Raw genomic sequence first — 55,041 nt, 5'->3', positions numbered from 1 at the left:
GCGGTCTGGACTGAGGAGGACCTGCCCTGGCTGGTCGCTGCCGGACAGCGCGAGGACGGCTCGGGAGACGACTTCTACGCCGCACTCGAGGCCGACGCGAAGGGTACCGGGTGGCCCTCACCTTCAACTTGCTCGCCGAGCCCGGGACTTCGGCGCCCGCCTCCGGACCGCTCACCGAGCTGGCGCGCTGCCTGGACCAGCACTTCGGCACGCCCGCCAAGCCGCGCTACGCGATGCGGGACCTCGACCCGCCGAACCGGCTGGTGTATCTGCTCGACCACGAGTACACGCAGCGGGGCCTGAGCTGGGAACGGCTCAAGGGCGCCGACGCCGAACGCGCCGCGCTGCTGCGCGCCGCCGCCGGACGGGCCGGCCGAGATCCGCCGCCCCCGACTGGAGGATCTGGGCCTGCCGCTGCAACACCTCCTGCAGGCGGCCGACCAGGAACAGCTGGCTGAGATCCTGGCCGTGTTGCGCGCCCAGGCGGACACGGTGCTGGAATGCCTGATGCCGATGCTGCGCCGCTCGGCACAGGTGCTACCGACGAATACCCAGCGCGCGGCGGATCTCGACACGGTCGCACGCGACTGCACGGACTGGCTGCGCGCGATCGTCGCACGACAACTGCGTGCCGCGGACGACTCGTCGATCGCCTGGGCCGGTTGCGGCACGTACACACCAGGATCGACTCGGCCGGTCTCCTGGTGCTCCACCAGACCAGACGGCATGGACGCCCGTACACCCTCGTACTGACCAAAACCGAGCAGCTGTTCACCCAGACCGCCCGCCGCAAGGCCGAAGCCGACCTGACCTGGCTGACCTCGAACTGGTACACCCTCCCCGCCGGGCCGCGTTGAGCCCGTGGGACCTTGTCGGCGCATGCGATGAACCGTCAGCCATGATCTTGAGCCGGGACAGGCACTGTGGGTGCCCGGCACGCGACGGAAAACGTGGGTCGCGACGCAGCGTACCGCCAGACACCAGCAGCGTCGTACAACGCTGGGTGCCCACTCAGCCGAGACCGGCCCTGTCCAGGCGGGCCAGGAAGCTGGTCTTGCGGCGGTGTTCGGCACGCAGGCCGTGCAGGTAGTCGGTGAATTCCGGCTCGGTACCGAGCGCACGGTGGACGTCGCGCAGGGTCTTCAGGTGGCGGACGGCGTACTGGTAGCGGTACTTGTTGCCACTCTCACCGAGATACAGGTCGATCAGCCTCCGGTAGGGGACGACGGTGTCGGCCGGATGGACGGGCCGCCGCTCGGCGAGGAGGTCCTGCAGGACGTACGTCGACAGGGCGTCGAGATGCGCTGTCGCGGTCTGCCATGCCTCTTCGGCCAGGCCCTCCGCGCGCAGACACGCGATCAGTTCGGTGACGTGGGCGGGGTTCTCGGCCAGCCGGGCGCGCAGCAGGTCCAGGGCCCAGGTGACCGTCTGCGGGCTGCCGACCTCCCGGGCCGTCGCGGCCACCGCGGCGAACGCGGAGGCGAGCGGGGTGCGGGCGAAGACGTCCCGGCGCACCGACACGGCTTCCTCTCCCTTCCCGCCGGCGATGAGGAGTGCGACGAGCTCGTCCATGAGCTGGGGCTTGAACGGGCTGGCGGGGTGGGCCTCCAGCCCGCGGCGTGCCCAGTCGGTGGCCTCCGCCTCCCGGCCTGCGGCCCGGAGCACGCGGACGATCTTGACGTACTGATCGGGTCCGGTCAGTGACCGGGCGAGCACCTCGACGTAGTGGTCGGTGTCGCCGGAGATCTCCGCGAGCTGTTCCCGCAGATACCGCACGCCGAAGGCGGTGCCCCATTCGTCTGCCTGCTCGGGTTCGCCGGCGCGCTGCTCGACCAGGTCGCTCAGCTGCCGCGGGCCCTGCTCGCCCAGGGCGGGAGCGAAGTCGGCCAGGGGGATGTCGGGCCAGCCGGGGCCGTCGAACACCGTGGTGGCGATCCAGTTCGCCAAGGCGCGGGGATCCTTGGGCGGGGCCGCCGCCAGCGCCTGGGCGTAACGGGCCGTCAGTGCGCGCAGGGCGTCACCGCAGCTACCGGAGGAGTCGTCCAGGTACATCAGGGCCCGGGTGACCCGGTCCACTGCCGTGCGCAGCCGACGGGCCGCCTCCGCCGCATTCCCGGTCTCCAGCAGGCGTCCGGCCGCTTCGTCGACGGCCCACGCGGTGGCCACGTACTCGCGGTGCCCAGCGTGCGGACCGCGTCGCCGGTCCCGCCGCAACCCGTCGACCAGCTGCTGAAGGGAGGTCTCCTCGCTCATGAGGCCATCTCAGCACGCCGCGGGGGGGTGGGTAGGGTTGCGGGCCGTGAGCGAGTACCAGTACTACGAGTTCCTGGCCGTCGCCCGACCTCTGGATCCTGCGCAGTTGCAGCAGGTCCGGTCCCTGTCCACCCGGGCCACCATCTCCCCGACCCGCTTCGTCAACGAGTACCACTGGGGCGACTTCCGCGGGGACACCACCAAACTGGTCGAGCAGCTCTACGACGCCCACTTGTACTACGCGAACTGGGGCAGCCGCCGCCTCGTCTTCCGTCTGCCTGCCAACGTGCTCCTGGTGAAGACGGCCGCCACCTACGCCATGGAGGAGGCCCTCACCGTGTGGACCCGCTCCGGCCACACTCTGCTCGACTTCTCCCTGGACAGTGAGGACGGCGGGGAATGGGACTTCGAGACCTCTCTCGAGCTGTCCTCCCTGATCGGCCTGCGTGCCGAACTCGCCGCCGGTGACCTGCGCCCCCTCTACCTCGCCTGGCTGGCCGCCCTCACCGTCTGGGAACTGGCCGAGGACGACGAGGAGGAGTATGCCCGCGAGATGGAACCGCCGGTCCCCGCAGGCCTGTTCGAACTCACCGGCCCGCAGCGCGCCCTGGCCGACTTCCTGAAAGTGGACCCCGACCTGCTGACCGCCGCAGCCCAGACGAGCGAGCCCAGCCCCGCACCAGGCACGGACCGGCGACAACTCGCGGCGTTCATCGCATCTCTGCCCACGAAGGAGAAGGACGACCTGCTCCTGCAAGCCGCCCTGGGCAGCATCCCTCAACCGGGACCAGAGCTACTGGCCCGCTACCGCTCCACTACCACCCCCGCCACCACCGCACCGCCCACATCACGCCGCAGCGCCGCCGAACTCCTCGACGCGGCCTACCACCGCCGCACCGAACGCACCCGGCGCGAGTAGGGAGACCCACCGCAAGACCGTAGAGGAACGCGCCCGCGCCGCAGTCCAGGCCCACCAGCGGCACCTGGGCGGCCGACCGGACACGGCTCGGCCCCTCACCCGCGGGCCGGGCAGGATGGGGTCATGCGTCATACCACGGCCGTCCGCCGTCTCCGTACGATCACCGACGCCTGCGACCGTGCCCGGCGACTACCCGGCGGCGGCGCTCTTCTCGCCACGCATGCCTTCGGTCCCATCCTGGACGGGACGGGAGACATCCCGGTGGTGCACATCGCCCTCGTTGTCGACCTGCCCACCGAGGAACTGCCCTGGGGCGTCGAGCCTCCCGAGTGCACCGCGCTGGCGAACTTCCTCGACCTTGGCAAGGCGCCGGTCGTGCGGCGCTGGCGGCCCGCGGCCTGGCCGGTGTGGAACCACGCGATTCGTCGTCCGTTGCGCATCTGGTCCCCTGCCGGACCCGATACCCGTGCGCTGGACGCGCTTGCCGCGGGCCAGGCCGACCCGCTGCGGCCGGCCGCCCCTCAGCCGACGGAGGAGGCCGAGCAGCGGCGCGTCGAAACCGCCACCTCCCTCCTCCACTTGCGCCGGGTACGCGACCGCTACTGGGACGACCACTGGCGGCGCGCCCACCGAGGCTCCGGCCGGTTTCCGGAGGACTCGCTCTGGGAGGCGGTCGACGGCTACCTCGAACTGCTCAACACGGCAGCCGAGGAGTCCCCCCACAGGTAGCGGGGGGTACGGCGCCGCTCGGACGCCGACAACTGCGCCGCCGAAAGGGGTCGCTGCTGCTCAACGGTGGCGGTGGGTGTCATGTGACGGGGAGGTGATGTCGCCCGCCCACGAGACGCCATGATCCGCCAGCTGATACGCCAAAGGCTGACGCCGTCACCGTGGAGCCAATGCACGTGCCCCCACTGGAGATGAGCATCATGGCTCCTCGCACTCCCGAACCCGGTCGTCTCTACCGACGCTGCGGTTGCCGCAGGCCCGATGGCGGGCAGTTCGGCGCCAGCTGCCCGAAACTCAAGGGCCGCTCCCGGCACGGCTCGTGGGCCCTCGCCGTCGACCTGCCCTCCGTCGACGGCAGACGCAAGCCCCACTGCCGCAGCGGATTTCCCACCCGCAAGGCCGCCCACGCCGCCCTGGAACACGCTTTGACGTGCGAGGGCACCGGACTGCACTGCGACGAACACCTCACCCTCGCCGCCTACCTGACCGAGTGGCTGCGTACCAAGGAGGAGGCGCTCAAGCCCACGCCCTTCGTCCGCTACCGCGACTACGTCCGCGCCGACCTCGTCCGGTCCTTCGGGCGCATCGCGCTCCAGGCCCTGCGCCCGCGGCACATCACCGCCCGGCAGGAGGCCGAGCTCGCCCGCGGACGGGGGCGCACCACCGTCTACCGGATCGGCGCCACCCTTTCCAGCGCCCTCGGCTCCGCCATGCGGGCCCGGCTGATCGCGGACAACCCGTGCCGGTATGCGATGACGCCACGGCCCGCGGCGCAGGAGCGGATCTGCTGGAATCCCACCCAGGCGGCCGCGTTCCTGCGGCACAACCACACCCACTACGGCGACCAGCTGGCCGACCTGTTCGAGCTGCTGCTGGGCACCGGCATGCGCCGCGGCGAGGCCCTCGGCCTGCACTGGAGTGACGTCCACCTGTCCGAGAAGACCCTGCTGGTGCGCTGGAACCTCACAGCCGTCAACAACAACCGGCTCTACCTCGGCCACCCGAAACCCAAGGCGAGCCGGAACTGGGTGAGCCTGTCCGCGCGCGTCGCCGCTGCGCTGGAGCGCCAGGCCGCCCTCGCCCGGGCCGGCCAGCCCGCGGGCACGCTCTTGGAGGGCCTGATGTTCGGCCAGCCGGACGGCTCACCGCTGCGCCCGCAGGGCATCCTGACCGAGCTGCGCCTGCGCTCTGAGGAGATCGGCCTTCCCCGGATCGGCGTCCACGACCTGCGCCACACGCCGCCAACATCATGATCAGCTCGCGGGTTCCGCTGGCCGTGGTCTCCAAGACGCTGCGCCACTCGACGCTGTCCACCACGGTCAACCTCTACGGCCATCTGCTGCCCCACGCCGCCCGCGATGCCGTCACCGCCATCGACAAGGCCCTGACGCGCGCCGACCGCAAACACCACCAGACCGCTCCGGCATCAGAAGACCGGGCGGCCTGAGACCGGCCGCCGAGGCGGGCCCGCGTTGCCATCACGTGTCACGCGAACGCATCCAGCGGGTCTGCCATAGTCGGCAAACCCGCTGGTGAACACCGTCGGGACGACAGGATTTGAACCTGCGACCCCTTGACCCCCAGTCAAGTGCGCTACCAAGCTGCGCCACGTCCCGGTGCGCTGTCCCGCGGTGGGCCGCGGGAACGCGCGTACCGAACTTTACCCCACGTCGGGGGCCGGGCCGAAGCGGGCGCCGGGCGCGGGACAATCGTCGTATGGCCAGTACATCCTCAGGACGGCAGGACGCGCGGGACCGGGACGGCGAGGGGCGGGCACGCAACGCCCGGCCGCGGGACGGGCTCGGGCGGCCGCTGCCGTACGGCGCCGACGGTGTCGCACGGCAGCCGGAGGGCGTGCTGCGCAGCCCCGAGGACACCGTGGCCGAGGCGCAGGACCTGCTGGACGCGGGGCGCCCCTTCCACGCGCACGAGGTCTTCGAGGACGCCTGGAAGTCGGGTCCCGACGAGGAGCGGGCCCTGTGGCGGGGGCTGGCCCAGCTCGCCGTGGGGCTGACCCACGCGGCCCGGGGAAACGTCACGGGCGGGGCGAGGCTGCTGCGGCGCGGTGCCGGGGGCGTGCAGGAGTGGGCGGCGGAGCTCGGGCAGCCATCGCCGTACGGGATGGATCTCGTGGGTCTGGCGGACTGGGCGCGACGGCTCGCGGACGTCGTGGAGGAGACCGGCGCGAGCGTCGACGCGGCGGCGCGGGCACCCCGGCTGCGCGGGCAGAGGCGAGAGGCCCTGTAGGGACCCCGGACGAGCCGCCGTCCGGACTACCCGCGCGGGCCGTCCCCGCATGCACGGATGGCCCAGCGGTGTGATCGTGCCCTTGTGACAGTCGCCGAGGAATCCGCGGAATCCGCACCGCCCGCACCGCCCGCACCGCCCGCCGCCGTCCAGCCGCCGGTGCTGGACGCGCGCCGCCGCAACGTCGTCTTCGTGACGATCATGCTGGGGATGCTGCTCGCCGCCCTCGGCCAGACCATCCTGGGCACCGCGCTGCCGACGATCGTGTCGGATCTCGGCGGCGCCGAGCACATGTCGTGGGTCGTGACGTCGTATCTCCTCGCGGAGACCGTGGCGACCGTGCTGGTCGGCAAGTTCGGTGATCTGTTCGGCCGCAAGGTGGTCTTCCAGGTCTCGGCGATCGTGTTCATCACGGGCTCGTTCCTGTGCGGGCTCGCCTCCGACATGACGCTGCTGATCGTCTGGCGGGCGATGCAGGGCGTCGGGGCCGGCGGTCTGATGGTGACGGCGATGGCGCTGATCGCCGACGTCATCCCGCTGCGCGAGCGCGGCAAGTACCAGGGCGCCATCGGTGCCGTGTTCGGGGTGGCCACGGTCATCGGACCGCTGCTGGGCGGGCTGTTCACCGACCATCTGACCTGGCGCTGGGCGTTCTACGTCAACGTGCCGATCGCGATCGTCGTGGTCTTCGCGGCCGCCCGCACCATCCCCGTGGTGAAGTCGGCCGTGCGGCCCGCGATCGACTACCTGGGCATCGCGTTCGTCGCGGTCGGTGCCAGCGCGCTGATCCTGGCGACCAGTTGGGGCGGCAACGAGTACGCGTGGGGTTCCGGCGTCATCATCGGCCTGTTCGTCGGCGGTGCGCTCGCGCTCGGACTGTTCTGCCGGGTGGAGACCCGGGCCGCCGAACCGATGCTGCCGATGCGGCTGTTCGCCAACCCGGTGTTCACGGTCTGCTCGATCCTCAGCTTCATCGTGGGCTTCGCGATGCTGGGCGCGATGACGATTTCCCGACCTATCTGCAGTACGTCGACGGCGACTCGGCCACCGTCTCCGGTGTCCGGACGCTGCCCATGGTGATCGGTCTGCTCATCGCGTCGGTCGCGAGCGGCAACGTGGTGAGCAAGACCGGGCACTACCGGCTCTTCCCGATCGCCGGCTCCCTGGTGATGGGGCTCGGGCTGTTCCTGATGTCGCTGATGGGGCCGTCCACCGGGGCCTGGCTGGAGTCGCTGTACATGTTCGTGCTGGGCACCGGCATCGGGCTGTGCATGCAGGTCCTGACGATCGCCGTGCAGAACACCGTCGAGTACGCCGACCTCGGCACCGCGACCTCCGGCGTGACCTTCTTCCGGACGCTGGGCAGCTCCTTCGGCACCGCGGTGTTCGGCACGATCTACACCAACTCCCTGACCCCCAACCTCCAGGACGGCATCGCCTCCGCCGTGCGGGCGGGAAGCGGTCTTGACCCTGCCGTCGTCACCAAGGCGGCGACGAGTCCGGACGGGCTGCACGAGCTCCCGTCGGCCGTCGCCGCACCGATCATCGACGCGTACGCCGACACCATCCAGACCGTCTTCCTGTGGACCGTGCCGGTCGCGGCCCTGGGCTTCGTCGTCGCCCTGTTCCTCAAGCAGGTCCAGCTGCGCGACAGCGCGCGGGCCGGTTCGACCGACATGGGCGAGGGGTTCGCCTCACCGTCCGGTGCGGACTCGCAGCGGGTCCTCGAGGCCGCCGTGGGGAAGATCATCGGCAGTACGGACCTGGACACCGCGCGCGGGATCATGGCGGCCTCCGACACCCGCCTCGACGTCGCCGGGGCCTGGGCCGTGATGCAGGTGGAGCTGCACACACGGCTGGTGGGACACGCGAGCCTCGGCATGATCGCCGCGCGGCGCCATCTGCCGCCCGAGGTGCTGCTGCCGGTGTTCGACCGGATGGTCGAGGAGGGCTGTCTGACCCGCGACGGCAATCTCCTCTCGCACACGGAGGGGGGTGCGCGCGAGGCCCGGGTGATCGGGCGGGCGTGGGGCTCCTGGCTGGAGGACCGTGTCCAGCAGGACCTCGGCCGTCCGTCGGGCACGGATCTGCGGGCCGCGGTGGACACGATCGCCAAGCGGCTCCTCGTGGAGGACCTCAACAGCGGACTGCCGCAGCGCGCGCGGGAGTTGGCCGGCAGTACGACGTCATGAGATCTCATCCTGACACGGCATCCGTGCGCGCCCTCCTGATCGACATCGACGGAGTCCTCACCGTCTCGTGGGAGCCGTTGCCCGGGACGGTGGCGGCGCTGCGGGAGATCCGGGAGGCCGGGCTCGGCGTCGCGCTGGTGACCAACACGACCTCACGGACCCGGGCGTCGATCGCCTCGACGCTGGCACGGTCGGGGTTTCCCGTGTCGGCGCAGGACATCCTCACCGCGCCGACGGCCACCGCCCGGTTTCTGGCCGACCACTGGCCCGGCGCCCGCTGCACGCTGCTGAACAGCGGGAACATCGCCGAGGACCTCGCAGGCGTCACGCTCGTCGGCGCCGAGGCGGAGGGGGTCGATGTCGTCGTCCTCGGTGGCGCCGGGCCGGAGTTCGGCTACGCGGAGCTCAACCGCGTCTTCGGGCACCTGCAGCGCGGGGCCCGGCTGGTGGCGATGCACCGCAACCTGTACTGGCGTACCGACGACGGTCTCCAGCTGGACGCCGGGGCCTTCCTGGCCGGACTGGAGAAGGCCTCCCGGACCGAGGCCCAGGTCACCGGCAAACCCTCGCCCGCGTTCTTCGAGGCGGCCCTCGCCCGGCTCGGCGTCGGCGCGGACGAGGCACTGATGGTCGGCGACGACATCGAGTCGGACGTACTGGCCGCGCAGCGTGCCGGGCTCACCGGAGTGCTGGTGAAGACCGGCAAGTACCTTCCGGAGACCCACCGAGCGGCCAGTGGCACACCCCACCACGTGATCGAGTCCTTCGCCGAGCTGCCCGCCCTGCTGCGATCAGCGCAGTAGGAGCTGCAGACCACCCACCACCGTCGCCGCGATCACCAACTGCTCGAAGAGTCGCTGGTTGATCCGGTTCACAGCCCATTTGCCGAGGAACGCTCCGGGCACGACGAACGCCACGAGGGCGAGGTCGAGCAGCAGCGAGTGGCCGTCGATCAGACCCAGGCTGACGCTGAAGGGCACCTTGGAGACGTTGACGATCAGGAAGAAGAACGCCGAGGTGCCGAGGAAGCCGAGTTTCCGGAAGCCCGCCGACAGCAGGTACATGGACATCACCGGGCCGCCGGCGTTGGCGACCATCGTGGTGAAGCCGCCGAGGACGCCGTAGGAACGGGCTTTGACGCGGCCCGTCCTGGTGGCGAGCGAGTCGGGTTCCTCCTCGGCGTCGGCCGTGCGCCGGCGCCAGATCGTCACCCCGGCCATGAACAGCAGGATCGCGCCGATCGACGTCCGTACGATCCCGTCGTCCGCCCACTCCAGGAAGAGCGTGCCGGCGACCACGCCGACCGCGACCGCGGGGAACAGCTTCCACAGCGTGGGCCAGTGGGCGTGCCGTCGGTAGGTGAGCACCGCGAGCACGTCCCCGGCGATCAGGATCGGCAGCAGGGCGCCGGTGGAGGCGCGGGCGGGCAGCACGGCGGCGAAGATCGCGAGGCTGACCGTGTTGGCCCCGCTCACGGCAGTCTTGGAGAAGCCGACGAGCAGGGCCGCGGCGGCGAGCGCGGCGAACTCCCAGCCTGAAATGTGCCAAAGCGTCATCGTGTCCATGCGGAGACCGATGCTAGGTGCAGGCAACCGGGTGGTGTAAGTGCCGTCTCGTCTCTTGGTCCTGTTGGCGGCGGTGCCGTCTTCTGGTGGCCGCGTCCCCGGCCTTTAATCAGTACTGCTCATCAGTACTGCCCTTTCCGGACCGCAGCTGGAGGACACATGGCCGAACACGTCGTCGAAGGAACCCACGGTCCTCTCACCGTCCGCGAGTGGCCGCACGACCGGCCCCGGTACGTCGCCCTCCTGGTCCACGGGTACGGCGAGCACGTCGGCCGGTACGAGGAACTCGCCGGGATCCTCGTGGCGCACGGCGCGGCCGTGTTCGGGCCGGATCACCGCGGGCACGGCAGGTCGTCCGGTGAGCGGGTCCTGATCGAGGACTTCGAGGATGTGGTCACCGATGTGCACGCGGTGGCCGACCTGGCCCGGCACGCCCACCCCGGGGTGCCGCTCGTCATGGTCGGCCACTCCATGGGCGGCCTGATCGCCGCCCGCTTCGCCCAGCGGTACGGCTCCGAGCTCGCCGCGCTCGTGCTGTCGGGGCCGGTGATCGGAGCCTGGGAGCTGCCGGGCGCGTTGCTCGCCCTCGACGAGATCCCCGACACGCCCATCAGTCCGGCCTCGCTCTCCCGGGACCCGGCGGTGGGCGCGGCGTACACGGCGGATCCCCTGGTATGGCACGGGCCGATGAAGCGCCCGACGCTGGAGGCGTTCGCGCGCACCCTGGAGACCGTGTCCAAGGGCGGGGACATCGGCCCGCTCCCGCTGCTGTGGCTGCACGGCGACGACGACCGGCTGGTCCCGCTCGCGGGGAGCCGGATCGGTGTCGAGGCGCTCAGGGGCGAGGAGTTCACCGAGCGGATCCACGCCGGCGCCCGCCACGAGGTGTTCAACGAGACGAACAGGGCGGCGGTCTTCGCGAACGTGACGGACTTCGTCGATGGCGTGCTCACACGCTGAGACAGCCCCGTTTGCGCGGATACGCATGGGGCACCCGCGCCCCCATGGAGTGGTTGCGTCGAGCGGCCTGCGTGGGAGAGGACCCCGAGCTGTTCTTCCCGGTGGGCACAGAAGGGCCCGCGCTGCGAGATCTCGCGGCGGCGAAGAGCGTCTGTGCCCGCTGCCCGGTCGTGCCCGAGTGCCTGGAATGGGCGCTCGACAGCGGGCAGACCTCGGGCGTGTGGGGCGGAACCTGCGAGCAGGAACGCGACGCGCTGCTCCGTAACGGCACTGACCATGCCCGAAGGAGGAGCACGGTATGACTGTGGTGAGGAGCACCCTGCCCGAGGCGGCCCGCGAGACGGCCGGGGAAGCCCTGCAGAGCACCCTGGTGGATCTGCTCGGCCTGTCGCTGATCGGGAAGCAGGCGCACTGGAACATCGTGGGCCCGCGCTTCCGGTCCATCCACCTTCAGCTGGACGAGGTGGTGTCGACGGCCCGCACGTTCTCCGACACGGTGGCGGAGCGCGCCGCGGCCCTGGGTGTGCCGCCCGACGGTCGGCCCGAGACGATCGCCGCCGCCTACACGCTGCCGGGTTCGAAGAGCGGTTGGATCCGGGACGACGAGGTGGTCCGGCTGATCGTCGAGACGCTGGAGGCGGCCATCGGCCGGCTGCGCGAGCGCATCGAGGCCACCGAGAAGGCCGATCCGGTCACCCAGGACCTGCTGATCGGCATCACCGCCGAGCTGGAGAAGCAGCGCTGGATGTTCGAGGCCGAGAACTGGCCCCGGGACTGACCGGCCCGAAACACACACGGAAAGGCGCACCCGATGACCGACGCCCTCGAACTCGACGCGCTGTGGGAGGACTTCCACCGCGCGGTGAACATGACCTCGCAGGAGCTCGCCGCCTGGCTGCGGGTGAGCGACGCCGACGAGTCCGCCGAACCGCTGCCGGAGCACGCGGGTGAGCCGACCGGGCAGCACGTCCTGGCGATCCTGCAGAAGCGGCGCACGGACCTGACCGACGAGGACATCGAGGTGATGTACGAGGTCGTGGACACCGTCACCGCGGAGGCCGACGTGGAGAACGAGCCCGAGACCGAGGTGACCCGGCGCCGGCACCGGCTGATGACCGTGGGGCACGACCCGCTCAAGGCGTGAGCCCGGTGTCGGGTGGTCATGGCCCGACCCCCTTGTGAAGTTCGCCGGGTGTACCAACCCGCCGCCCCGGCCGCCGCGTTGGTACACCCGGCGATGGACGACGAGGTGTCCGAAGACCGCCTCCGCAGGGCCGGGTGACCGTGGCACACTGCTCGCACACAGTGCCGAAGTCGAGCAGAGGAGCCTTGTGTGACCGGGACCGAGTCGGCCGGCCGTCGGATCGACACGAGCAGGCCGCATCCGGCCCGGGTGTACGACTGGTTCCTCGGCGGGAAGGACAACTACCCCGTCGACGAGGAACTCGGCCGGCGGATCACGGCACAGGGCGACGCACCCCGGCAGGCGCGCGCCAACCGGCGGTTCATGGAGCGGGCCACGCGGGTCGTCGTACGGGAGGCGGGGATCCGCCAGTTCCTCGACATCGGCTCCGGCATCCCCACCGAGCCCAACCTCCACCAGATCGCCCAGTCCGCCGTACCGGACGCGCGGGTGGTGTACGTCGACAACGACCCGATCGTTCTCGCCCATGCGGCGGCCCTGCTGCACGGCACTCCCGAGGGGGCGACGCACTACCTCCAGGCCGACGCCCGCGAACCGGAGCGGATTCTCCAAGGCGCCTCCGCCGTCCTCGACTTCGCGCAGCCCGTCGCGCTGTCCCTGGTCGCACTGCTCCACTTCATCTCCGACGAGGACGGCGCGCAGGAGCTGGTGGACACCCTGGTCGGCGCGCTGGCGCCGGGCAGTTGTCTGGTGCTGTCGGCGATGACGGCGGACTTCGACCCGGAGAGGGTGAACGCGGGCATCGCGGCCTACACGGCGAGCGGGGTGACCCTGGTGGCCCGCTCGCACGACGAAGTGAGCCGTCTCTTCAAGGGACTTGAGGTGCTGGAGCCGGGGATCGTCTCCCTGTCGCGGTGGCGCCCTGACGAGCGGGAGGACGGCGAGCTGGTGTCGCTGTACGGGGCCGTCGGCATCAAGCGCTGAGTCCGCTCAGCCCAGCAGCCACCCCCCGTCCACGCTCAACCCCACCGCGTTGACCGAGCCGTTGCGCAGCAGGAAGTCCACGGCGTCCACCACGTCCGCCATGGTCGCGAGCCGTCCGGTCGGTGTCCTGGCCCGCAGTCCCGCCAGGACCTCCTCCGGTTTGGCCCGCCAGTAGGGACTGTCGCCCACGACCCCGGGATGGATCGCGTTGACCCGGACGGGAGCGAGTTCCACCGCGAGGGAGTGGACCAGCCCGGTCACCCCGGCGTTGACGGTCGCCACCGTGGTCGCGCCCGGGTAGGGCCGCTCCTTGGCCTGGCCGCCGAACAGCACGATCGCGCTGTCGTCGTGCAGCCGGGGCCGCAGAGTGTGCACGACCTCGGTGTAGCCGACGAGTTTGAGCGTGACGAGGTGGACGGCCGCGTCGATGTCGTACGCGCTCACCCGGTTCTCGTCGCGGGAGATGCCCGCGATCACGAGGTGGTCGACGCGGCCCACGTCCCTCAGCGCGTCGGCGATCCCCTTGGGCCGCGCGAGGTCCAGGGCGAGTCCCCGCGCGCCGATCTCCTTGGCCGCGGTGTCGGTGCGGTGGGCATCGCGCCCGGTGATCACCACCTCGTCACCGCGTTCCGCCCGCACCCGGGCGAACTCCCGTCCGATGCCCGAGGTTCCGCCGATCACGACCACGCTGCTCATCGGGTTGACTCCCTCAGGTAGTCCCAGTCCCGTGTGAACCGGTACGAGTGCCGGGAGGGCGGTTGCGGGGCCTGTGTCTCCAGCCAACGCAGCGGTCCCTCACCGGCGTTGGCGAAGCCGTGCACACAACCGGCGCCCGCCCAGGCGCAGTCGCCCGGGCCGAGCCGGTACCGCGTGCCGTCGAAGACCGCGTCCGCCTCGCCTTCGAGGAACAGATAGGTCTCCTCGAAGGGGTGGTCGTGGGTGCCCGCGACGCCGTCGGGCGCGTACTGCACCATGAACATGGTCGAGGCGACCGCGCCGAGATCGCCGTCGACCATCATCTTCACGGTGATCCCGCTGTAGACGAGCAGCGCGGTCCGCATGCTGGCCGACACGGCGAGCAGGTCCTGGGACTGCTTCCCGGGGTCCATCTGGGCGGGCTCGAAGTGCCCGAAGGACCGGGTGCGCGGGTCACGGACGTCGATGCGGACGGGCTCGCGCGGGGCCCACGGAGCGACCGCCTGGGTGTCGTACCCGTACCGCGCCCGCGGCACCGGCGCGAGCATGTCCGCCCAGCGGGCGCCGGTGTCCCCGGTGCCCCGCCAGGCGTGCGGGACGCCGGTCGGCAGGAGGCCGTAGTCGCCCTCCTCCAGCAGGTACGCCCCCTCGGGCACGTCCAGGACCACGCTCCCGTCGAGGATGTGGAAGCTCTCCTCGTAGGAGTGGACGTGTGCGGCGACCGACCCGTCGGGCCGCAGCTCGCACACCCCGAAACCGGTGTGCGAGCTGCCGTCGCCCTCTCCGACCAACTCCCGTCGCCGGTAGCCGTGTTCGTCGTGCGACGGCTCCGGCGCGTCGGTGGCGCGGCGCACCAGGTGGTGGGTCACGCCCGGGCCTCCTTGGCGGCCAGCAGCCGGTCGCGGGACTCCTCGACGAGGCGCAGGGCGCGGGTCACGTCGGCGGTGAGCCTGCCGTCGCGCTTGCGGACCACGCCGTCGACGATGACGGTCTCCACGTTGGACACGTCGGCGCTCAGGGCCACGGCGGCGGCCGCGTCGTGAACGGGGGCCACGTTCAGGGCGGTGGCGTCGATCGCGACGACGTCGGCGCGCTTGCCGGGGGTGAGGGAGCCGGTGCGGTCCTCCAGGCCGGCGACATGCGCGCCGTTGCGGGTGGCGATCTCCAGCATCTGACGTGCCGTCAACATCGTGTCGGGGACCAGGGTGTCGGCCTGCCAGCTGGCCGCGTTGACACGGGCCCGCTCGGCGCCGAAGGCCGCGCGGATCTGGGTGAACATGTCGCCGGGCACGGTGGTGACGACGTCGATGCTGAGCGAGGGGCGCAGTCCGTGCTCGATCGCCTTCATCACCGGCGGCCAGCCATGCCCCATCTGCGTCTCCACCTGCGGCGCGATGGAGACCGTACCGCCGCTGTCGGCGACCAGCCGCCACTCCTCCTCGCTGAGGTAGCAGCAGTGGATGTAGGTGGTGTCGGGGCCGAGGAGGCCCAGGTCGTTGAGCTGCTTCACCATGCCGAAGCGGCCGGCGAGCCGGCCCATGGCCACGTGCACGGTGATCGGGATGTCCAGTTCGCGGGCGAGGGCCCATTCGGAGGTGACGACGTCGTTGACGCAGAAGCCGGGGCCGCGGGTGGCCAGCGCCAGGGTGAGCAGGCCGTCGTCGGAGGCGAAGTGCTCGGTGCGGACCCGGCGTACGTCGTCACCCGGGATCGCGATCTTGCTCTCGAACCAGTAGTCGGCCAGGGAGGTGTTGGCGCTGCCGTACGCGTACTGGGCGCGGATGCCGGTCTCGTTGAGGGCCCGGATCGCCGCGTCGGGATGCTCGGGGGTGTTGTTGATGTGGGACCAGTCGACGAGCGTGGTGATGCCGGCGTTGAGGCACTCCAGGGCACCCGCGAGGTTGGCCGCGTACACGTCCTCGGGGGTGTAGAGGGGGGCGAAGGTGTCGAGGATGTCGACGAAGTAGTCGTCGAGGGTGGCGTCGGGGGCCACGTTGCGGATCGAGGCCTCCCAGGTGTGGCGGTGGGTGTCGACGAAGCCGGGGATCACGATCCGGCCGGTCATGTCGAGGACTTCGGCGTCCGCGCTGATCTCGCGGTCGACCGCCGCGATCCGCCCGTCCTCGATCAGGACGTCACCCCTCGGCAGGTCCCCGATCGCGGGGTCCATCGAGAGCACGTGTCCGGCACGAAGGAGTGTCCGATGGGTCATCGCGCTTCCTCCTCAGGGGTGTTCAGTACGCGGCCAGGCTCCTGACGGCCGCCACGACCTTGTCGACGGTGGGGATGACCTGTTCCTCCAGCGCGTCCGCGAAGGGCAGCGGCACGCACTCCCCCGCCACCCGCCGCAGCGGCGCGTCCAGCAGACCGAACCCCTCGTCGGCGACGACGGACACGAGGGTCGCGCCCCAGCCGCCCTGGTACGGGTTCTCCTCGACGGTGACCAGCCGGGAGGTCCGGCCGAGCGAGGCGAGGACGGTGGCCATGTCGAGCGGCACGAGCGTGCGCAGGTCGACGACCTCGACGTCGATGTCCTCCTCGGCGAGCAGCGCGGCGGCCTTCAGGGCGACCGGCACCATCGAGGCGAGCGCCACCAGGGTCACGTCGGCGCCCTCGCGCACGACGGCCGCCCTGCCCAGTTCGACGACGTGGTCCGGCGGTGCGGGCGGGCCCTTGGTGGCGAACAGCCCCTTGTGCTCGAAGAAGACGACCGGGTCGTCGCTGCGGATCGCCGCCGCCATCATGCCGGTGACGTCGGCGGGGGTGGCGGGTGCCGCGATCTTCAGCCCGGGCACGGTCAGCGCCCAGTTCTCCGTGGCCTGGGAGTGCTGGGCGCCGAAACCGAGCCCGCCGCCGTTGGCGGTGCGAACGACGAGGGGCACGGTGACCTGACCGCCCGTCATGTAACGCACCTTGGGTATCTCGTTGGCGAGGTAGTCCCAACAACAGGCCAGAAAGTCCGAGAACATGATCTCCGCGACCGGCCGCATCCCGGTCATCGCGGCGCCCATCGCCGCGCCCACGATGGCCTGTTCGGAGATCGGCGTGTCCCACACCCGCTCGGGCCCGAACTCCTTGAACAGCCCGACGGTCGTCTTGAACACCCCGCCTGCCTCGCCGATGTCCTCCCCGAGGCACACGACGGACGGATCGCGCCGCATCTCCCGCGCGATGCCCTCGGCCACGGCCTCCCGATAGGTGATCACGTCCGCCATGCGGCACCTCCGTCGGCCCAGACGTCGGTGAACGCCTCGCGTGGATCGGGCGGCGGCGCGTTCTTCGCCGCGTCCACGGCCCGTTGTACGACATCACGGGCCCGCTCGTCGGCCTCGGTGACCGTCTCCTCGGGCACCCCGGCCTCCGCCAGCCGGCCCCGCGCGAGGTCCAACGGGTCGTGCTTGAGCCAGCGTTCGACCTCCTCGGCCGGGCGGTAGGTCGCCGGGTCGGACCGGCTGTGCCCGAAGTGGCGGTAGGTCTCGGCCTCCAGCACGGCGGGCCCGTCTCCGGCCCGGGCCCGCCGCGCCAGCCGTGCCACCGCCTCCTGGACGGAGACGACGTCGTTGCCGTCGACGACCTCGCCGGGGATGCCGTAGGCGGGCGCCCGGTCGGCGGCGGGCCGGGGCACCGCGGTGACGTCGGCGATCGGCGTGTACTCCATGTACAGGTTGTTCTCGCAGACGAAGAGCACGGGCAGCTTCCATACGGCGGCCAGGTTCAACGCCTCGTGGAAGGCGCCGATGTTGGTGGCGCCGTCGCCGAAGAACGCGACCGCGAGCTGTCCGGTGCCGCGCAGTTTCGCCGACCAGGCTGCGCCGACCGCCATCGGGAGGTGGGCGCCGACGATGGCGTAGGAGCCGAGCATGTTGTTCGCGGCCTTGGTGAGGTGCATGGAGCCGCCCTTGGCCCCGCACAACCCCGTGGCCCTGCTCATGAGTTCGGCGAGGCACTCCTCGGGGGTGGCGCCGCGGGCCATCGCGTGGTGGTGGCCGCGGTAGGTGGCGAACACGTAGTCGTCCTCGCGCAGGGCCGCGCTCGCGCCGACGGCGATGGCCTCGTGCCCTGAGGCGAGGTGGGTGGTGCCCTTGACCAGCCCCTGGAGGAACAGGTCGTGGGCGGCTTTCTCGGTGCGGCGGATGAGGGCCATCTGCTCGTACCGGGTGAGGAGTTCAGCGGTGTCCATCGCCGGTCCCCCGGTGTCCGTCCGCGGTCCCCGTGTTCAGGTGGGACTGCGCCTCGCGCGCAGTGTTCAGTTCGCCGCCGACCGTCCAGTACTTGCGGCCCGCCACCAGCAGTTCCTCGGCGGGGAACTTGGTGATGACCTCGCAGCCGTCGGCGGTGACGACCAGTTCCTCCTCGATCCGGGCGGCGGACCAGCCGTCGGCGGCGGGCCAGTAGGTCTCCAGGGCGAACACCATGCCCTCTTCGAGGACTTCGGGGTGGTCCAGGGAGACCAGTCGGCTGAAGATGGGCTTCTCCCAGATCGACAGGCCCACCCCGTGGCCGTACTGGAGGGCGAAGGCGGCGGTCTCGTCGGCGAAGCCGAACTCCTCGGCGCGCGGCCACACTTGGACGATGTCGGCGGTCGTCGCGCCCGGCCGCACCAGGGAGATCGCCTCGTCCATGTACTCCCGGCAGCGGACGTAGGCGTCGCGCTGGGCACGGGAGGCGCTGCCGACGGCGAAGGTGCGGTAGTAGCAGGTGCGGTAGCCGAGATGGCTGTGCAGGATGTCGAAGAACGCGGGGTCGCCGGGGCGGATCAGGCGGTCGCTGTAGACGTGCGGGTGGGGTGAACAGCGTTCGCCGGAGATGGCGTTGACACCTTCGACGTACTCGCTGCCGAGGTCGTACAGGACCTTGCTGACGAGTCCGACGCACTCGTTCTCGCGGACTCCGGGGCGGAGGTAGCCGTAGAGCTCCTCGTAGGCCGCGTCGACCATCGCGCAGGCCTGGGCGAGCAGGGAGATCTCGTCGCCGGTCTTGATGCGGCGGGCCTCCAGGAAGACCTGCTGGCCGTCGACCACGTCGATGCCCTCGGCGCGCAGGGCGGCGAGGACGGGCATCTCGGCCACGTCGATGCCGAGCGGTTCGCCGGCCAGGCCGTGGGCGCGGAGTTCGGCGGCGATCTTCGCGGCGACGTCCTCGGCGATCCCGGCGTCCGGGTGGAAGGCACCGCGCAGGGTGGAGATGCCGGCGCGGGCCCCGGTGGGCGGACCCTCCTTGCCGTCGCTGTAGTCGAGCCACGGGTTGTAGAGCTGGTGGTGGCGGGCCGCTGAGCCGAAGTCCCAGACGATCGGTTCGCCGCCGCGGACCAGCAGGGCGAAGCGGATCAGCTTGTCCATCGCCCAGGTGCCGATGTGCGTGGCGGTCATGTAGCGGATGTTGGCGAAGTCGAAGCTGAGCACGGCGCCCAGTTCGGAGCGGTTGAGCGTGTCGTGGAGCCGGGCCAGGCGCTGTCGGCGCAGCCGGTCCAGGTCGACGCGCTCTTCCCAGTCGACGGCATTGGGGCCGTATGTGCGGATCGCCATCGCGACCACCCCCACCATCGAGTCAACGACCGACCGCGAGGGGTGTCAAGTGTCACTGAACACTTTGGCCGGCTCGGCCGGCGACGAACCAGACACCCACGGCCGGCTCGTCGCCGTCGTTGCGGTAGCGGTGGGGGGTCGTGGACTCGAAGCAGACGGCGTCGCCGGGGCGCAGGACCTGTTCGCCGAAGCCGAGGGTGAGGACGAGTTCGCCCGAGGTCAGCCAGCCGTACTCGGTGCCGGGGTGCCGCATCAGGCCGCCCGAGGTCGAGGAGGAGCCGCCGGGCCGGTAGGTGACGAGCAGGAAGTCGACGTCCGTGCCGGGGACGTGCCCGAGCCGCTCCCACACCACGCCGGAGTCCAGTTCCAGCACCTCCCGCTCACCGGGGGTGACCAGGGGTCCTATGCGCCGGCCGGGGTCGGCCGCGAAGGCGGCCAGGGCGTGTACGACCGTGGCCGAATGCGCCGCCACAGCCGTCTCCGGCACCTCGAAGAGGGCTTCGAGGGATATGCCGAGAGCCGTGGTGATGGCGTACAGGGTGCTCACCGACGGCTGGCTCTTGCCGGTCTCGATCTGGGAGACCAGGCTCGCGGAGACGCCGACCTCACGGGCCAGTGCGCGCAGGCTCAGGCCGCGCTCCAGACGCGCCTGCCGGATGCGCGCGCCGACGGACGGCACGGGGGCAGGGGACACGGTCGGGCTCCTCTCGTGTGCAGCCCCATTGAACATCCCGGGTCCCCGGCCCCGGAAGACCAGCCGCATCAGCCGGGAAAGACCGCTCGCACCTCCCACCCGTACCGGTCCCGCGGCCCGGCGTGGAGTTCCCCGCCCAGTGCCGTCACCCGCTCCTTCAGACCGACGAGCCCGAAGCCGCCCCCGTGGGCCGCCGCCGGCAACTGGCTGCCGCCGCGCCCGTCGTCGGACACGGTCACCTCCAGACGCGCCTGCCGGTACCCCAGCCGGACGGTGACCTCGGTGGCGTCGCCCGCGTGCCGCCGTACGTTGGTCAGGGCCTCCTGCACCACCCGGAAGGCCGCCGCCTGGACCTCGTGCGGGAGGTCGTCGGGCACGGTGGGTTCGCGGTGCAGGGTGGCCTTCTGGACGGGGCTCGAGAAGCCGTCGACCAGCCCGGCGACGGCCGCGAGGTCTCCCACCGGGCGGCGGTCGGCGGCGTCCTCGGTGTCGCGCAGGACGCCGACCGTGCGGCGCATCGAGGCGAGCGCCTCGGTCGCGGCGCGCTCGATGCCGGCGAGGACGGGATCGAGGTCGTCGGAGTCGGACTCCGCCATCATGCGGGCCACCTGGGTCTGCACCAGGATCCCGGTGACATGGTGGGCGACGAAGTCGTGCAGGTCGGCGGCGATGGCGAGGCGTTCGGAGCGCCGGGTCTCGCTCACGGCGACGGTTCGCCGGTAGTCCTGCGAGCGCAGATACGCAGCGAACGCCACGGTCAGTCCGATCAGGACGAGCCCGATCACCATGTACGACAGCAGGAAGTCGCCGTCGTCGAGGAACAGTCGCACCGGCAGCGCGAGCAGGGCGGCCCCGTCGAGCGACGCGCACGCCACCACCGAGGTGCGCGGACAGTGCCGTACGGCGACGAACAGCAGGCACAGCAGGATCGCCGGCTCGCCCGGTCCGAACAGGGCACTGGAGCGCAGCACCGAGTCGAGCGTGCACAGCAGGGAGGCCACGGCCGGTACGGCGGTGCGCAGTTGGGGGGTGAGCCAGGCCGGGCGTCGGTGGGCCGGCCACAGGACGGCGGCGGCGCCGAGCAGCAGCACGGCCGTCTGCGGCAGGCCGATGTCCCGGTCGACGCCCGTGGCGAGGAGATCGACGACGGCCGCCGCGACGAGGGCACCGATGCCTGCACCCGCTACGCAGCCCCGGGCGGTGACTGACTTCATGCCGATCACCGTATGCGCGGGTGACGGCGCCGGGATCGGCCGAATGGTCGAGGCGTGGCCGTGCCGGGCCCCGAGTCGGTGGCCGTTCGGCCGAGGCGGGCGCCCGGGCCCGCGGGCGAGGGTGGAGCCACTTCACCGGGGAGGCGCCTGCTCCCCCTGTCCTCAGGAGTACGTGATGCAGCGCAAGTACCTCGTCACCGCCGTCGGCGGACTGGCCGGCGCGGCCGTCGTCTTCGGGCTCGGCACCCACTTCCTGGCCGGCACCGAGTCGACCACCGCGCTGGACACGCGGAGCACGGCGTCCGTCGGCGGCCACAAGGCGCTCGCCGCGTACGTCGTCGAGGGCCGCACGCAGAGCAAGTACCACCCGCTGCCCTGGACAGGGGTGAAGCTCTCGGACGTCAGCTGCCCCAGCGGGCTCAAGGCCGTCGCCGGAGCCACCCTCACCTGCACCGGCAAGAAGAGCGGCGGCGGGACCGTCGACATCCCCGTCAGCGTGGTCAAGGCCTCGGCCACGTCCGTCACCTGGAAGTTCGACCGCTAGCAGAGGACCGGCTCACATCATGCACACCGTTCTGGCCGGTTACGGCCTCGTCAAGAAGTACGGCTCCACCACCGCCCTGGCCGGGGTGGACGTCGAGGTCCGCGAGCGCGAGTCGCTGGCGATCATGGGTCCGTCCGGTTCGGGCAAGTCGACCCTGCTGCACACGCTCGCCGGGATCGTCCGCCCGGACGGCGGTGAGGTGCTGCTGCGCGGCGAGCGAAGCGAGATGGGGGTCCCCCCGGCCGAAGGCTGGGGGCGCATCGACCGGTTCGGCGAGAACCGGCTGAGCGCACTGCGCCGTAAGCGCTTCGGGTTCGTCTTCCAGTCGGGGCAGTTGCTCCCCGAGCTGCCCGCCGAGGAGAACGTGGCCCTGCCGCTGATGCTGGAGGGCATGCCCCGCAGGCAGGCCGTCGAGCGGGCCCGCCGCTGGTTCGCACCGCTGGGCCTTGACGGCCTCGCGCACCGCAGGCCCGGCCTGCTCTCCGGCGGTCAGGCCCAGCGGGTGGCGATCGCCCGCGCCCTGGCCGTCGAGCCGGACGTGGTCTTCGCCGACGAGCCGACCGGCGCCCTCGACCAGGCCACCAGCACGGAGGTGGTCCGGCTGCTGACGTTCGTCACCCGCGACTCGGGCGCCGCCCTGGTCATGGTCACCCACGACGCGGACGTCGCCGCCCACTGCGACCGCGTCCTGCAGGTCCGCGACGGCCGAATCAGCGGCCACAGCCAGTACACGGTCACCTGAGCGGCAGGAGATGACATGCGTTCCCCCGTTCTGCCCCTGACCTGGCACCTGGTCCGGTCCTCCGGCCGCCGCGGGCTCCAGAGCCGGCTGCTCGCGGCCGGCGCGGCCGCCGTCGGCGCGTTCGTCCTGCTGGTGATGCTCGCCGCCGCCCTCGGCTCCGGCGCCCGCGCCGACCGCACCGCCTGGCGGACCCCCGAACCCGTGAGACACGGCACCGCGGTCCAGACGCTCGCGACGACGTACGTACGCCACGAGCCCGTCACCGTCGTCTCCCTCGCCCGGCTCGCCGGGCGCCCCGAGACCCTCGCCCCGCCCGGCCTGAAGACCTTCCCGAAGCAGGGCCAGGTGTACGTCTCCCCCACCCTGGCCTCGCTGCTGCACGAACTGCCCGCCGACCAGCTCGCCGACCGCTTCCCGAAGGTGTCGTCGTACGGCACGATCGGCGCCGCGGGTCTCGCCTCGCCGGACGAGCTGGTGGCCGTCGTCGGACGAGCCCCGACCGATCCGGCGGTGTCCGCGAAGGCCGAGGGGGCCACGGTGTACGACATCGACCAGGCCGCGCGGGCCGAGATCACCGGTTTCTCCGGCACCCGCCCGAGCCTGTTCACGTACGCCGACCAGCCGACGGCACTGCTGGGGGTGGCCCTGCTGGTGATGCCCGTGGTGGTCCTCGCCGCGGCCTCCGGGCGGCTGGGCGCAGCCCGCCGCGAGCAGCAGCTGGCCTCGCTGCGGCTGGCCGGGGCAACGCCACGGCAGATCATCGCGATGACCGCGCTGGAGACGGCGGCGCTCGGCGCGGCCGGTGCCCTGACGGGCGCGGCACTGTATGTGGCGCTGTTGCCCCTGCTCGCCGGGATCCCGTACGGCATCGGCGGCTGGTACACCGATCAGCTGTGGGTCGGGCTGCCCTGGCTGGCGGCGGTGGTCCTCGCGGTCACCGGGCTCATCACGGTCAGCGCGGTGTCGATGCTGCGCCAGGTCGCGACCTCGCCCCTCGGCGTCGCCCAGCAGGCCGATCCCCGGCGCACCCGCTGGATCCGGTTCGCGCTGTTCGTGGCGGTACTGCTCTACGTCTGGAGTTCCACCGGGGGCGGGCAGGTGTCGACCCGGCAGGTGATCGGCATGCTCCTGCTGTTCTACGGCGCGTTCTGGCTGTTCGGGCCCTGGGTGGTGGACCGGCTGGGCCGACTGGTGAGCCGCTTCGCCCGCCGCCCGGCGACGCTGCTGGCGGGCCGCCGGCTGAGCGACGACCCCCGGGGCGCCTGGCGGACGGTCAGCGGTCTGGTCCTTGCCGGGTTCGCGGCGGGGTTCTTCGCCGTCAGCATGGTGGGCGTGGACGGTTCCGCGCACCGGGACCAGGTGGCCGTGGCGGGCGCGCACGCCGCCGAGGTACGCACGCTCCTGCGTGCCGCCAAGGTCGACGCGACCGTCCGCACGGTCGGCGAGGACGACTGGGACGGACTGCTGAGCGGCACTCCGGGTGCAATCGCGCACGTCTCCGGCGGTGGCCAGGCCCGGATCGACACCGCCGTCACCGCACTCATGTCCGCGAGTCCGGGACAGCTGCCGTACACCCAGGACTACGCAAGCGCGGGCGACCGCTCGGCCATCGGCCGCTTCGCCGAGGTCAGCACGGCGACGCTGGCCCTGAGCTTCCTGGTCGCGACGGCGTCGGCCGGTCTCACCGCCGCGGCGGGCGTCCTGGACCGACGGCGCGTCTACGGCCTCCTGCGCCTCGCCGGCGCCCCCCTGAAGGTGCTGGACCGCGCCCGGGTCCGCGAGACGGTCATCCCCCTCGTCGTGCTGGCCGGCGGCACCACCGCCATGGGCGTCTACGCCTCCTACCGCCTCAACAAGGCCGTCGGCGCCTCGATCAACGCCACGGGCGCGCTGGAACTGGCCGCGTGCGTGGCGGTCGGCGCGCTGGCCATGTTCGCGGCGATCGGCGGCAGCCGGCCGTTGCTGCGGAGGGTGACGGAGGACGCGGCGAGCAGGGCGGACTGAGTCACGGGCCGCGGGAACCCGTTCCGCTCGCGACCCTCCGCACCCCTGCGAGGCACCCCCCTGAGGCATGATCGGACCCATGACGAGCCCCACCCCGCCGACCTCCCCCATCCGCGTGCTGATCGCCGACGACCAGGACATGATCCGTACCGGATTCCGGTTCTTCCTCGACGCGCAGCCCGACATGACCGTGGTCGCCGAGGCCGCCGACGGGGAGACCGCAGTGCGGCTGGCGCGGGAGGTGCGGCCCGACGTGTGTCTGCTGGACATCCGGATGCCGAAGCTGGACGGCCTGGAGGCGACGCGCCTCCTTGCGGGGCCCGACGTCGCCGACCCCATGCGCGTGGTCGTGGTCACCACCTTCGACCTCGACGAGTACGTCTACGGCGCACTGCGCGGCGGCGCCTGCGGATTCCTGCTGAAGGACTCCGGGCCCACCCTCCTCGCGGAGGCCGTCCGGGCCGCCGCGGCCGGTGACTCGCTGGTCTCCCCGTCCGTCACCGTGCGCCTGCTCCGGCATGTCACGGCGGAGCCGGAGCCCGTCGTCGCGGCCCGCCCTGCGCCGGGCGGCGAGCCCCTGACCGACCGTGAGCTCGACGTGGTCCGCCTGGTCGCCCTCGGCCGTACGAACGCCGAGATCGCCGCCGAACTGTACGTCTCCCTCTCCACGGTCAAGACCCACCTCTCCAGCGTCCAGCTCAAACTCGCCGCCCGGAACCGGGTGGAGATCGCGGCCTGGGCCTGGCAGCACGGACTGGCGCAGCCGGAGGGTTGAGTCACCCCTTCTTCCGCGCCGCCCCCAGCAGCTCCTCCAGCCGGTCGAAGCGCTCGTGCAGGGCGTGCAGGGTCTCGGCCTCCACCTGGTGGAGGCGGTGGCGGCGCTTCTGCTCCCGCGCCACGAACCAGGTCGCGAGGGCCGCCGTGACCATGCCGTACGTCGTGATCCCGACGACCATGACCACGGTGCCGACGGCCCGGCCCCACCAGGTCACGGGGTAGAAGTCGCCGTACCCGACGGTGGTCGCCGTCTCGACCGACCACCACAGCGCCTTCGGGTACGAGGTGAGATTGGCGCCCCGCGCCCCGTCCTCGGCGGCGACCACCGCCCAGGAACCGGCGAGCATCACCACCAGGAGAACGGCGGTCGCCGCCCCCGCGGCCTTGAGATGGAGCGAGCGTCCTTCCCGGCCGAGCAGCAACTCGACCGCCCTGGAGAGGAATCCGGGCAGCATGCGCACTCCTCGCGCCAACGGGTCCGTACCCGGCAAGTGTCGCCGCCGGAAGATCCGGCAGCATCTCGAACAGAGCGTTCAGGTAGCCGTTTCCCGGGACAAGCTGATCATCGGACGGCACAATGGCGGCGACGGCCGCAGGCACGAGAAGGAGCACAGTCGTGAGCGAGAGCCACACCCCGTCGGGTGCGTCGGCGAGGCTGAACACAGGTGTGGCGCACAACGCGCGCGTGTGGAACTACTGGATCGGCGGCAAGGACAACTACCAGGTCGACCAGCGGGTCGGCGACCATGTCGCCGGGATGTTCCCGATCATCCGGGAGATCGCCCGCGCGGACCGCTGGTTCCTGGGCCGCTCGGTGCGCTTCCTCGCCGAGGAGCGGGGCATCCGGCAGTTCCTCGACATCGGCACCGGACTGCCGACGGTGGACAACACCCACGAGATCGCCCAGCGCATCGCGCCCGACGCGCGGATCGTCTACGTCGACAACGACCCGATCGTCCTCGTCCACGCCCGCGCCCTGCTGACCAGCACCTCCGAGGGCGTCACCGACTACATCGACGCCGACGTCCACGACCCGGCCACCATCCTCGAACGCGCCGCGCGGACCCTGGACTTCACCAAGCCGGTCGCGGTGATGATGCTCGGCATCCTGAACTTCGTCCTCGACACCGACGAAGCGCGCAGGATCGCCCGCGAGGTCATGGCGGCGATGCCCGCGGGCAGCCATCTCGCCCTGACGCACCCCACGTTCGACGCGGAGCTCGGCGGCGAGGGCCAGATCCCCGCCATGAAGTTCTGGAACGAGAACGCCACTCCGCCGATCACGGCCCGCAGCGGCGAGGACATCGCCGCGTTCTTCGAGGGACTCGACCTCCTCGAACCGGGCCTGGTCTCCTGCTCGCAGTGGCGCGCGGAGTCCGACTCCCCGACCGTGGTACCGCAGTTCGGCGCGGTGGCCGTGAAACCCTGACGCGGGATCCGAACCAGCCCAGCCCGTCGTGGAGGACGTATGACCACCCTTGCCGACCCTGTCCCCGGCGGCCGCCCCGGTGACGTGGACCGCGCCACCGCGATCGGCGACGATCTGTATAAGAAGGGGGTGCACGGAGTCGTCCTGGCCTACGTCGACACCGCGGGCATCTGCCGGGTGAAGACGGTCCCGACGGCGAAGCTGCCCTCGGCCGCGGCCTGGGGCGTGGGCATGTCCCCGGTGTTCGACACCTTCCTGGCCAACGACTCCATCGTCACCACCGACACCCTGGGCACCCCCGACGGCGATCTGCGCCTCTTCCCGGACCTCGACCGGCTCGTGGCGCTGGCCGCGCAGCCGGGCTGGGCGTGGGCGCCGGTCGACCGGATCACACAGGAGGGCGAGCGCCACCCGGGCTGCTCCCGCACGGTCCTCAGGCGGATCGTCACCGAGGCCGCCGAGCGGTACGGCATCACGTTCAAGGCGGGTGTCGAGATCGAGTGGGCGGTGGGCGAGGGCCCGGCGGCCGACGGCGACTTCGTGCCCGCGGTGTCGGGACCGGCGTACGGCGCCACCCGGCAGATCGAACTCGGTGAGTACACGGCCGATCTGCTGGCGGCCTGCGCGGAGCAGGGCGTCGAGGTCGAGCAACTCCATCCCGAGTACGCGGCCGGGCAGTTCGAGATCTCCACGAGCGCCCTGGACCCGGTGGCGGCGGCCGACGTCAGCGTCCTCGTACGGCACACGATCCGGGCGGTGGCCCAGCGGCACGGGCTGGTCGTCTCGTTCGCCCCCTCGGTCTTCGCGGAGGGCGTCGGCAACGGCGGCCACCTCCACCTGTCCGCCTGGCGCGACGGCGTGAACCTGCACTCCGGTGGCAAGGGCCGGTACGGCATGACGCCCGAGGCCGAGTCCTTCGTGGCCGGTGTCCTGGCGCACCTGCACGCCCTCACGGCCCTGACCGCGCCGAGCCCGGCCAGCTATCTGCGCCTCAAACCCTCCCAGTGGGCAGGGGTGTTCACCGCGTGGGGCCGGGAGACCCGGGAGGCGGCCGTCCGGATCGTCACCGGCACGGCGGGCCTGACCGACCGCGCGGCGAACCTGGAGCTCAAGCCGGTCGACCTGGCCGCGAACCCGTATCTCGCCTTCACCGGTCTGATCGCCGCAGGACTCGACGGCCTGACCTCGTCCACCCCGCTGCCCAAGGAGATCACCGGCGATCCGGCCCTGCTCGCCGCCGACGAGGCGGCCGCCGCGGGCGTACGCCGACTGCCGACCTCCCTCTCCCAGGCGGTCCGGGCGTTCCGCGCCGACGAACGCCTGCGGGCCGCGCTGGGCCCGGTCCTCGCCGACGCCGTGGTCGCCGTCCGCTTCGGCGAGGTCGACTCGGTGGCGGACCTGGACGACGACCAGATCGCGGCGGCGTACCGCTGGAAGTACTGAGCATGAGCGCGCCCCCTGTCCAGGAGGCTCTCGACGCAGTGCGGCTGGTGGACCACCACTGCCACGGGGTCGTCACCGACGGCCTCGACCGGCCCGGCTTCGAGTCACTGATCACCGAAGGCGCGGTATGGCCCGGTATCTCCGCCTTCGACAGCCCGGTCGGTGTGGCGGTCCGCCGCCACTGCGCTCCCCTGCTTGACCTGCCCCGGCACGCGGCGCCCGAGGACTATCTCGCCCGCCGCAGCGAACTCGGCCCTCAGGAGGTCAACCGCCGCTTCCTGACCGCCGCGGGCACGGACGTGTTCTGCGTGGACACCGGGTACGCGGCGGAACGTCTCAGCACCCCGGCACAGCTGGCGGAGGCGGCCGGCGCGGCGGCGTATGAGGTCGTACGGCTGGAGGGGGTCGCGGAGGCGGTGGCGGCGCGGGGTGTGGAGCCGCGCGCGTACGCCGACGTGTTCCGCGCGGCGGCCCTGGAGGCCGTGGGGCGTCCTGGCGTGGTGGCCGTGAAGTCGGTCGCCGCCTATCGCACCGGCTTCGACCTGGACCCGGCGCGCCCCTCGGACGCGGAGGTCGCCCGGGCCGCCGCCGACTGGCTGGCCCGCGGGGGCCGACTGGCCGACCCGGTGCTGGTACGGCATCTGCTGTGGACCGCCGTGGACCTGGGGCTGCCGCTCCAGCTGCACACCGGGTTCGGCGACAGCGACATCCGGATGCACCGCGTGGACCCGACCCACCTCACCGACTGGCTGCACCTGACCGCCGGCACGATCCCGGTCCTGCTGCTGCACTGCTGGCCGTACCAGCGGCAGGCCGCCTATCTGGCCGCCGTGTTCGAGCAGGTGTACCTGGACGTGGGCCTCACCCTGCACTACGTCGGCCCCGCGCGGTCCCGGGCGATTCTGGCCGAGGCGCTGGAGATCACGCCGTTCCGCAAGCTGCTGTACAGCTCCGACGCGTACGGAGTGGCCGAGTTCCATCTGCTCGGCGCGCTGTCCTTCCGGCACGGCCTGGCCGGTCTGCTGCAGGAGCGGGTGGACGCCGACGAGCTGAGCCTGCCGGACGCGTTGCGCATCGCAGCCTGGACGGGCGGGGACAACGCCCGCCGCCTCTACGGACTTCCTGCCCCGTCCCCCGTCCCACCAGGCGAGCGCGACTGAGCGCCCGCCGTCCCCGGAAAGTATGATCCAACAATGTCTGACTTGACCGATACCACGCCCGGCTGGCTGAGCGCCGACGACCTCGAGCAGGCGCGCGCCCGGATGCCCATCCTGTACGTCGAGGCCGTGCCCGTGCGCGTCGACGACAGCGGCGAAGTCACCAGCGTCGGCCTGCTGCTGCGCATCGGCCCCGACGGAACGGTCAGCCGGACGCTGGTCTCCGGCCGCGTTCTGCACCACGAGCGGGTCAGGGACGCCCTGCTGCGCCACCTGGAGAAGGACCTCGGACCTGTGGCCCTGCCCCGGATCCCGTCCTCGCTCCAGCCGTTCACGGTCGCGGAGTACTTCCCGACCCACGGGGTCACGCCGTACCACGACCCGCGCCAGCACGCGGTGTCCCTCGCCTATGTCGTCCCGGTGACCGGCGACTGCCGGCCCCGCCAGGACGCCTTGGACCTGGTGTGGTTCAGCCCCCAGGAGGCCCTGTCGCCGGCGGTGGCGAGCGAGATGCCGGGTGGTCACGGGGTGCTGCTCAAGCAGGCGCTGGCCCACGTGGGCTGCGTGATCTGAGGTCCCGGTCAGTCGGTCTCCGTGCGCTGCGTGGTACCGGGCGCGCCGCCGTCCCGCGTCCACTCGACGACGAGTTTGCCGCCGAAGCGGACCAGGTGGCTGCCGACGACGCTCTCCAAGAGTTCGAGGTGCTCGGACTCCGTCTCCAGCGTCAGCAGCAGCGCACCCTCGGTGGCGGTGAGGGAGCCCTTGCCTTCGTTCGGGAAGAGCAGGCTGCCCTCACCGCTGTCCTCGTCCCAGCTGGTCCGAATCCGACGGCCGAGGTGTGAGGCGAGCTGCTTGGCGTAGCGGTGCGGGCGGTCGGTGGCGACGCGGGCTTCGGAGCGAGGCACGGGTACTCCCAGGAGTGCGGTGGCGCGGTACGAACTCGATGCTGCCGCAACATCGATCGCCCCGCACCCATTCCGCACCCCTCGCACACCGCAACGTATGCGTGCGCCCTACGCGCGGGTCCCGCTCGTCATCGAGAACTCGTCGGCCTCCGCCAGGTCGAACTCCCCGTGGTCGCTGCCCAGCCCCTGCGCCACCAGAGCGGCCGACGCACATCCGAGTACGGCCGCCTCGCGCGGTGTACGGCCCAGGCTCATCCCTCTCAGGAAGCCCGCCGAGAAGGCGTCGCCGCAGCCGGTGGTGTCGACGACCTCGACGTCGAAGGCGGGGACCGTCTCCGTGCCCTCCGCGGTGACCAGGAGGGCGCCGTCGCCGCCCCGGGTGACCGCGACCAGGCCCACCCCGCCGGCCACGAACCTCTTCGCGCCGGTGACGACGTCCAGTTCCTCGCTGAAGCCGAGGACCTGGTCCTCGTTGGGGAGCAGGAAGTCGATGTACGGCAGCAGCGGTTCGATCTGGTCGAAGGTGCCGAGCTCACCGGGGGCGAGGAGGTCGACCGAGGTGACCACGCCGTGTTCCTTGGCGTACGCGAGGATGCGTGCGGCGACCTCGGCGCCGATCAGCTCGGGGCCGCCGAGGTGCAGGTGGCTCGCCGCGGCGACGGCGTCCCAGGGCACGTCGTCGAGGCCGTAGGTGATGTTGGCGCCGAGGAGGTGGAGGGTGGGGCGGTCGCCGTTGGGGCGGATGGGCAGGACGGTCGCGGAGGTGGAGGTGTCGATGCGGCGGACGAGCAACGAGGTGTCGATGCCCGCCTTTTCGAGGAGCTGGGTGAGGAGATCTCCCGTCGGGTCGGTGCCGATCGCTCCGGCGGTGCGCACCGAGGCGCCCAGCTTTGCGAGGGTGAGCGCGGTGCCGGCGGCCGTACCGGCGGCGGTCATGCGGATGTCCTCGACCAGGGTCGCGCCCTGGCCCTCGGGTAGCTCCTCGACCGGCCGGACCAGTACGTCCAGCACGTGCACGCCCATGGTGACGACGTTCATCTGTTCCCCTCCTGTGCGGATTGCATGGTGCCGTAGTTACGGGCGAGAGCGGCCTCGATCACCGCGATCTGCTGCTGTTCGTCGAGGACGCGTGGTGTGCCGAGGGCCGCGGCGCGCTGGTACACCCCGCAGGCCCACTCGAGCAGGAGCGCGTGCTCGACCGCCTTGTCGAGGGACGGGGCGTGGGTGACGGCGCCGTGGTTGGCCATGAGCGCGGCGCCCCGGCCCTCCAGTGCGGTGAGGACCGACTCGGCGAGGTCCGGGGTGCCGAAGGTGGCGTACGGCGCTACCCGGACGGTTCCGCCGAGAGCCAGCAACTGGTAGTGGATACAGGGCAGTTCGTCGAGGACGAGGGAGAGCGCGGTGGCCATCGGGGCGTGGGTGTGCACGACGGCGGTGGTGCCGTAGCGGCGGTAGACACCGAGGTGGAGGTCCAGCTCGGAGGTCGGCAGCAGGCCTCCGGCCACGATCTCCCCGTCGAGGTCCACGACGGTCACCTGGTCCGGGGTCAGCTCGGCGAGGACCGCGCCGGTCGCGGTGATCGCCACGCGGTCGTCGACGCGCACGCTGACGTTGCCCGCCGTACCGATGAGCAGGCCTTCGGCCCCCAGACGGCGGCAGGCGTCCGCCACGGCGGCCCGCTCCTCGCCCAGCACCGGGCTTGAGTCGGTCATGCGCGCGACGCTAACCTAAACGTGAAACAAAGTCACGTTCAGGTTCGGAGGTTGTCGCGTGAGTGTGCGAAGGTCGTCTGGTGAGTGAACCCACCTCTCAGACCGACCCGGCTGCCTGGATCGCCTCCCTGCGCCGCACTCCCCAACAGGCCCGCAGCCGGGCCCGGTTGGCGCGGGTGCTGGACGCCGCCGAGCGCATCCTGGTCGAGGAGGGCGTCGAGTCGCTCACCACGACCCGGATCGCGTCCGAGGCGCGGGTGTCGGTCGGCTCGCTGTACCAGTATCTGCCCGACCGCGGCGCGATCATCGAGGCCCTCGCGGCGGGTTACTTCGCGAAGCTGGAAGCGGCGATGGACGCGCTCGTCGAGGCCGCTTCCGTCGAGCGCTGGGAGGACCCGGTCGGCGTCCTCATCGACGCGTACGCCGAGATCTACCGCACCGAACACGGCTTCCGCGCCCTGTGGTTCGGCAGCGGACTGACCGAGCGGACCCGGGCCGCGGACCGCGAGCACAAGCGACGGATGGCCGACGGGATCCGCCGCGTCCTGCTCGCGCTGGACCTCGCCGAGGACGACGAGACCCTCGCCCGCGTCTGCCACGCCGCCATGCTCGCCGCCGACGCCCTCGCCCAGGAGGCCTTCCGCCGGGACACCAAGGGGGACGCGGCCCTGCTGGAGGAGGCGAAGATCCTGCTGCGGGGATATCTGACGGACATCGCGGCGCGCTACAACGTCTCCTGACGTCCTTCTGTCGACGGGGTGGACCTCATGCAACTCACCTTCACCGGCCGGGTGATCGAGTGGCGCGGCCCGGCGCCCTACTACTTCGTCCCGGTCCCCGACCAGGAGTCCGCCGACATCGGCGAGGTCGCCCGCATGGCCACGTACGGCTGGGGCGTGATCCCGGTCGAGGCCAGGCTTACGGCGGGGATGACGTGAGGGTGGAGCTGACGGTCCGCTTCTGACCTGTGCCAGTGATCACCCGCGGACGTATCGTTCAGCCGTGACCTGCACCGAGCCCCTCCGGCTGCCCGACATGCCCTTGCACGATCCGTTCGTCGTCGCCGACGAGGAGACGCGGACCTACTACCTGTACACGTCCAACGAACCCTCCGTTTCGGGCGTCGAGGGTGTCGGGACGATGGTGTACCGGAGCCGGGACCTGCGGGACTGGTCGCGGCCCGTCGTGGTGTTCCGCGTGGGTGAGCAGGAGGGCCTGTGGGCGCGGGACGGCGGGTGGGCGCCGGAGGTGCATGCGTGGGCCGGCAGGTACTACCTCTTCACCACCCTGCACGACGAGGGCACGCCGCTGCCGGTGCCGCCCGCGGGGCGGTGGGGCACGCCCTTCCAACTGCCCAACCATGCGCGCGGCACCGTCACCGCCGTCGCCGACTCGTTGCTCGGGCCCTTCACGGTCGTCGACCCCGCCGGCCCCACCCCGCCCGCGCACCTCATGACCCTCGACGGCACCCTGTACGTCGATCCGGACGGGCAGCCCTGGATGGTGTACGCGCACGAGTGGCTGCAGACCGTCGACGGGACGATCGAGGCCGTGCGGCTGACTCCGGATCTGACCGGCACCGTCGGGGATCCCGTCTACCTGTTCAAGGGCTCGGACGCGTCCTGGCTCGGTGAGCAGATCCCCGCGGGCGTACCGCACCAGCTCGCGCCCTACGTCACGGACGGGCCCCAGCTGTACCGCACCCCTGACGGCGCCCTCCTGATGCTGTGGTCCACGTACGAGAAGAACACGGCCGGGGCGGACGGCACCGTCAGCGGCGGTTATGTGCAGACCTACGCCGTCTCCAAGTCCGGTGAGCTGACCGGCCCCTGGGAGCAGCGCCGACCGCTGGTCCGGGACGACAGCGGACACGGCATGCTGTTCCGGGCCTTCGACGGCCGGCTGATGATGATCCTTCACCGTCCCTTCGAGAACGCGCGCGGGAAACTGTACGAGGTGGAGTTCGAGGGCGATGAGCTGCGGGTGCTGCGCCGGCGCACCGACCTCGACGGCGACGGCATCAGCGCCTGAGGTTCGCGTTCTGGGCGGCGGTCACCACTCGGTCGCGTTCGGTCGTGCTCAACAGCCCCGCAGCAAGCCAGACTTCGGCCAGCGACCGAACCGCCTGCACGAACCCGCCCGACGACGCGAACGGCGCCTGCCCCCACAGCACGTCCAGGAACGTCAACCCGTCGCCACGCGGCCGGTTCGGTACGCCCGAGTCGGTCCCCCCGAACACGATGACCGGTTCGGAGCGCTTGAAGTAGGCGTGGTAGCGGGTGCCGTCGGCGATGTGGAAGGGGGCGAGGGTCAGGCCGTGCGTGGTGAAGTGCAGCGGGCGGCCCTCGGGGCGGATCGCGTCGGCGAGGTCGCCGCGCAGGGCGAAGCTCTTGTAGAACGAGAACTCGCGGAAGGTCGGCGCCGGGCTCCGCGCCACCAGCAGCACCGGGCCGTAGAAGAGTGACTGGACCGTCGGGTCGTCCAACGCCCTCTCGACGCGCAGTCGGTAGGGGGTCGAGAGGTCCACCCTGTCGCCGGCCCGCCAGTCCCTGTTGAGGGTGACATAGCTGCCGGGCACGGCCCCGACCCGCTGCCGTACGCCGTTGACCGTGACGGTGACGCCTGACGTGGCCCAGGACGGGACGCGGAGTCTCAGGTCCAGCCTGCCGCCGCCCTCGCGGAAGGTCAGGGTGCGGACTCCCTCGTGCGGATAGGCACTCGTCTGCTCGACGACGATCCCGCGTTCCGGCCAGCGCAGTGTCGAGGCGAGGTGCAGGTTGACGTACAGCGCGGTGCCGTCGGCGGAGCGGAAGTAGATGGAGTCCTGGTACTTGGTGTGGTTCTCCATGCCGGTGCCGCCGCAGCACGTCCCGGTGTTGTCGTACTCGCGCACCACGCCCGGGCCCATGCCCACGAAGTACGTGACCTCCGGGCTGCTCGTGCTGGGAGTGTCCCGGCGGGAGGCGAGGATGTGGTTGGTCAGGCCGCGCTCGTAGTAGTCCGGGTACCTGGGGTCCGGGTCGCGGAAGAACAGCTGACGGCTCAGCTTGAGCATGTTGTACGTCGCGCAGGTCTCGGCGTTGTTGTCGCCCAGGGTGGCCGCGACGGCGTTCCGGGCCCGGAACATCTCGCCCTGTCCTGTGCCGCCCAGGCTGTAGGTGCGGGGCCCTGCGACCATGCCCCAGAAGTTGCGGGCCGCGGCGGCATAACGTGCGTCACCGGTGTGGTCGAACAGCCGGACGTAGCCGGTGAATTGGGGGATGTGCTGGTTCGCGTGCCGCCCGTCGAGTATGTCCCGGTCCTCGGAACAGGCGTCCAGCAGCGCGGTGTTGTCGAAGCAGCGGGCGGCCGCGAGGTGTTCGGGCCGTCCGGTGAGCGCGTACAGGTCGATCAGTGCCTCGTTCATACCGCCGTACTCACCCGCGATGTAGATCGACCACATCCGCTCCAACTGGGCCTTCGGCAGCCGGGACAGACGGCTGTGCGCCCAGTCCCCCATCGCCGAGGCGATCCGCAGCGCCTGCTGGTTCCCACCCAGCGTGTGGGCGTCGAGCAGGCCGCGCATGATCTTGTGGCAGGTGTAGTACGGCGCCCAGATGGTGGGGTACGTCGTGTAGCTCTCCAGCAGGATGAACTGCGTCTCCGGGTACGCTGCGAGGTAGCCGGGATGGCTCGGCCTCGGCGAGCCGTGCTCCGCGAAGGCCTGCTGACACTCGCCGAGTGCGGTGACCAGGTAGTCGAGCTTGGTCTTGAGGGCCGCTTCCCCGGTGCCGGCGTACGCCTGGGCGATCAGCGAGAGGAAGTGGCCGCCGTAGTGGCCGCGCAGGTTGCCGTCGGCGGTCTCCCAACCGCCGGGCGGCCGGGCGCCCCGCGTGTCCAGGCCGGCGTTGGCCCGGAAGACGGCCAGGACGCGGTCGGCCGGATAGGAGCGGGCGTAGTCGAGCATGAGGTCGCGCTTGCGACGGAACACGCCCTCGCCGAGGGTGACTTGGCCGAGGGGGAAGGGGTGCACCGCCCAGCCGGGTGCCGCTGCTGCGTGGGACGGGGTGGCGATCTGTGCGAGGGGCACGGCGGCCGCAGTCGCGGCTGCCATGCCCAACACGGTTCTGTGAGTGGGGGGTTGGGGGGACATGTTCGGTCTCCGATCATCGGGTCCGTCAGGGGTGGGTCATCGGCAGCCACACACGCATCGTCGAAGGGCCGCGGTTCGCCCAGGAGTTGTAAGGCACCAGCACGATCCCCCGCTGCTCGGCGGCGGACACCTCGCTCCGGTCCAGTGGGGGGAACGGCCACGGCCGGTCGTCCGGCACAGCCAGTTCACCCGGCACCACGACCGTGTCGTCCGGTCCGTCCACCGGTTCGGCGGTCGGATCCACCCGTACGGCGTCGACGTCCCGTCCGTCGGGCAGGTCCACGGACTCGGCGCAGTACACGAGCGGGCCGCGCTGGACGGCGAGCGTGCCACGGACCGCGTCGACGCGGGGGTCCGGCGTGATCCAGCGTGGCACGACGGGCAGTTCGAGCCGGACCTCGTCGCCGGGGCGGAAGACACGGGTGACGGCAGCCGTGCCCGGGGTGACCGTACGGACGCTCCCGTCCGTGTCCACCAGCCTGGCCGTGGCGCCCTCGGTCCAGGCCGGGACGCGCAAAGACAGGGTCCACGGATGGTCCGGGGAACGGGCGATCCGGACGGTCACGGTCCCGCCGGACGGGTAGTCGGTACGGACCCGCAGAGCGATGCCGTCGACGCAGATCTCGGCATCCGCGTACTGGTGGAGCTGGATGCCGTGGTCGTCGACGGAGGCCAGACAGGTGGGCAGCACAGCCAGGGTGCGGGCCACGTTGGTCGGGCAGCAGGACACCGCGAACCAGGGGGCGCGGAGGCTGGATTCGGCTCGTGGGCTCACGGCGTCCGCGGCGGGGACGGTGCCGCGTCGGCGGCGGTGCAGGGTGTTGGCGTAGAAGAAGGACCGGCCGTCCTCGGACGGTGAGGTCGCCACGACGTTGAACAGGGTCCGCTCGGCGAGGTCGGCGAAGCGTGGTTCGCCGGTGGCGAGGAGGAGCCGCCAGCTGAGCATCACGGAGGCGACGGCGGCACACGTCTCCGAGTAGGCGCGGTCGGGCGGGAGGACGAAGTCGTCGCCGAAGGACTCGTCGCGATGGTGGGAGCCCATGCCGCCGGTCAGGTAGGTGCGGCGGGCGACCGTGGTCTCCCACTGCCGTACGACCGCCGCGAGGAGTTCGTCGTCGCCGGTCTCCACGGCGACGTCGACGGCTCCGGAGGCGAGGTAGAGGGCGCGGACGGCGTGGCCGCGCAGGACGGTCGCCTGTCGTACGGGGATGTCGTCCTGGTAGTAGGCGCGTCCGAACTCGCCGTCCGCGAGGGTGCCTTGGCCTCGGCGGTCGATGAAGAGGGCGGCCTGGTCGAGGTAGCGTTGCTCGCCTGTCGCGCGGAACAGTTCGACGAGGGCGGTCTCGATCTCGGGGTGCCCGCAGACGCCTTCGATGCCTCCGGGACCGAACGTGGCGCACACATGGTCGGCGGCCCGGCGGGCGACCTTCGCCAGCTCCCCTTCGCCCCGGGTGCGGATCTGGGCCACGCCCGCCTGGATCAAGTGGCCGTAGCAGTACAGCTCGTGGCCCCATTCGAGGTCGCTGTAGCGGGGCTGCTGGCCGGGGCGGCCGTAGGCGGTGTTGAGGTAGCCGTCGGGTTCCTGGGCGGAGGCGATCGCCTCGGTGACCGGGTCGAAGCCGACGCCTGCCCAGGTCATCGCTTCGAGCAGCTTGTAGACGTCGGAGTCGGCGAACTCCCTTCCGCGGCGGGCCGCCACGGGTGCGCGGAAGTTGCCGGTCCAGCCGACGCGTTCCTCCCATGCACGGCAGTGGTCGAGGGTGGCGGTGGCGTTGACGTCCCGGCGCCGGGCCCAGAAACCGCCGGTGATCCGGACCTCGTCGAGACCGAGGGGCCGTAGGCGACCGCGGCTCGGGGCTACCGGTACTGCGAGGTCCGTGTCCGCCTTCGAGTTCGGCTTCAACGCATCATCCCTTCAGGGCACCCGACATGAATCCGCGCACGTAATGCCGTTGCAGAAGCAGGAACACGAGGAGACAGGGGACGGCGAGGACCACCACGCCCGCCTCGGTGGCGCCGTAGTCCACGGCACCCATGCTCTGTTGCCGCAGGTTCGCCACGGCCAGCGGCAGCGGGGCCTTCTCGCTGTCGGAGATGAGGATCAGCGGGGCGATGAAGTCGTTCCAGGCCGCGAGGAAGGCGAACAGGCCCACGGTGATCAGACCCGGCCGGACCGCCGGGAGCAGTACCCGGCGCAGGGCGCCCGCGGTACCGCAGCCGTCGACGAGGGCCGACTCCTCCAGTTCACGTGGGACCGCCTCGAAGGAGATCCTCATCATGAAGGTGGCGAACGGGAGTTGGAACATGGCGAGGACCAGGCTCAGCCCGATCAGGGAGTTCTGCAGGTGCAGCCGGCCGAGGAGGACGTAGAGGGGGATGAGGAGGGTGGCGTACGGGACCATCAGGATGGCCAGGGTCAGCAGGAACAGCAGGTTCTTGCCGGGGAAGCTGAAGCGGGCGAAGGCGTAGCCGCCGAGGAGCGACACACCGAGGGTCAGCAGGACTGTGAGGGCCGAGACGACGGTCGAGTTGAGGAGATAGCGCCACAGGCCGGCGTCGTAGTCGAGCAGCGTGCGGTAGTTGCCGAGGCCGTAGCCGGATTCCTGGGCGGTGCCGGGCTGTGCGCTGACCGAGGCCCAGGTGTTCCACAGCAGCGGGAAGAGGAAGATGACGGCCAGGCCTGAGGCGACGACGTAGTACGGCGTCTGTCCAAGAGGTCGGGTGCGCACGGCGAAGTCCCCTTTCATGACTCGTCGGCGTGGCGCAGACCGCGGAACTGAAGGATGTTGAGGAGCAGCAGCACGGCCAGCACGATGATCGAAAGGGCCGCCGCCGTACCGAGGTTGAGGCGTTGGAACGCCTCCCGGTAGATCAACTGCACCACGGTCACGGTGCTGTTGTCGGGGCCGCCCTTGGTGAGGACGAAGAACTGGTCGAAGGCCAGCAGCGATCCGGTCACGCACAGCAGCAACGACAGGGCGAGGGACGGCCGCAGCAGCGGCAGGGTGATGGAGCGGAAGATCTGCCCGCGGCTCGCGCCGTCCATGCGGGCGGCCTCGTACAGCTCGTGCGGGATGCGCTGGAGGCCCACCAGCAGGATCAGCATGTAGAACCCGGCGAACTTCCAGACGACCAGGAACACCGTCGACAGCAGCGCGGAGGTCGGTGTGCCGAGGAAGGACACGGGGTCGTCGACCAGGCCCAGCGTCTCCAGGGGGCGGCTGAGGGGGCCGGTGGTGGGGCTGTACATGCCCCAGAAGAGGAGGGAGGCGGAGGCGAGTCCGAGGGCGCCGGGCAGGAAGTAGACCGTGCGGAACAAGCCTGTGCCGGGGCGGGACTCCTGCACCAGCAGGGCGAGGAGGAGCGCGAGGCCGAGGAGGACGACCGTGACGATGCCCGTGTAGAGGAGTGTGAAGCGGACGGCGGGCCAGAACAGGGGGCCGTCGGTGACGTCGGTGTAGTTCTCCGGGGTGTTGCCGCCCTGGTCACCGGCGAGCAACGGCCAGTCGTGCAACGACATCTGGCCGACGAGGAGCAGGGGCAGGACGAAGAAGACGGCGACGAACACGGCTGTGGGGGCCGCGTATCCGAGGCCTTGGAGGCTGCGGGAGTGCCACCACTTCGGGCGGCGGCGGTGCGGCGGGTCCGTCCGGACCGGGAGTTCGGTGGCCGCCCGGTCCGGTGTCTTCACCTGCATGTCAGTCGCCCAGCGAGGCGGTGACGGCCTCGTTGTCCTTGTCGACCTTCGCCCCGTCCCCGAACACGGCGTCGCGCATCAGCGTCAGCCAGGGCCCGTTGGGGTCGTTGAAGGTCTGGCCGAACTTCAGGGCGTACGGCGTACGGCCGTCCGCCACGAGCTGGTTGATGGCGACCAGGCGGGGATCGGCCTTGGAGTACTTGTTGGACGCGAGATCGGTGCGCGCGACCACGTCCTTGTGGGCGGCGACCACGTCGACCTGTGCCTCGTCACCCACGGACCAGGCGAGGAAGTTCCAGGCCTGGTCGGCCTTGTCGCTGGTGGCCGAGATGCCGATGGCGTCGCCGCCGACGAAGGTGGACTTGCCGCCCTCGGGACCGGGAATGGGGGCGACACCGAGGTCGAGGTCCTTGGGCATCAGGCCCAGGGTCGTCGACGGCATGGGCATCACGCCGGTCCTGCCCTTCGGGAAGACGCCGGTCCAGGTCACCCCGGTCTCGTCGCGGGCGCCGGGGGCCACGATGTCGTCCTGGACCCAGCCGCGGTAGGTGTCGTAGACCTTCTTGGCGGTGTCGGAGGCGAGGGTGGCCTCGGTGCCGTCCTCGTTCATGACGTCCTCGCCGGCGGCCCAGATCGACGGCCACCAGGTGAAGACACCGCAGCCGCCGCAGTTGCCGCCGAAGAAGGTGCCGTTGACCCCGCCGCCCAACTTGTCGACGGCACGCGCCTGTTGGTCCCACTCGGCGAGCGTGGTGGGGGGCTTCTCCGGGTCGAGCTTCGCCTGGCGGTAGAGGTCCTTGTTGTAGAAGAGCACCGACAGGTCGAGAGTGTGCGGGACGACGTACTTCTTGCCGTCGTACGTGCCCGCCTTGATGTGCGACTGGGCGAGGTCGTCAGCGAAGGGCAGCGCGTCGATACGGTCGGTGAGGTCGGCGAAGAGCCGGCTGGAGGTGTAGTTCGGGACGAACACCACGTCGGAGGCGAAGAGGTCGGGGAGGTCCTTGGAGCCGGCGGCCGCGCCGACCTTGGCCTGGTAGTCGTCGGTGGGGACGACGGTCAGCTCGACCTTGTTCTTGTGCTTCGCGTTGTACGCCTTGACCAGGGCCTCGCTCTGCGGGCGGGTCGCCGCGCGGGTCCACATCGTGAGGGTGGCGCCGTCGTCGACGCCCTTCGCGTCCGCCTTGCCCCCGCCTCCCCCGCCGCCCGGGTCGTCGTCCTCCGATCCGCAGGCCGTGGCCAGGCCGAAGGTGGCGACCAGGGCTACTGCGGCGGTGACGAGACGGCGGACGGGCCCCGGTGATCCGGTCGGGCTCCCCATGACGATCCCCCTTCGTGACGAGCACCCGGAAGAAACGAGCCGAAAAGGCTTTCGTCAAGCTAGAACCGAGCTCAGTGCCCGTCAATCCCCCATGCAGAAAAACGAGTTCAGGTGGGGCACCGAAAATTCTCGCGTACCGTTTAGACACGCGACGCGAGACAGGAGACACCCATGACACCCGCCGCCGGCCCCGCCCGCTCGCACACCGCCACCCTCTCCGACGTCGCCCGGCTGGCCGGCGTCTCCGTCGCGACGGCGTCCAAGGCCCTCAACGGCCGCAGCCAGGTGCGCGCCGAGACCCGGCAGCGGGTGATCGAGGCGGCCGAGCGGCTGTCGTTCCGGCCCAACCAGCTCGCGCGCGGACTGCTCGCCGGGCGGACCGGCACCGTCGGACTGCTCACCAGTGACCTGGAGGGCAGATTCAGCATCCCGATACTGATGGGCGCGGAGGACGCGTTCGGCGCTGGCGAGGTCGCGGTGTTCCTGTGCGACGCACGCGGGGACGCGATCCGCGAGCAGCATCATGTGCGCGCGCTGCTGGGGCGCCGGGTCGACGGGCTGATCGTGGTGGGCAGCCGGACCGATCCGCGCCCGTCCCTGGGCCGTGACCTGCCGGTTCCCGTCGTCTACGCCTACGCGCCCTCGGACGATCCGGCGGATCTGTCGATCGTGCCCGACAACGTGGACGCGGGCCGGATCGCGGTCGAGCACCTGCTGGCCTGCGGTCGCAACCGGATCGCGCACATCACCGGCGATCCGGGGTATCTCGCGGCACGGGACCGGGCGGACGGGGCCCGGACCGCGCTCGCCGAGGCGGGGCTGGCCTTCGTCGGGGAGCCGCGGTTCGCGGAGTGGTCGGAGGGGTGGGGGCGGGCGGCGACGGCGATGCTGCTGGAGCGGCACCCCGACATCGACGCGGTGCTGTGCGGCAGCGACCAGATCGCGCGCGGGGTGATCGAGATCCTGCGGGAGCGCGGGCACCGGGTGCCGGAGGACGTGGCCGTCATGGGCTTCGACAACTGGCAGGTCCTGACCTCCGCCTCCCGGCCGCCGCTGACGAGCGTCGACATGAACCTGGAGCAGGTCGGGCGGGCGGCCGCGCAGGCACTGTTCGGCGCGATCGACGGCGTTCCCCGCTCGGGGGTGGAGACGCTGCCCTGCCGGGTGGTGATCCGGGGGTCCACGGCTTCGCTGTCCTGAACCGTGCGGTCGTGGAACTCGGGTGCCATCCACCTCTCTTGACACTCCATCAGCTCGCTCCTACGTTGCGAAAACCTTTTAGGTCGTTTCAGCCAAAGGTCGTTTCAGCAAAGGGGAGCATCCGATGCGAAGACGAACAGAGCCCATCCTCCAGCGCCTTCTCGTGGTCCTGACCCTCCTGCTCTGTTCCGTCGGCCTCGCGACTCCCGCCCGCGCCGCGCAGACCATCGGTTTCCCCACCTTCACCGGGCCCGCGATCCCCGCCCCGCCCGTCGCCCAGACCACCGGCGACATGATGCGGGCCGTCTACGACGCGGAGAGCTCGGGCACCGACTTCTGGATGGACCGGCTGCTGGCCCGCACCGGTGACGACCCGGCCGGGCCCTGGCTGATGAGCCGTGGACGGGCGCTCTTCATGAAGGAGCACGACCCCTCGCGGCTCGGGTTCGCCGGCAAGGTCGCCTACTGGGAGAGCATCAACGACAACAGCGCCTACACGGTCGCGCTCACCCCGGGAACCTTCACCGAACAGGTCTCCCAGCGCCGCCAGACGCCCAGCCACTGGAAGAGCGTCCACACCGGCGGCGCGGTCTCGGTCGAGCAGACCAAGTTCATCACCGACAACAACGTCGCCGTGACCAACCTGGCCATCAAGAACAACGGGAGCAGCTCGACCACCCTGCAACTGCGGGCGACTTCGCCGTACGCCACGACAGGCACCGGCAGCGAGCTGACCGGGCAGGTCAACGCCTACAACAACCTCACCACCATCCGGCCCCGGCTCACCGGCGACGGCTTCACGGTGTCCAGCGGCGGCCTCAACCGGTCGGTGACCGTCGCGCCCGGTGCCACGGTGACCGCCAAGGTGGTGATGGGCTTCGTCACCGACGAGATCCCCGAGTCGCTGACCGAGTACAACGCCTACGCGGGCTACTCCGCGGCGACGGCGTTCGCCACGCACGTGAAGGCCTACAACCTGTGGTGGGCGCAGAACGTGCCCTACATCGACGTACCGGAACCGGCGATCAAGAAGAGCATCTACTACCGCTGGTGGCTGATGCGCTTCAACAACCTCGACGCCGACATCCCCGGGCAGACCTTCCAGTTCCCGACCTCCACCGAGGGCGTCCTCGGCTACAACAACGCGATCGCGCTGACTCAGCCGATGCACATCGACGACCTCAAGTACCTGCGAAACCCCGCCTATTCCTACGGCGACTGGCTCAGCGTCGGCCAGGTCTCCAAGGGCGGACGGTTCCTCGACAACCCGGGCGACCCGGCGAACTGGTCCAACAGCTACACCCAGTACATCGCCGAGGCGGCCTGGAAGAGCTACCAGATCCACGGCGGCCAGCCGGCGATCGCGAACCAGCTCGCCCACTACGCCGAAGGTGACGTCAAGGGCCAACTCGCCTACTACGACCACGACAACAACAAGCTCATCGAGTACGACTGGGGCGCCCTGACCGGCAACGACGCCGACGCGGTCTCCTTCCACTGGAAGCCCGGCACCATGGACCGCGCCGAGTCCGCCTACCAGTACAGCGGAGCCCTCGCCGCCGCACAGGCCTACGAGGCGACCGGCAACACGGCCAAGGCGACGGAGATGCGCACGCTGGCGAACCAGATCAAGGACGCCATCGTCAACGTCCTCTGGAACCCCAACCGGCAGCTGTTCGAGCACCGGTTGAAGTCGACCAACGAGTGGGTGCCGTGGAAGGAGATCAACAACTACTACCCGTTCTCGGTCGGTGCGGTCCCCAACACGGCAACGTACAAGCAGGCGTTGCGGCTGTACGACGACCCGGCCCAGTACCCGGTCTTCCCCTTCTACACGGCCAACCAGGTCGACAAGAAGGCGGCCGCCGACGCGGGCGAGCCCGGCTCCAACAACTTCTCGACCATCAACTCCACGGTCCAGTTCCGGCTGTACTCCTCGGTGTTGCGCAACTACCCCAACTCCTGGATGAACGCGACGGACTACAAGAAGCTCCTCTACTGGAACGCCTGGGCACAGTACGTCGGCGGCAACACCCAGTGGCCGGACGCCAACGAGTTCTGGGCGGACTGGAACGGCAGCTCGATCACCTACCGCTCGTGGATCCACCACAACATCCTCGGCAGCAGCAACTGGACGGTGATCGAGGACGTGGCGGGGCTCCGGCCGCGCGACGACGCCAAGGTGGAGCTCTCCCCGATCAACATCGGCTGGGACCACTTCACGGTCAACAACCTCCGCTACCGGGGCGCCGACCTGTCGATCGTCTGGGACGACCCGGCCGACGGTGTGGTGCGCTACCCCGGTATCCCGGAGGGCTACTCGATCTACGTGAACGGCAACCGGGTCGCCACGGTCGGCTCGCTGGTCCCCTTCACCTGGGACCCGGCGACCGGTGACGTGACCACCAGCGGCACGGTCACCCACCACACCGCGGTCTCCGGGCTCAAGGCGCCGAACCAGGTCGTGCAGGACAGCCCGCGCATGGTCGACATGCTCGCCAAGGCCGGCGTCGACCTCACCGCCGACCTGACCAACCTCGCCGCCGGGGCCACCGTGTCCGCCTCCTCCACCGGTTCCGGCAGCACCGCGGCCGGGACGGTCGACGGCTACCCCACCAACGAGCCGTTCTGGGGCGCCGGCGGATCGGCCGCCCAGGACTGGTACGAGCTGAACTTCGGCACCGCCCGCACCCTCAACGAGTTGCGGCTGTACTTCAAGGACAGCCGCCCGGCCTCGACCACCTACCGGGCTCCGTCGGCGTACACCATCCAGTACCACAACGGCAGTTCATGGGTGGACGCCCCGAGTCAGACGAAGAGTCCGGCCGCGCCGCGCGCCAACTACAACCTGGTGAGGTTCCCGGCGATCAGCGCCCAGCGTGTCCGCGTCCTGGCCACCAACGCCTCCGGCGCCAGGACGGGCCTGACCGAGGTCAAGGTGTTCAACCGGGGCGGTGTGCAGCCACCGTCCAACCAGGCGTCGTCGGCAACGGCTTCGGCGTCGTACACCTCCGCCTGGGAGAGTGTCGCGGCCGTCAACGACGGCATCGACCCGCCCTCGTCCAACGACACCGTCAACCCGCGCTGGGGCACCTGGCCAGAGACCGGCCAGCAGTGGGCCGAACTGACCTGGGCCGCCGCGAAGACCCTGAACAAGGCCGAGGTGTACTTCTTCGACGACGACCAGGGCATCGACATGCCGGCCTCCTGGAAGCTCCAGTACTGGAACGGCAGCGCCTACGTCGACGTACCGGGAGCAAGCGGCTATCCCCTCGCCAAGAACCAGTACAACAGCGTCACTTTCACCGCCACCAACACCACGCGACTGCGGGTGCTGCTCACAAGCAACGGCAGCAACTCCGTCGGCCTCCTCGAAGCAAAGGTGTACGGCCCGTGACCAGATCCAGACTCCTCCTGGCCCTGCTCGTCCTGGCAACGGCCTTCCTCGTCGCACCGCCCGCGTCCGCCGCCGTCTCGTTCACCTCGACGGCCGTGAACCAGAACGGCGGCAACTGCCTCGATCTGCCAGGGAGTTCGACAACCGCGGGCGCCCAACTCCGGGCGTTCACCTGCTCGGCGGGCGCCAACCAGAACCTCGGCTACACGCCCGTCTCCGGTACGAGCGACACGTACACGATCACCACCCAGTCCGGCCAGTGCGTCGACGTCTACGGCGCCTCCACGGCGGACAACGCGGCGATCATCCAGTGGCCCTGCCACGGCGGCACCAACCAGCAGTGGCGGCTGGTGCCGGTGACGGTGTCCGGCACGGACAAGACCTTCAACCTGGTGTCGGTCGGCTCGGGCAAGTGCGTCGCGCCGAGCGGTGGTTCGTCGGCGTCGAACACCAACCTGGTCCAACTGCCGTGCGCCACAAGCAACGGCAGAGTGTGGCGGCTGCCCGCCTTCACCGGTGGCGGCACCACCCCGGGCACCTTCACCAACCCGCTCTCCCAGCACGGGCCCGACCCCTGGCTGACGTACTACGACGGTTACTACTACCTCGCCACCACGACCTGGAACTCGACGGTCACCATGCGCAAGGCGAGCACACTCGCAGGGCTCGCGACCGCCCCCGACCAGGTCATCTTCAACCTGACCCGGCCCAACGGGGCGGGCACGATGTGGGCACCGGAGTTCCACCTGCTCGACGGGCCCAACGGGAAACGCTGGTACTTCTACTACACGGCCGGGAGGGAGCCGTACGACCTGGGATCCCAGCGGATCCATGTGCTGGAGAGCGCGGGGCTCGACCCGATGGGCCCTTACACCTTCAAGGCCGACCTGCTCGACCCGACCCAGGACAACACCTGGGAGCTGGACCCCGGCATCCTCCAACTCAACGGACAGCTCTATCTGTTGGGCACCTTCTACAACGGCTCCCAGCCCATGTTCATACGGCCCCTGTCGAACCCGTGGACAGCGAGCGGCACCCGGCGTGTGCTGTCGACGCCGACCTACAGCTGGGAGACCGTGGGCGGCGCGGTCAACGAGGGCGCCGAGGTGCTCCAGCGGGGCGGGAAGACGTTCATCGTCTACTCGGCCAGCCACTGCTCCACGCCCGACTACAAGTTGGGCATGCTCACCTACAACGGCGGTGACCCGCTGAGCTCCTCCTCCTGGGTCAAGTCGCCGAACCCGGTGTTCCAGCGGTCCAACGCCAACGGGGTGTACGGCCCCGGTCACAACGGCTTCTTCAAGTCGCCCGACGGGACCGAGGACTGGATCGTCTACCACGCCAACAGCTCCGCGAGCGGCGGCTGCGACATGAACCGCACCACCCGGGCACAGAAGTTCACCTGGAACGCCGACGGCACCCCGAACTTCGGCACCCCGGTGGCACTCGGAGTCCCGCTGACCGCACCCTCAGGCGAGTAGTGCGCGCAGGAACGGCGCGAGGGTGCGGATGAAGGTGTTGTCCCGCGGGGCGGCGAACAGCGGATCGAGGTGGTTCATCCCGTTGTCCGTCTCGTAACTCGCGTACGGGATACGCGAGTTCGCGACGACCGCACGGGCCGCCGAGACGATCGTCCCCTTGGCGTAGCTCGTCTGGAAGGCGTACAGCGGGATGTCCAGGCCTGCGGCGTGCCTCAGCCGCAGGCCCAGTGAGCGGGTCAGATCGGTGTCGGCGTAGACGTCGGTGACATCGAGGTCGACCGACAGCCGGGCCGGCCAGTACCACTCCCATACGGCCGGTTCGGGACCGCCCGCGTACGCGGCGGCGACCCTGCCGAGAGGGGTGATGCCCTCGTCGACCCAGCCGCGCACCTCGCCGCTGTCGGCGAGGTGCCCGGAGTGCACGCTGATGTCGTTCGGCCAGCCGAAGCCCGCGTCCACCAGCGTGCCCAGGAGGCCCGCGTTGGTGACCGGGACCGGCGGCCGGAGGGCGTCGGGCACACGGGGCTGAAGGACCGAGGCGCCGCCCGGGTCGCGGTGGGCGTACCAGCCCGCGAGCTGGTACCAGATCTGGGTGCTCTCCGCCCGGTCGCCGAGCCCCACGGCGCTCAGGGTCATGTCGAAGACCGCGCCGCCCTCGATGGCGGCCAGCCGCTCCTTCACCTGCTCGGGCGAGTTGCCGACCGGCTCCCCCGTACCGTCGAACGCGCCGCGCACACCGCCGTCGACCAGCACCAGGGCGGACACGTCCCGGTGGCCGGGCCGGCCGGCGAAGTCCCAGGCGGCGTACGCCATGGCCGTGGTCGCACCCCACGAATGGCCACCGAGCACCACGCGCCGTCCGCCGCGGCCGGCGGCCCGTACGACCACGCGCAGATCCTCGAGTGTGCGGGCCAGGCCCCACCCGGCGACGAAGGCGGAGTCCGCTGGGTCCTGCGAGCGGTAGTGCCCGTCGAGGTAGTACGCGGCCGGGTCGGCCGTGTGGAAGCCCGAACGATCGGCGAGGTTCTCCTCCCGCCGGTCGAACGCCCACACCTGGACCCCCGGCACGGTCTCGACGAGGTGCCGGGCCGCCAGGCGGAAGTCGTTCGCGGCCCCGAACATTCCCGGAACCATCACCAGCACGGTGTGCGCCGCGTCGGGGCCGATCTTCAGCACATGGACACGGTCCGTCCCGGCCGGTCCGCCCCCGCCGCCCACGGCCAGCGGAACGTACGGCTCCCTGCTCCACCCCGCCGCCGCGACGGAGCCCGCTCCCACCGTGAGGAGGGCGGCCCCACCGGCCGCGCCGCCCAGCACCGCCCTACGAGACAGGCCTCTCGCCATGTCCGTCTCCCTCTCAACCGACCGCCCACGACCGCCGGTTGACAACCTACGCCCCGTCCGAACCGTGACCGGACGGAGGGCCGCACAAGGAAAAAGGGCCCTCACAGGCTCTCGCCTGCGAAGACCCTCCGCACCGTCGGGACGACAGGATTTGAACCTGCGACCCCTTGACCCCCAGTCAAGTGCGCTACCAAGCTGCGCCACGTCCCGGTGCCCGTCTGACCTGGGGTTTCCCTGGCCGAACGTACAGAGAAACCATACCGCACTCAGGTCGGTGGTCGCGCACCCCTTTCCCCGGCTGCCTGAGGCCCAGCCTGGGCCCCCACCCCGCCACCCGCGCCGCCTTCAGCCGTCGCCCGGCAGGCCCAGCCCCGGATACGCGTCGAGCAGCCTGGACGGGGCGGCCTGCCGCCAGGAGTCGGCGAGGATGTCCCGCAGTTCGCCGTCGTCCTCGATCGAGGCGAGGCGGGCGCGCACCCACGCGAACTGTGCCTCGTGGTCGGCGATCCAGAACTTCCCCGGCTCGGCCAGCGCCAGTTCGTCGCGCTCCTCCTTGGGGCAGCGCACGGCGATGGACGTCTCGTCCTCGGGCAGCGTGGCGAACATCTTCCCCGCGACCCGGAACGTGGGCATGCTCCAGGCGATCTTCTCCGTCGTGTCCGGCAGGGACAGGGCGATACGGCGTACGTCTTCGGCGTCCGGCATGACAGGCACCGTAGCCCCAGGCACTGACAATCACCTGGTGGGAACGGTCACACCCAGCTGCTTGTAGTACAGCGTCGTCGGCCGCAGCACCCCGGCGGGATCGGCCGCGTAGCCGGGGATGACGCCGGCCCGGGTCCAGCCGGCGGAACGGTAGAGGCGTTCCGCGGGGCTGTCGGTCTCGGTGTCGAGGTGGAGGAGGGTGATTCCGGCCCCGGCGGCGGCCTCCTCCGCGAGGTCGAGGAGCCGGCGCCCGAGTCCGCGCCCGCGGGCGTCCCGGTGCACCATCAGCTTGACGAGCTCGGCGCGATGACGGCTGTTGGGCTTGTCGGGGAAGGGGAAAACAAGACTCACGCTCCCGACGGTCCGCCTGCCGTCGTGCGCGGTCCACACCCTCCACTGCCCGGTGCCCACCACGCCCGCACGCTCCTTCCACCAGGCCACGGCCTCCGCACGGTCCATGGGCGCGAGGAACCCGACGGAGGCGCCCCCGGCCACGGTGTCGACCAGCAGGTCGGCCAACTCCTCGACGCGTTCCAGCAGTTGAGCCTCGTCCAGGCGGGTGATGATCACGGCAGCACCACCGCCAGCACGTACCTCACCGCGCCGGGACCGGCGCACCGGAACCGCGTCGGCCCCCATACCCGCAGCCGCAGACAGTCCCCGGTGCCGAGGTGGTGCTCGACGTCCTGGGCGGTGACGTCGAGCGCCCCCTCCAGGACCCAGATGTGCTGCTCCAGACCGGGTACGGGCGGCCGGTCGTAGGCGATGTCGGCACCGGCGGCGAGCCGCCCCTCGACGAGCTCACCCCGCAGCCCGGGGTGCGGCGGCGACACGGACCGCCGTACGAACCCGGAGGCCCGGTCCTCCCACACCGCCTGCTCGGCGCCCCGCACCAGCAGCGCGGGCTCGGCCTCGACCTCGCTGAGCAGCTGGGACATGGTCCGCCCGTACACCCCGCACAGCCGGTTCAGCAGCGAGGCGGTGGGACTGATCTCGGCCCGCTCGGCCCGGGAGAGCGTGGACTTGCTGATCCCGCTGCGCTCGGCGAGCTCGCCCAGGGACCACCCGCGGCCGGCCCGCAGCTCGGCGAGACGGGCACCGAGGCGGGTGTCGACGGGATCGACTTCCACGTGTTTCATATCTGGGATGCTATCCCAGATATGCCACGTCCGGTTGGGTGAACCCCTGGCATTTCCGACCCCGACGGCTCCCTACCCCTGGGCGACGGCCGCGAGCGCGTCCAGGACGGGACGGATCAGGGGGTGCTCCTCGGCTCCCCGCCGTACGGCCGCGAAGACCCGCCGCGTCGGCGCCACCCCGTCGACCGGCCGTACGACCACCCCGGCGAGGTCCATCCCGAACAGCGCCGACCGCGGCACCAAGGCCACCCCCGCATCCGCCGACGCCAGTGCCACCACCGCGCGGAAGTCGTCCGAGGAGTGCTCCAGGCGTGGCTGGAAACCGGCGTTCTCGCAGGCGAGGACCACCACGTCATGGCAGGGGTTGCCGGGGTAGGGGCCGATCCACGGGTCCTTGGCGAGCTCGGCCAGCGGCACCTCGCCCGCGTCGGCCAGTCGATGGCTCACCGGTACGACCGCGTCGAAGGGCTCGGCGTACAGCGGAACGTGCGCGAGGCGGGGGTCGTCGGCCGGCGGCGCCCCCCGGTACTCCACCGCGACCGCCACGTCGACCTGCCGGTCCAGGACCATCGGCAGGCTGGCGTCGCCCTCGGCGTCCTGGACCCGGAGGTGGATGCCGGGCGAGGTCGAGGCGAGGCGGGCCACCGCGGGCGCCACGACCAGGGCGATCCCGGTCGCGAAGGACGCGACGGTGACCGTCCCGGCCTCCCCCGAGCCGTACGCCGCGAGCTCGGCCTCCGCCCGCTCCAGCTGGGCGAGGACCGCGTTGGTGTGACTGAGCAGGATCTCGCCGGCCGGAGTGAGCCGTACACCTTTCGCACCGCGCTCGACGAGCCGGTGCCCGGTCTCCTGCTCCAGGGCCGCGAGCTGCTGCGAGACCGCGGACGGGGTGAGATACAGCGCGGCGGCAGCCGCCGTCACCGTGCGGTGGTCGGCCACCGCACGGAGGATGTGGAGCCGCCGCGCTTCGATCATGAGATCGATTATCTCAAGCCGTCCGGGCTAGCCCGCCAGCTCGGCCCTGGCCGCGACGAACGCGTCGACCGCGCGGTTCACGTCCTCGGTGGAATGGGCTGCCGAGAGCTGCGCCCTGATGCGCGCCTGCCCCTGCGGGACCACCGGGTACGAGAAGCCGATCACGTACACGCCCCGCTCCAGGAGCAGCTCCGCGAGGCGTGCCGCCTGCGCCGCGTCCCCGATCATCACCGGCGCGATGGGGTGGTCCCCGGGCAGGACGTCGAAGCCCTCCTCGGTCATCCGACGGCGGAACAGCGCGGTGTTCTCGCGCAGCCGCACCCGCAGGTCGTCCGCCGACTCCAGCAGGTCGAGGACCTTCAGGGAGGCCGCGGCGATCACCGGGGCGAGCGTGTTCGAGAAGAGGTACGGCCGTGAGCGCTGACGCAGGAGCGCGACGATCTCGGCGCGGGCGGCGACGTAACCGCCGGAGGCACCGCCGAGCGCCTTGCCGAGCGTGCCGGTGATGATGTCGACGCGGTCCATGACGTCGTGCAGTTCGGGGGTGCCCCGGCCGCCGGGACCGACGAAGCCGACCGCGTGGGAGTCGTCGACCATGACCATGGCGTCGTAGCGGTCGGCGAGGTCGCAGATGTCCTTCAGCGGGGCCAGGTAACCGTCCATGGAGAAGACGCCGTCGGTGACGATCAGCTTGCGGCGGGCGCCCGCGGCCTCCTTCAACTGCCGTTCCAGGTCGGCCAGATCACGGTTGGCGTAACGGAAGCGGCGGGCCTTCGACAACCGGATGCCGTCGATGATCGAGGCGTGGTTCAGCGCGTCGGAGATGACGGCGTCCTCGGGTCCCAGCAGCGTCTCGAACACACCGCCGTTGGCGTCGAAGCAGGAGGAGTACAGGATCGTGTCCTCCTGGCGGAGGAAGGCGGAAAGGCGTGCCTCCAGCCGCTTGTGCACCTCCTGGGTGCCGCAGATGAAACGGACCGAGGCCATGCCGTAGCCCCAGCGGTCCAGGGCCTCGTGCGCGGCGGCGATCACCTCGGGGTGGTCGGCGAGTCCGAGGTAGTTGTTGGCACAGAAGTTGAGGACCTCGCCGGGGCGGCCGCCCGCGGACACGTTCACGGCCCTGGACTGCGGGGTGTCGATCACCCGCTCGGGCTTGTGCAGACCGGCGGCGCGGATCTCGTCGAGGGTGGCGCGCAGGTCGTCGCGCACGGAGTCGAACATCGTCAATCCCTAGGTCAGTTGGTCCGGTCGAGGAGGTCAGACGGTCCAGTCGAGGATGACCTTGCCGCCGCGGCCGCTCGCCGCGTCGGCGAACGCCGCCTCGAAGTCGCGGTAGCCGTAGCGGCCGGTGATCACGGGGGCGAGGTCGAGGCCGCCCTCCAGGAGGACCGACATCGCGTACCAGGTCTCGAACATCTCACGGCCGTAGATGCCCTTGACGGTGATCATCGAGGTGACGATCCGCGCCCAGTCCACAGGGAACTCGGCGGCCGGCAGTCCCAGCATCGCGATCCGGCCGCCGTGGGTCATGTTGGCGATCATGTCGCGCAGGGCCTCGGGCCGCCCGGACATCTCCAGGCCGATGTCGAAGCCCTCGCGCAACCCCAACTCCCGCTGTCCGTCGGCGATCTGACTCTCCGACACATTCAGTGCGAGACTCACGCCGACCTTGCGGGCCAGCTCCAGGCGCTCCTCGCTGACGTCGGTGACCACGACATTGCGGGCACCCGCGTGCCGGGCGACCGCCGCCGCCATCAGCCCGATCGGGCCGGCACCGGTGATCAGCACGTCCTCGCCGACCAGCGGGAAGGACAGCGCGGTGTGCACGGCGTTGCCGAACGGATCGAAGATCGCGGCCACGTCGAGCTCCACGGGAGCCCGGTGCACCCACACGTTGGCGGCGGGCAGAACGACGTACTCCGCGAAGGCACCGTCCCGCCCGACGCCCAGCCCGATCGTGGCCCGGCACAGGTGCCGCCGCCCGGCGAGACAGTTGCGGCACCTGCCGCACACGAGGTGTCCCTCGCCGCTCACCCGGTCGCCGAGCTTGATCTCCGTGACATCGCGCCCGGTCTCCACGACCTCGCCGACGAACTCGTGCCCCAGCACGAGCGGTGCGCGGATCGCCTGCTGCGCCCAGCCGTCCCAGGACCGGATGTGCAGGTCGGTGCCGCAGATCCCGGTGCGCAGCACCTTGATCAGTACGTCGCCGGGTCCGACGGCGGGCTCCGGGACGTCCACGAGCCACAGCCCTGGCTCCGCCTTCTCCTTGACCAGCGCCTTCACGCTACGGCTCCTGTGGGTGCGAGGGGTGGAAACGCCCTGCAATCTGCCGTACGGCCACGTCCTGGTCCATCGAGGATTTCTTAAGCGGTGCCACAGCTCCGCTTCACGCCCGCTGCCCGCCGTCGACATCGGCGGCCAGGTCCCGGTCCAGCGGCAGGATCTCCCGTACGGCCCCTCCGTCCCGCAGGGAACGGGCCGCCCCGTGCCTCGCCGCGACCGCCGTCCACGCGGAGCCCGGCGAGGTGTCGTTACGGCCGCCCTCCCAGCGGATCCACGTCACCGTGCTCGGCCTCCTGCGCCAAGTCCGGCGCCGAGTACTCGATGTCCGCGCGCTCCCGTTGAGGACGCCGTACCGTGTGGGCTCGGGTGGCCTGCGCGAGGTCTTCGGCGTACACGTTCCAGGCGGCCCAGGTGGTCGCACAAGGACACACGCTCCCCGAGCAGCAGCAAGAATCGACCGAGGACACCCGGCCCACCGCGGCCGGACCCGACGCACATGCCCCGCACTCGGCCAACTGACCTGGAGCCGCTGATGACTACCGCACGGGACCTCGCGATCGTCGCCCTCGACGGGGCGACCGACAAGCCGGTGGAGCAGGGCGATCTGTCGCTCGCGCTCGCGGGAGCCGAGATGCTCGACCTCCTCGACGCCCACGCCCTCGTCCTGGACGGCGACCGCATCCTGCCCAGCGCCCAAACCCCCACGGGCGACCGCCTGTTGGACGAGGCCGCCGAGACCCTCGTACGGCAGGAGCCGTACGAGTCGGTCGAGGACTGGCTGTGGCGCCGGGGCCGCGGGCTGTCCGCGGCCTACGTCGACGACCTGGAGCGGATCGGGCTGACGACCCGCTCGCGGGGCCGCCGCGTCCCACTGCGGACCGGGCGCACGGAGCTCGTGGACTCGGAGGCCAGGCGGCAGGCCGAGGAGCGCCGGGCGGCGGGCGAACCTGTCCTCGCCGCTCTGGCGGCCGCCGCCGGGCTCGGTGACGAACCGGCCGAGGAACTCGCCGACGACGCGGTCACCGTGCTGGCAGCCGTCGGGGACGCGGTGATGGAGCTGGAGGCGGTACGTCAGCGGAAGGTCATCGAGGACGCCGCGTTCGACAACGTCTGGCGCGGTTACTAGGAGGCGGCTGCGCCGGCTTGGCGGACATCACCCGGCCCGCCGGCTGGGCCGTCTCGACCACGTCGACCTGTGCGTCGAAGATCTCACGAAGCGCGGCGGCTGCGCGGGCTCTTCGAACAGACCGGGGCCGGACAGTACGCCGTTCAGGAGGGCTGCGGCAGCAGGGCGTCCGCATCCGTGTCCGACACGCTGCCCCAGTCCCGCCGTCGGACCGCCCGGTCCTCGTCGACGACGGCGAGCGCGAGGCCTCCGGCCACGCCCAGCGGCCGGCGAAGTGGCCGTCTCGCCGGTCACAGGACGGGGAGCCCGTCGGCTGCGCGGGCTCTTCGAACAGACCGGGGCCGGACAGTACGCCGTTCAGGAGGGCTGCGGCAGCAGGGCGTCCGCATCCGTGTCCGACACGCTG

54 protein-coding genes, 2 tRNA genes and 2 pseudogenes are annotated in these 55,041 nt (G+C 71.1%); 29 read left to right on the top strand and 29 right to left on the bottom strand.

Annotation, left to right across the window (positions count from 1 at the left end):
* Nucleotides 1-110 precede the first annotated feature (110 nt).
* A complete protein-coding gene (locus AB0D34_RS25695) occupies nt 111-458 on the top strand; it encodes a hypothetical protein (protein WP_362665171.1) in 348 nt (115 codons plus the stop codon).
* A gap of 204 nt (nt 459-662) precedes the next feature.
* Entirely contained in the window at nt 663-857 is a 195-nt protein-coding gene (locus AB0D34_RS25690) for a hypothetical protein (protein WP_362665169.1), read from the top strand.
* Between the two features lie 154 nt (nt 858-1,011).
* Here AB0D34_RS25690 and AB0D34_RS25685 read toward each other — a convergent pair whose 3' ends face one another.
* Complete coding sequence (locus tag AB0D34_RS25685; protein WP_362665167.1) at nt 1,012-2,253, bottom strand: DUF6880 family protein; 1,242 nt, start codon at nt 2,251-2,253, stop codon at nt 1,012-1,014.
* A 46-nt stretch (nt 2,254-2,299) separates the two neighbouring features.
* Between AB0D34_RS25685 and AB0D34_RS25680 the strand changes: the two genes are divergently transcribed.
* The 4 genes from AB0D34_RS25680 (at nt 2,300) to AB0D34_RS25665 (ending at nt 5,348) form a co-directional block, all read left to right on the top strand.
* The gene (locus AB0D34_RS25680) at nt 2,300-3,172 is read left to right on the top strand and encodes a hypothetical protein (protein ID WP_362665165.1); all 873 of its coding nucleotides are present in this window, start codon (nt 2,300-2,302) and stop codon (nt 3,170-3,172) included.
* 123 nt (nt 3,173-3,295) lie between these two features.
* On the top strand, nt 3,296-3,901 hold the full coding sequence (locus tag AB0D34_RS25675; RefSeq protein WP_362665163.1) for a hypothetical protein: 606 nt from the start codon (nt 3,296-3,298) through the stop codon (nt 3,899-3,901).
* 170 nt (nt 3,902-4,071) lie between these two features.
* Nucleotides 4,072-5,154, top strand: a complete 1,083-nt coding sequence (locus AB0D34_RS25670) for a tyrosine-type recombinase/integrase (RefSeq protein WP_362665161.1) — start codon at nt 4,072-4,074, stop codon at nt 5,152-5,154.
* Complete coding sequence (locus AB0D34_RS25665; protein WP_362665159.1) at nt 5,151-5,348, top strand: hypothetical protein; 198 nt, start codon at nt 5,151-5,153, stop codon at nt 5,346-5,348. The genes AB0D34_RS25670 and AB0D34_RS25665 overlap by 4 nt, the downstream gene beginning before the upstream one ends.
* 95 nt (nt 5,349-5,443) lie before the next feature.
* Here AB0D34_RS25665 and AB0D34_RS25660 read toward each other — a convergent pair.
* Nucleotides 5,444-5,517 (bottom strand) — tRNA-Pro (locus AB0D34_RS25660).
* 100 nt (nt 5,518-5,617) lie between these two features.
* On the opposite strand from AB0D34_RS25660, the gene AB0D34_RS25655 reads away from it, so the two are divergent.
* The 3 genes and pseudogenes from AB0D34_RS25655 to AB0D34_RS25645 all read left to right on the top strand — a co-directional run bounded on the left by AB0D34_RS25655 (nt 5,618) and on the right by AB0D34_RS25645 (nt 9,143).
* Nucleotides 5,618-6,148, top strand: coding sequence for a DUF309 domain-containing protein (locus AB0D34_RS25655; RefSeq protein ID WP_362665157.1), 531 nt, complete (start codon nt 5,618-5,620; stop codon nt 6,146-6,148).
* Between the two features lie 84 nt (nt 6,149-6,232).
* A pseudogene (locus AB0D34_RS25650) lies at nt 6,233-8,340 on the top strand (MDR family MFS transporter).
* On the top strand, nt 8,337-9,143 hold the full coding sequence (locus AB0D34_RS25645) for an HAD-IIA family hydrolase (protein WP_362665155.1): 807 nt from the start codon (nt 8,337-8,339) through the stop codon (nt 9,141-9,143). Before AB0D34_RS25650 ends, AB0D34_RS25645 begins: the two are co-directional and overlap by 4 nt.
* On the opposite strand, the gene AB0D34_RS25640 is transcribed toward AB0D34_RS25645, so the two are convergent.
* Complete coding sequence (locus AB0D34_RS25640; protein WP_362665153.1) at nt 9,132-9,905, bottom strand: sulfite exporter TauE/SafE family protein; 774 nt, start codon at nt 9,903-9,905, stop codon at nt 9,132-9,134. The genes AB0D34_RS25645 and AB0D34_RS25640 overlap by 12 nt on opposite strands.
* A 159-nt stretch (nt 9,906-10,064) precedes the next feature.
* On the opposite strand from AB0D34_RS25640, the gene AB0D34_RS25635 reads away from it, so the two are divergent.
* The 5 genes from AB0D34_RS25635 (at nt 10,065) to AB0D34_RS25615 (ending at nt 12,993) form a co-directional block, all read left to right on the top strand.
* Nucleotides 10,065-10,865 carry a lysophospholipase gene (locus AB0D34_RS25635; RefSeq protein ID WP_362665151.1) on the top strand — a complete coding sequence of 267 codons (801 nt, stop codon included), beginning with the start codon at nt 10,065-10,067 and terminating at the stop codon, nt 10,863-10,865.
* Nucleotides 10,866-10,909: 44 nt separating this feature from the next.
* Nucleotides 10,910-11,167, top strand: coding sequence for a WhiB family transcriptional regulator (locus AB0D34_RS25630; RefSeq protein WP_362665149.1), 258 nt, complete (start codon nt 10,910-10,912; stop codon nt 11,165-11,167).
* Nucleotides 11,164-11,643: a DNA starvation/stationary phase protection protein gene (locus AB0D34_RS25625; RefSeq protein WP_362665147.1), complete on the top strand. Its 480-nt coding sequence runs from the start codon at nt 11,164-11,166 to the stop codon at nt 11,641-11,643. Before AB0D34_RS25630 ends, AB0D34_RS25625 begins: the two co-directional genes overlap by 4 nt.
* Nucleotides 11,644-11,676: 33 nt before the next feature.
* Nucleotides 11,677-12,009 (top strand): DUF3140 domain-containing protein, encoded by a 333-nt coding sequence (locus AB0D34_RS25620; RefSeq protein WP_362665145.1) that lies wholly within the window; start codon nt 11,677-11,679, stop codon nt 12,007-12,009.
* A 189-nt stretch (nt 12,010-12,198) separates the two neighbouring features.
* Entirely contained in the window at nt 12,199-12,993 is a 795-nt protein-coding gene (locus tag AB0D34_RS25615) for an SAM-dependent methyltransferase (protein ID WP_362665143.1), read from the top strand.
* Nucleotides 12,994-12,999: 6 nt separating this feature from the next.
* Here the strand turns inward: AB0D34_RS25615 and AB0D34_RS25610 are convergent, their stop codons facing one another.
* The 8 genes from AB0D34_RS25610 to AB0D34_RS25575 all read right to left on the bottom strand — a co-directional run bounded on the left by AB0D34_RS25610 (nt 13,000) and on the right by AB0D34_RS25575 (nt 21,122).
* Entirely contained in the window at nt 13,000-13,689 is a 690-nt protein-coding gene (locus AB0D34_RS25610) for an SDR family oxidoreductase (protein ID WP_362665141.1), read from the bottom strand.
* Nucleotides 13,686-14,558 (bottom strand): cupin domain-containing protein, encoded by an 873-nt coding sequence (locus AB0D34_RS25605; RefSeq protein WP_362665139.1) that lies wholly within the window; start codon nt 14,556-14,558, stop codon nt 13,686-13,688. Before AB0D34_RS25605 ends, AB0D34_RS25610 begins: the two co-directional genes overlap by 4 nt.
* Nucleotides 14,555-15,901: an amidohydrolase family protein gene (locus AB0D34_RS25600; RefSeq protein WP_362665137.1), complete on the bottom strand. Its 1,347-nt coding sequence runs from the start codon at nt 15,899-15,901 to the stop codon at nt 14,555-14,557. Before AB0D34_RS25600 ends, AB0D34_RS25605 begins: the two co-directional genes overlap by 4 nt.
* Nucleotides 15,902-15,923: 22 nt before the next feature.
* Nucleotides 15,924-16,904 (bottom strand): alpha-ketoacid dehydrogenase subunit beta, encoded by a 981-nt coding sequence (locus AB0D34_RS25595; protein ID WP_362665135.1) that lies wholly within the window; start codon nt 16,902-16,904, stop codon nt 15,924-15,926.
* A complete protein-coding gene (locus tag AB0D34_RS25590; RefSeq protein WP_362665134.1) occupies nt 16,892-17,869 on the bottom strand; it encodes a thiamine pyrophosphate-dependent dehydrogenase E1 component subunit alpha in 978 nt (325 codons plus the stop codon). The genes AB0D34_RS25595 and AB0D34_RS25590 overlap by 13 nt, the downstream gene beginning before the upstream one ends.
* Nucleotides 17,856-19,214, bottom strand: coding sequence for a M24 family metallopeptidase (locus AB0D34_RS25585; protein ID WP_362665132.1), 1,359 nt, complete (start codon nt 19,212-19,214; stop codon nt 17,856-17,858). Before AB0D34_RS25585 ends, AB0D34_RS25590 begins: the two co-directional genes overlap by 14 nt.
* Nucleotides 19,215-19,266: 52 nt before the next feature.
* Nucleotides 19,267-19,908, bottom strand: coding sequence for an XRE family transcriptional regulator (locus tag AB0D34_RS25580; RefSeq protein ID WP_362665130.1), 642 nt, complete (start codon nt 19,906-19,908; stop codon nt 19,267-19,269).
* 68 nt (nt 19,909-19,976) lie between these two features.
* Complete coding sequence (locus tag AB0D34_RS25575; RefSeq protein WP_362665128.1) at nt 19,977-21,122, bottom strand: sensor histidine kinase; 1,146 nt, start codon at nt 21,120-21,122, stop codon at nt 19,977-19,979.
* A gap of 175 nt (nt 21,123-21,297) precedes the next feature.
* On the opposite strand from AB0D34_RS25575, the gene AB0D34_RS25570 reads away from it, so the two are divergent.
* The 4 genes from AB0D34_RS25570 to AB0D34_RS25555 all read left to right on the top strand — a co-directional run bounded on the left by AB0D34_RS25570 (nt 21,298) and on the right by AB0D34_RS25555 (nt 25,187).
* Nucleotides 21,298-21,666 (top strand): DUF4333 domain-containing protein, encoded by a 369-nt coding sequence (locus AB0D34_RS25570; RefSeq protein WP_362665126.1) that lies wholly within the window; start codon nt 21,298-21,300, stop codon nt 21,664-21,666.
* A gap of 19 nt (nt 21,667-21,685) precedes the next feature.
* Complete coding sequence (locus AB0D34_RS25565) at nt 21,686-22,408, top strand: ABC transporter ATP-binding protein (RefSeq protein WP_362665124.1); 723 nt, start codon at nt 21,686-21,688, stop codon at nt 22,406-22,408.
* 15 nt (nt 22,409-22,423) lie between these two features.
* Nucleotides 22,424-24,412 carry an FtsX-like permease family protein gene (locus AB0D34_RS25560; protein WP_362665122.1) on the top strand — a complete coding sequence of 663 codons (1,989 nt, stop codon included), beginning with the start codon at nt 22,424-22,426 and terminating at the stop codon, nt 24,410-24,412.
* A gap of 79 nt (nt 24,413-24,491) precedes the next feature.
* On the top strand, nt 24,492-25,187 hold the full coding sequence (locus tag AB0D34_RS25555) for a response regulator transcription factor (protein ID WP_362665120.1): 696 nt from the start codon (nt 24,492-24,494) through the stop codon (nt 25,185-25,187).
* Nucleotide 25,188: 1 nt separating this feature from the next.
* Here the strand turns inward: AB0D34_RS25555 and AB0D34_RS25550 are convergent, their stop codons facing one another.
* A complete protein-coding gene (locus AB0D34_RS25550; RefSeq protein ID WP_362665118.1) occupies nt 25,189-25,644 on the bottom strand; it encodes a potassium channel family protein in 456 nt (151 codons plus the stop codon).
* Nucleotides 25,645-25,805: 161 nt separating this feature from the next.
* On the opposite strand from AB0D34_RS25550, the gene AB0D34_RS25545 reads away from it, so the two are divergent.
* From AB0D34_RS25545 to AB0D34_RS25530, 4 genes are read left to right on the top strand one after another with little or no spacing between them, the layout of a single operon-like run.
* Nucleotides 25,806-26,618: an SAM-dependent methyltransferase gene (locus tag AB0D34_RS25545; protein ID WP_362665116.1), complete on the top strand. Its 813-nt coding sequence runs from the start codon at nt 25,806-25,808 to the stop codon at nt 26,616-26,618.
* Between the two features lie 39 nt (nt 26,619-26,657).
* Complete coding sequence (locus AB0D34_RS25540) at nt 26,658-28,061, top strand: glutamine synthetase family protein (protein WP_362665114.1); 1,404 nt, start codon at nt 26,658-26,660, stop codon at nt 28,059-28,061.
* 2 nt (nt 28,062-28,063) lie between these two features.
* Entirely contained in the window at nt 28,064-29,221 is a 1,158-nt protein-coding gene (locus tag AB0D34_RS25535; RefSeq protein ID WP_362665112.1) for an amidohydrolase family protein, read from the top strand.
* 33 nt (nt 29,222-29,254) lie between these two features.
* The gene (locus AB0D34_RS25530) at nt 29,255-29,791 is read left to right on the top strand and encodes an NUDIX hydrolase family protein (protein ID WP_362665110.1); all 537 of its coding nucleotides are present in this window, start codon (nt 29,255-29,257) and stop codon (nt 29,789-29,791) included.
* A gap of 8 nt (nt 29,792-29,799) precedes the next feature.
* On the opposite strand, the gene AB0D34_RS25525 is transcribed toward AB0D34_RS25530, so the two are convergent.
* From AB0D34_RS25525 to AB0D34_RS25515, 3 genes are all read right to left on the bottom strand, one after another.
* Nucleotides 29,800-30,123, bottom strand: a complete 324-nt coding sequence (locus AB0D34_RS25525; protein WP_362665108.1) for a DUF2218 domain-containing protein — start codon at nt 30,121-30,123, stop codon at nt 29,800-29,802.
* Nucleotides 30,124-30,231: 108 nt separating this feature from the next.
* Nucleotides 30,232-31,161, bottom strand: coding sequence for a carbohydrate kinase family protein (locus AB0D34_RS25520; protein ID WP_362665106.1), 930 nt, complete (start codon nt 31,159-31,161; stop codon nt 30,232-30,234).
* Nucleotides 31,158-31,835 carry a class II aldolase/adducin family protein gene (locus AB0D34_RS25515; protein ID WP_362665104.1) on the bottom strand — a complete coding sequence of 226 codons (678 nt, stop codon included), beginning with the start codon at nt 31,833-31,835 and terminating at the stop codon, nt 31,158-31,160. The genes AB0D34_RS25520 and AB0D34_RS25515 overlap by 4 nt, the downstream gene beginning before the upstream one ends.
* An 80-nt stretch (nt 31,836-31,915) precedes the next feature.
* Between AB0D34_RS25515 and AB0D34_RS25510 the strand changes: the two genes are divergently transcribed.
* From AB0D34_RS25510 to AB0D34_RS25500, 3 genes and pseudogenes are all read left to right on the top strand, one after another.
* Nucleotides 31,916-32,575, top strand: coding sequence for a TetR/AcrR family transcriptional regulator (locus tag AB0D34_RS25510; protein ID WP_362665102.1), 660 nt, complete (start codon nt 31,916-31,918; stop codon nt 32,573-32,575).
* A 27-nt stretch (nt 32,576-32,602) separates the two neighbouring features.
* Nucleotides 32,603-32,755: pseudogene (locus AB0D34_RS25505) on the top strand (DUF1905 domain-containing protein); the annotation flags it as partial.
* Nucleotides 32,756-32,870: 115 nt separating this feature from the next.
* Nucleotides 32,871-33,866: a glycoside hydrolase family 43 protein gene (locus tag AB0D34_RS25500; RefSeq protein ID WP_362665435.1), complete on the top strand. Its 996-nt coding sequence runs from the start codon at nt 32,871-32,873 to the stop codon at nt 33,864-33,866.
* On the opposite strand, the gene AB0D34_RS25495 is transcribed toward AB0D34_RS25500, so the two are convergent.
* The 5 genes from AB0D34_RS25495 to AB0D34_RS25475 form a co-directional block, all read right to left on the bottom strand.
* Nucleotides 33,856-35,928, bottom strand: coding sequence for a beta-L-arabinofuranosidase domain-containing protein (locus tag AB0D34_RS25495; RefSeq protein ID WP_362665100.1), 2,073 nt, complete (start codon nt 35,926-35,928; stop codon nt 33,856-33,858). The two genes, AB0D34_RS25500 and AB0D34_RS25495, sit on opposite strands and share 11 nt — an antisense overlap.
* A gap of 64 nt (nt 35,929-35,992) precedes the next feature.
* The gene (locus tag AB0D34_RS25490; RefSeq protein ID WP_362665098.1) at nt 35,993-37,870 is read right to left on the bottom strand and encodes a beta-L-arabinofuranosidase domain-containing protein; all 1,878 of its coding nucleotides are present in this window, start codon (nt 37,868-37,870) and stop codon (nt 35,993-35,995) included.
* Nucleotides 37,871-37,874: 4 nt separating this feature from the next.
* Nucleotides 37,875-38,696 (bottom strand): carbohydrate ABC transporter permease, encoded by an 822-nt coding sequence (locus AB0D34_RS25485; protein ID WP_362665096.1) that lies wholly within the window; start codon nt 38,694-38,696, stop codon nt 37,875-37,877.
* Between the two features lie 14 nt (nt 38,697-38,710).
* Nucleotides 38,711-39,664, bottom strand: coding sequence for a sugar ABC transporter permease (locus AB0D34_RS25480; RefSeq protein WP_362665094.1), 954 nt, complete (start codon nt 39,662-39,664; stop codon nt 38,711-38,713).
* 1 nt (nt 39,665) lies between these two features.
* Complete coding sequence (locus tag AB0D34_RS25475; protein WP_362665091.1) at nt 39,666-40,982, bottom strand: sugar ABC transporter substrate-binding protein; 1,317 nt, start codon at nt 40,980-40,982, stop codon at nt 39,666-39,668.
* Nucleotides 40,983-41,153: 171 nt separating this feature from the next.
* Here AB0D34_RS25475 and AB0D34_RS25470 point away from each other — a divergent pair, with 171 nt between their 5' ends.
* The 3 genes from AB0D34_RS25470 to AB0D34_RS25460 all read left to right on the top strand — a co-directional run bounded on the left by AB0D34_RS25470 (nt 41,154) and on the right by AB0D34_RS25460 (nt 47,060).
* A complete protein-coding gene (locus AB0D34_RS25470) occupies nt 41,154-42,182 on the top strand; it encodes a LacI family DNA-binding transcriptional regulator (protein ID WP_362665089.1) in 1,029 nt (342 codons plus the stop codon).
* A gap of 124 nt (nt 42,183-42,306) precedes the next feature.
* The gene (locus AB0D34_RS25465) at nt 42,307-45,579 is read left to right on the top strand and encodes a discoidin domain-containing protein (protein ID WP_362665087.1); all 3,273 of its coding nucleotides are present in this window, start codon (nt 42,307-42,309) and stop codon (nt 45,577-45,579) included.
* Complete coding sequence (locus tag AB0D34_RS25460; protein ID WP_362665085.1) at nt 45,576-47,060, top strand: family 43 glycosylhydrolase; 1,485 nt, start codon at nt 45,576-45,578, stop codon at nt 47,058-47,060. Before AB0D34_RS25465 ends, AB0D34_RS25460 begins: the two co-directional genes overlap by 4 nt.
* On the opposite strand, the gene AB0D34_RS25455 is transcribed toward AB0D34_RS25460, so the two are convergent.
* The 9 genes from AB0D34_RS25455 to AB0D34_RS25415 all read right to left on the bottom strand — a co-directional run bounded on the left by AB0D34_RS25455 (nt 47,049) and on the right by AB0D34_RS25415 (nt 53,789).
* Entirely contained in the window at nt 47,049-48,404 is a 1,356-nt protein-coding gene (locus AB0D34_RS25455; RefSeq protein ID WP_362665083.1) for an alpha/beta fold hydrolase, read from the bottom strand. The genes AB0D34_RS25460 and AB0D34_RS25455 overlap by 12 nt on opposite strands.
* A gap of 136 nt (nt 48,405-48,540) precedes the next feature.
* Nucleotides 48,541-48,614 (bottom strand) — tRNA-Pro (locus AB0D34_RS25450).
* 135 nt (nt 48,615-48,749) lie between these two features.
* Complete coding sequence (locus tag AB0D34_RS25445) at nt 48,750-49,109, bottom strand: MmcQ/YjbR family DNA-binding protein (protein ID WP_362665081.1); 360 nt, start codon at nt 49,107-49,109, stop codon at nt 48,750-48,752.
* 30 nt (nt 49,110-49,139) lie between these two features.
* Complete coding sequence (locus tag AB0D34_RS25440) at nt 49,140-49,679, bottom strand: GNAT family N-acetyltransferase (RefSeq protein WP_362665079.1); 540 nt, start codon at nt 49,677-49,679, stop codon at nt 49,140-49,142.
* Nucleotides 49,676-50,248, bottom strand: a complete 573-nt coding sequence (locus tag AB0D34_RS25435) for a helix-turn-helix domain-containing protein (RefSeq protein ID WP_362665077.1) — start codon at nt 50,246-50,248, stop codon at nt 49,676-49,678. The genes AB0D34_RS25440 and AB0D34_RS25435 overlap by 4 nt, the downstream gene beginning before the upstream one ends.
* 72 nt (nt 50,249-50,320) lie before the next feature.
* On the bottom strand, nt 50,321-51,223 hold the full coding sequence (locus AB0D34_RS25430) for a LysR family transcriptional regulator (RefSeq protein ID WP_362665075.1): 903 nt from the start codon (nt 51,221-51,223) through the stop codon (nt 50,321-50,323).
* Nucleotides 51,224-51,250: 27 nt separating this feature from the next.
* Complete coding sequence (locus AB0D34_RS25425) at nt 51,251-52,444, bottom strand: glycine C-acetyltransferase (RefSeq protein WP_362665073.1); 1,194 nt, start codon at nt 52,442-52,444, stop codon at nt 51,251-51,253.
* A gap of 36 nt (nt 52,445-52,480) precedes the next feature.
* Nucleotides 52,481-53,509, bottom strand: coding sequence for an L-threonine 3-dehydrogenase (gene tdh, locus AB0D34_RS25420; protein WP_362665071.1), 1,029 nt, complete (start codon nt 53,507-53,509; stop codon nt 52,481-52,483).
* 103 nt (nt 53,510-53,612) lie between these two features.
* Nucleotides 53,613-53,789, bottom strand: a complete 177-nt coding sequence (locus tag AB0D34_RS25415) for a hypothetical protein (protein WP_362665069.1) — start codon at nt 53,787-53,789, stop codon at nt 53,613-53,615.
* A 252-nt stretch (nt 53,790-54,041) separates the two neighbouring features.
* Here AB0D34_RS25415 and AB0D34_RS25410 point away from each other — a divergent pair, with 252 nt between their 5' ends.
* A complete protein-coding gene (locus AB0D34_RS25410) occupies nt 54,042-54,635 on the top strand; it encodes a GPP34 family phosphoprotein (protein WP_362665067.1) in 594 nt (197 codons plus the stop codon).
* Nucleotides 54,636-55,041: the final 406 nt, after the last annotated feature.

The organism is Streptomyces sp. NPDC048420, from assembly GCF_040651535.1.
GTDB lineage: Bacteria > Actinomycetota > Actinomycetes > Streptomycetales > Streptomycetaceae > Streptomyces.
The sequence above is the reverse complement of the archived record's forward strand: the minus strand, read 5'-3'. Positions and strand labels throughout refer to the sequence as shown.

Bases quoted from the DNA above. Each gene is read 5' to 3' on its own strand.
- AB0D34_RS25685 (WP_362665167.1), bottom strand. From the start codon at position 2,253: ATGAGCGAGGAGACCTCCCTTCAGCAGCTGGTCGACGGGTTGCGGCGG.
- AB0D34_RS25675 (WP_362665163.1), top strand. From the start codon at position 3,296: ATGCGTCATACCACGGCCGTCCGCCGTCTCCGTACGATCACCGACGCC.
- AB0D34_RS25670 (WP_362665161.1), top strand. From the start codon at position 4,072: ATGCACGTGCCCCCACTGGAGATGAGCATCATGGCTCCTCGCACTCCC.
- AB0D34_RS25665 (WP_362665159.1), top strand. From the start codon at position 5,151: ATGATCAGCTCGCGGGTTCCGCTGGCCGTGGTCTCCAAGACGCTGCGC.
- AB0D34_RS25655 (WP_362665157.1), top strand. From the start codon at position 5,618: ATGGCCAGTACATCCTCAGGACGGCAGGACGCGCGGGACCGGGACGGC.
- AB0D34_RS25645 (WP_362665155.1), top strand. From the start codon at position 8,337: ATGAGATCTCATCCTGACACGGCATCCGTGCGCGCCCTCCTGATCGAC.
- AB0D34_RS25640 (WP_362665153.1), bottom strand. From the start codon at position 9,905: ATGGACACGATGACGCTTTGGCACATTTCAGGCTGGGAGTTCGCCGCG.
- AB0D34_RS25635 (WP_362665151.1), top strand. From the start codon at position 10,065: ATGGCCGAACACGTCGTCGAAGGAACCCACGGTCCTCTCACCGTCCGC.
- AB0D34_RS25630 (WP_362665149.1), top strand. From the start codon at position 10,910: ATGGAGTGGTTGCGTCGAGCGGCCTGCGTGGGAGAGGACCCCGAGCTG.
- AB0D34_RS25625 (WP_362665147.1), top strand. From the start codon at position 11,164: ATGACTGTGGTGAGGAGCACCCTGCCCGAGGCGGCCCGCGAGACGGCC.
- AB0D34_RS25620 (WP_362665145.1), top strand. From the start codon at position 11,677: ATGACCGACGCCCTCGAACTCGACGCGCTGTGGGAGGACTTCCACCGC.
- AB0D34_RS25610 (WP_362665141.1), bottom strand. From the start codon at position 13,689: ATGAGCAGCGTGGTCGTGATCGGCGGAACCTCGGGCATCGGACGGGAG.
- AB0D34_RS25600 (WP_362665137.1), bottom strand. From the start codon at position 15,901: ATGACCCATCGGACACTCCTTCGTGCCGGACACGTGCTCTCGATGGAC.
- AB0D34_RS25595 (WP_362665135.1), bottom strand. From the start codon at position 16,904: ATGGCGGACGTGATCACCTATCGGGAGGCCGTGGCCGAGGGCATCGCG.
- AB0D34_RS25590 (WP_362665134.1), bottom strand. From the start codon at position 17,869: ATGGACACCGCTGAACTCCTCACCCGGTACGAGCAGATGGCCCTCATC.
- AB0D34_RS25585 (WP_362665132.1), bottom strand. From the start codon at position 19,214: ATGGCGATCCGCACATACGGCCCCAATGCCGTCGACTGGGAAGAGCGC.
- AB0D34_RS25575 (WP_362665128.1), bottom strand. From the start codon at position 21,122: ATGAAGTCAGTCACCGCCCGGGGCTGCGTAGCGGGTGCAGGCATCGGT.
- AB0D34_RS25570 (WP_362665126.1), top strand. From the start codon at position 21,298: ATGCAGCGCAAGTACCTCGTCACCGCCGTCGGCGGACTGGCCGGCGCG.
- AB0D34_RS25565 (WP_362665124.1), top strand. From the start codon at position 21,686: ATGCACACCGTTCTGGCCGGTTACGGCCTCGTCAAGAAGTACGGCTCC.
- AB0D34_RS25560 (WP_362665122.1), top strand. From the start codon at position 22,424: ATGCGTTCCCCCGTTCTGCCCCTGACCTGGCACCTGGTCCGGTCCTCC.
- AB0D34_RS25555 (WP_362665120.1), top strand. From the start codon at position 24,492: ATGACGAGCCCCACCCCGCCGACCTCCCCCATCCGCGTGCTGATCGCC.
- AB0D34_RS25550 (WP_362665118.1), bottom strand. From the start codon at position 25,644: ATGCTGCCCGGATTCCTCTCCAGGGCGGTCGAGTTGCTGCTCGGCCGG.
- AB0D34_RS25540 (WP_362665114.1), top strand. From the start codon at position 26,658: ATGACCACCCTTGCCGACCCTGTCCCCGGCGGCCGCCCCGGTGACGTG.
- AB0D34_RS25535 (WP_362665112.1), top strand. From the start codon at position 28,064: ATGAGCGCGCCCCCTGTCCAGGAGGCTCTCGACGCAGTGCGGCTGGTG.
- AB0D34_RS25530 (WP_362665110.1), top strand. From the start codon at position 29,255: ATGTCTGACTTGACCGATACCACGCCCGGCTGGCTGAGCGCCGACGAC.
- AB0D34_RS25520 (WP_362665106.1), bottom strand. From the start codon at position 31,161: ATGAACGTCGTCACCATGGGCGTGCACGTGCTGGACGTACTGGTCCGG.
- AB0D34_RS25515 (WP_362665104.1), bottom strand. From the start codon at position 31,835: ATGACCGACTCAAGCCCGGTGCTGGGCGAGGAGCGGGCCGCCGTGGCG.
- AB0D34_RS25500 (WP_362665435.1), top strand. From the start codon at position 32,871: ATGCCCTTGCACGATCCGTTCGTCGTCGCCGACGAGGAGACGCGGACC.
- AB0D34_RS25495 (WP_362665100.1), bottom strand. From the start codon at position 35,928: ATGGCAGCCGCGACTGCGGCCGCCGTGCCCCTCGCACAGATCGCCACC.
- AB0D34_RS25480 (WP_362665094.1), bottom strand. From the start codon at position 39,664: ATGCAGGTGAAGACACCGGACCGGGCGGCCACCGAACTCCCGGTCCGG.
- AB0D34_RS25475 (WP_362665091.1), bottom strand. From the start codon at position 40,982: ATGGGGAGCCCGACCGGATCACCGGGGCCCGTCCGCCGTCTCGTCACC.
- AB0D34_RS25470 (WP_362665089.1), top strand. From the start codon at position 41,154: ATGACACCCGCCGCCGGCCCCGCCCGCTCGCACACCGCCACCCTCTCC.
- AB0D34_RS25465 (WP_362665087.1), top strand. From the start codon at position 42,307: ATGCGAAGACGAACAGAGCCCATCCTCCAGCGCCTTCTCGTGGTCCTG.
- AB0D34_RS25455 (WP_362665083.1), bottom strand. From the start codon at position 48,404: ATGGCGAGAGGCCTGTCTCGTAGGGCGGTGCTGGGCGGCGCGGCCGGT.
- AB0D34_RS25445 (WP_362665081.1), bottom strand. From the start codon at position 49,109: ATGCCGGACGCCGAAGACGTACGCCGTATCGCCCTGTCCCTGCCGGAC.
- AB0D34_RS25435 (WP_362665077.1), bottom strand. From the start codon at position 50,248: ATGAAACACGTGGAAGTCGATCCCGTCGACACCCGCCTCGGTGCCCGT.
- AB0D34_RS25430 (WP_362665075.1), bottom strand. From the start codon at position 51,223: ATGATCGAAGCGCGGCGGCTCCACATCCTCCGTGCGGTGGCCGACCAC.
- AB0D34_RS25425 (WP_362665073.1), bottom strand. From the start codon at position 52,444: ATGTTCGACTCCGTGCGCGACGACCTGCGCGCCACCCTCGACGAGATC.
- AB0D34_RS25410 (WP_362665067.1), top strand. From the start codon at position 54,042: ATGACTACCGCACGGGACCTCGCGATCGTCGCCCTCGACGGGGCGACC.